General features: G+C 63.6%; 61 protein-coding genes (2 of these 61 only partly in view). 25 read left to right on the top strand and 36 right to left on the bottom strand.

Annotation, left to right across the window (positions count from 1 at the left end; all coding sequences use genetic code 11):
* The 3 genes in view from EPJ54_RS09695 to EPJ54_RS09685 are tightly spaced (at most 41 nt apart) and all read left to right on the top strand, a layout consistent with a single transcriptional unit that may run on beyond the window.
* Positions 1-298 carry the 3' portion of an alpha-E domain-containing protein gene (locus EPJ54_RS09695; RefSeq protein WP_135211518.1) on the top strand. 620 nt of this gene lie to the left of the window's left edge, so the window shows 298 of its 918 coding nt (coding positions 621-918); its start codon lies off the left edge, out of view; the stop codon is at positions 296-298.
* A gap of 6 nt (positions 299-304) precedes the next feature.
* A complete protein-coding gene (locus EPJ54_RS09690) occupies positions 305-1,117 on the top strand; it encodes a transglutaminase family protein (protein WP_135211517.1) in 813 nt (270 codons plus the stop codon).
* Positions 1,118-1,158: 41 nt separating this feature from the next.
* Entirely contained in the window at positions 1,159-1,452 is a 294-nt protein-coding gene (locus tag EPJ54_RS09685) for a hypothetical protein (protein WP_135211516.1), read from the top strand.
* Between the two features lie 7 nt (positions 1,453-1,459).
* Here EPJ54_RS09685 and EPJ54_RS09680 read toward each other — a convergent pair whose 3' ends face one another.
* The gene (locus tag EPJ54_RS09680) at positions 1,460-1,813 is read right to left on the bottom strand and encodes a hypothetical protein (protein ID WP_135211515.1); all 354 of its coding nucleotides are present in this window, start codon (positions 1,811-1,813) and stop codon (positions 1,460-1,462) included.
* 109 nt (positions 1,814-1,922) lie between these two features.
* A complete protein-coding gene (gene gluQRS, locus EPJ54_RS09675) occupies positions 1,923-2,759 on the bottom strand; it encodes a tRNA glutamyl-Q(34) synthetase GluQRS (protein WP_135211514.1) in 837 nt (278 codons plus the stop codon).
* 48 nt (positions 2,760-2,807) lie between these two features.
* On the opposite strand from gluQRS, the gene EPJ54_RS09670 reads away from it, so the two are divergent.
* Both EPJ54_RS09670 and EPJ54_RS09665 read left to right on the top strand, forming a co-directional pair.
* Positions 2,808-3,485 (top strand): alpha/beta hydrolase, encoded by a 678-nt coding sequence (locus EPJ54_RS09670; protein ID WP_135211513.1) that lies wholly within the window; start codon positions 2,808-2,810, stop codon positions 3,483-3,485.
* A gap of 177 nt (positions 3,486-3,662) precedes the next feature.
* Positions 3,663-4,223, top strand: coding sequence for an HNH endonuclease (locus tag EPJ54_RS09665; RefSeq protein ID WP_135211512.1), 561 nt, complete (start codon positions 3,663-3,665; stop codon positions 4,221-4,223).
* On the opposite strand, the gene EPJ54_RS09660 is transcribed toward EPJ54_RS09665, so the two are convergent.
* The 6 genes from EPJ54_RS09660 to EPJ54_RS09635 all read right to left on the bottom strand — a co-directional run bounded on the left by EPJ54_RS09660 (position 4,196) and on the right by EPJ54_RS09635 (position 8,897).
* Positions 4,196-4,435: a hypothetical protein gene (locus EPJ54_RS09660; protein WP_135211511.1), complete on the bottom strand. Its 240-nt coding sequence runs from the start codon at positions 4,433-4,435 to the stop codon at positions 4,196-4,198. The genes EPJ54_RS09665 and EPJ54_RS09660 overlap by 28 nt on opposite strands.
* A 110-nt stretch (positions 4,436-4,545) precedes the next feature.
* Positions 4,546-4,713, bottom strand: coding sequence for a Flp family type IVb pilin (locus tag EPJ54_RS09655; RefSeq protein ID WP_135211510.1), 168 nt, complete (start codon positions 4,711-4,713; stop codon positions 4,546-4,548).
* A complete protein-coding gene (locus EPJ54_RS09650) occupies positions 4,710-5,150 on the bottom strand; it encodes a (deoxy)nucleoside triphosphate pyrophosphohydrolase (protein WP_135211509.1) in 441 nt (146 codons plus the stop codon). Before EPJ54_RS09650 ends, EPJ54_RS09655 begins: the two co-directional genes overlap by 4 nt.
* A 78-nt stretch (positions 5,151-5,228) precedes the next feature.
* Positions 5,229-5,798, bottom strand: a complete 570-nt coding sequence (locus EPJ54_RS09645) for a DUF5655 domain-containing protein (RefSeq protein WP_135211508.1) — start codon at positions 5,796-5,798, stop codon at positions 5,229-5,231.
* A 763-nt stretch (positions 5,799-6,561) separates the two neighbouring features.
* Complete coding sequence (argJ, locus tag EPJ54_RS09640; RefSeq protein ID WP_135211507.1) at positions 6,562-7,797, bottom strand: bifunctional glutamate N-acetyltransferase/amino-acid acetyltransferase ArgJ; 1,236 nt, start codon at positions 7,795-7,797, stop codon at positions 6,562-6,564.
* Positions 7,794-8,897 (bottom strand): peptidylprolyl isomerase, encoded by a 1,104-nt coding sequence (locus EPJ54_RS09635; protein ID WP_167755665.1) that lies wholly within the window; start codon positions 8,895-8,897, stop codon positions 7,794-7,796. Before EPJ54_RS09635 ends, argJ begins: the two co-directional genes overlap by 4 nt.
* A 230-nt stretch (positions 8,898-9,127) precedes the next feature.
* Between EPJ54_RS09635 and secA the strand changes: the two genes are divergently transcribed.
* Positions 9,128-11,836: a preprotein translocase subunit SecA gene (secA, locus tag EPJ54_RS09630; RefSeq protein WP_135211505.1), complete on the top strand. Its 2,709-nt coding sequence runs from the start codon at positions 9,128-9,130 to the stop codon at positions 11,834-11,836.
* A 58-nt stretch (positions 11,837-11,894) separates the two neighbouring features.
* Here secA and EPJ54_RS09625 read toward each other — a convergent pair whose 3' ends face one another.
* The 3 genes from EPJ54_RS09625 to EPJ54_RS09615 form a co-directional block, all read right to left on the bottom strand.
* The gene (locus EPJ54_RS09625; RefSeq protein WP_135211504.1) at positions 11,895-13,001 is read right to left on the bottom strand and encodes an acyltransferase family protein; all 1,107 of its coding nucleotides are present in this window, start codon (positions 12,999-13,001) and stop codon (positions 11,895-11,897) included.
* An 89-nt stretch (positions 13,002-13,090) separates the two neighbouring features.
* A complete protein-coding gene (locus EPJ54_RS09620; protein ID WP_135211503.1) occupies positions 13,091-14,332 on the bottom strand; it encodes a serine hydrolase domain-containing protein in 1,242 nt (413 codons plus the stop codon).
* 2 nt (positions 14,333-14,334) lie between these two features.
* Entirely contained in the window at positions 14,335-15,732 is a 1,398-nt protein-coding gene (locus EPJ54_RS09615) for a M20/M25/M40 family metallo-hydrolase (protein ID WP_135211502.1), read from the bottom strand.
* Positions 15,733-15,808: 76 nt separating this feature from the next.
* Here EPJ54_RS09615 and ruvC point away from each other — a divergent pair, with 76 nt between their 5' ends.
* Positions 15,809-16,309 (top strand): crossover junction endodeoxyribonuclease RuvC, encoded by a 501-nt coding sequence (ruvC, locus tag EPJ54_RS09610; protein ID WP_135211501.1) that lies wholly within the window; start codon positions 15,809-15,811, stop codon positions 16,307-16,309.
* On the opposite strand, the gene EPJ54_RS09605 is transcribed toward ruvC, so the two are convergent.
* The 4 genes from EPJ54_RS09605 to EPJ54_RS09590 form a co-directional block, all read right to left on the bottom strand.
* Complete coding sequence (locus tag EPJ54_RS09605; protein ID WP_135211500.1) at positions 16,306-16,674, bottom strand: limonene-1,2-epoxide hydrolase family protein; 369 nt, start codon at positions 16,672-16,674, stop codon at positions 16,306-16,308. The genes ruvC and EPJ54_RS09605 overlap by 4 nt on opposite strands.
* A 3-nt stretch (positions 16,675-16,677) precedes the next feature.
* Entirely contained in the window at positions 16,678-18,087 is a 1,410-nt protein-coding gene (locus EPJ54_RS09600) for an amino acid permease (protein ID WP_135211499.1), read from the bottom strand.
* A 73-nt stretch (positions 18,088-18,160) separates the two neighbouring features.
* Entirely contained in the window at positions 18,161-19,339 is a 1,179-nt protein-coding gene (locus EPJ54_RS09595) for a cupin domain-containing protein (protein ID WP_167755664.1), read from the bottom strand.
* Positions 19,340-19,346: 7 nt separating this feature from the next.
* Positions 19,347-19,760: a hypothetical protein gene (locus tag EPJ54_RS09590; protein ID WP_135211497.1), complete on the bottom strand. Its 414-nt coding sequence runs from the start codon at positions 19,758-19,760 to the stop codon at positions 19,347-19,349.
* A 161-nt stretch (positions 19,761-19,921) separates the two neighbouring features.
* Between EPJ54_RS09590 and EPJ54_RS09585 the strand changes: the two genes are divergently transcribed.
* From EPJ54_RS09585 to EPJ54_RS09565, 5 genes are all read left to right on the top strand, one after another.
* Complete coding sequence (locus EPJ54_RS09585; RefSeq protein ID WP_135211496.1) at positions 19,922-21,214, top strand: SDR family oxidoreductase; 1,293 nt, start codon at positions 19,922-19,924, stop codon at positions 21,212-21,214.
* Entirely contained in the window at positions 21,214-21,693 is a 480-nt protein-coding gene (locus tag EPJ54_RS09580; protein WP_135211495.1) for a DUF2269 family protein, read from the top strand. The genes EPJ54_RS09585 and EPJ54_RS09580 overlap by 1 nt, the downstream gene beginning before the upstream one ends.
* A 55-nt stretch (positions 21,694-21,748) precedes the next feature.
* Positions 21,749-22,363: a Holliday junction branch migration protein RuvA gene (gene ruvA / locus EPJ54_RS09575; protein WP_135211494.1), complete on the top strand. Its 615-nt coding sequence runs from the start codon at positions 21,749-21,751 to the stop codon at positions 22,361-22,363.
* A 78-nt stretch (positions 22,364-22,441) separates the two neighbouring features.
* Complete coding sequence (locus tag EPJ54_RS09570; protein ID WP_239590845.1) at positions 22,442-22,894, top strand: RNA polymerase sigma factor; 453 nt, start codon at positions 22,442-22,444, stop codon at positions 22,892-22,894.
* A complete protein-coding gene (locus EPJ54_RS09565) occupies positions 22,884-23,483 on the top strand; it encodes a hypothetical protein (protein WP_135211492.1) in 600 nt (199 codons plus the stop codon). Before EPJ54_RS09570 ends, EPJ54_RS09565 begins: the two co-directional genes overlap by 11 nt.
* Here EPJ54_RS09565 and greA read toward each other — a convergent pair.
* The gene (greA, locus tag EPJ54_RS09560) at positions 23,480-23,935 is read right to left on the bottom strand and encodes a transcription elongation factor GreA (RefSeq protein ID WP_135211491.1); all 456 of its coding nucleotides are present in this window, start codon (positions 23,933-23,935) and stop codon (positions 23,480-23,482) included. The two genes, EPJ54_RS09565 and greA, sit on opposite strands and share 4 nt — an antisense overlap.
* A 110-nt stretch (positions 23,936-24,045) precedes the next feature.
* On the opposite strand from greA, the gene ruvB reads away from it, so the two are divergent.
* Both ruvB and EPJ54_RS09550 read left to right on the top strand, forming a co-directional pair.
* Positions 24,046-25,074, top strand: a complete 1,029-nt coding sequence (ruvB, locus tag EPJ54_RS09555; protein WP_135211490.1) for a Holliday junction branch migration DNA helicase RuvB — start codon at positions 24,046-24,048, stop codon at positions 25,072-25,074.
* 99 nt (positions 25,075-25,173) lie between these two features.
* Positions 25,174-25,512 carry a hypothetical protein gene (locus EPJ54_RS09550; RefSeq protein ID WP_135211489.1) on the top strand — a complete coding sequence of 113 codons (339 nt, stop codon included), beginning with the start codon at positions 25,174-25,176 and terminating at the stop codon, positions 25,510-25,512.
* A gap of 31 nt (positions 25,513-25,543) precedes the next feature.
* Here EPJ54_RS09550 and EPJ54_RS09545 read toward each other — a convergent pair whose 3' ends face one another.
* The 4 genes from EPJ54_RS09545 to EPJ54_RS09530 all read right to left on the bottom strand — a co-directional run bounded on the left by EPJ54_RS09545 (position 25,544) and on the right by EPJ54_RS09530 (position 28,460).
* Entirely contained in the window at positions 25,544-26,938 is a 1,395-nt protein-coding gene (locus EPJ54_RS09545; RefSeq protein WP_135211488.1) for an MATE family efflux transporter, read from the bottom strand.
* A 111-nt stretch (positions 26,939-27,049) separates the two neighbouring features.
* Positions 27,050-27,427 (bottom strand): MmcQ/YjbR family DNA-binding protein, encoded by a 378-nt coding sequence (locus EPJ54_RS09540; protein WP_135211487.1) that lies wholly within the window; start codon positions 27,425-27,427, stop codon positions 27,050-27,052.
* 23 nt (positions 27,428-27,450) lie between these two features.
* The gene (locus tag EPJ54_RS09535; RefSeq protein WP_135211486.1) at positions 27,451-28,044 is read right to left on the bottom strand and encodes a TetR/AcrR family transcriptional regulator; all 594 of its coding nucleotides are present in this window, start codon (positions 28,042-28,044) and stop codon (positions 27,451-27,453) included.
* A complete protein-coding gene (locus tag EPJ54_RS09530) occupies positions 28,041-28,460 on the bottom strand; it encodes a cupin domain-containing protein (protein ID WP_135211485.1) in 420 nt (139 codons plus the stop codon). The genes EPJ54_RS09535 and EPJ54_RS09530 overlap by 4 nt, the downstream gene beginning before the upstream one ends.
* 160 nt (positions 28,461-28,620) lie before the next feature.
* Here EPJ54_RS09530 and EPJ54_RS09525 point away from each other — a divergent pair, with 160 nt between their 5' ends.
* Complete coding sequence (locus tag EPJ54_RS09525) at positions 28,621-29,745, top strand: zinc-binding dehydrogenase (RefSeq protein WP_135211484.1); 1,125 nt, start codon at positions 28,621-28,623, stop codon at positions 29,743-29,745.
* Between the two features lie 16 nt (positions 29,746-29,761).
* Entirely contained in the window at positions 29,762-30,319 is a 558-nt protein-coding gene (locus EPJ54_RS09520) for a histidine phosphatase family protein (protein ID WP_135211483.1), read from the top strand.
* Position 30,320: 1 nt separating this feature from the next.
* On the opposite strand, the gene EPJ54_RS09515 is transcribed toward EPJ54_RS09520, so the two are convergent.
* From EPJ54_RS09515 to EPJ54_RS09490, 6 genes are all read right to left on the bottom strand, one after another.
* Positions 30,321-30,983 (bottom strand): SDR family oxidoreductase, encoded by a 663-nt coding sequence (locus EPJ54_RS09515; RefSeq protein ID WP_135211482.1) that lies wholly within the window; start codon positions 30,981-30,983, stop codon positions 30,321-30,323.
* Positions 30,984-30,997: 14 nt separating this feature from the next.
* Complete coding sequence (locus EPJ54_RS09510) at positions 30,998-31,636, bottom strand: TetR/AcrR family transcriptional regulator (protein WP_135211481.1); 639 nt, start codon at positions 31,634-31,636, stop codon at positions 30,998-31,000.
* A 61-nt stretch (positions 31,637-31,697) separates the two neighbouring features.
* A complete protein-coding gene (locus tag EPJ54_RS09505; RefSeq protein WP_135211480.1) occupies positions 31,698-32,687 on the bottom strand; it encodes an aldo/keto reductase in 990 nt (329 codons plus the stop codon).
* A 71-nt stretch (positions 32,688-32,758) separates the two neighbouring features.
* A complete protein-coding gene (locus tag EPJ54_RS09500) occupies positions 32,759-33,589 on the bottom strand; it encodes a DUF4198 domain-containing protein (RefSeq protein WP_135211479.1) in 831 nt (276 codons plus the stop codon).
* 102 nt (positions 33,590-33,691) lie between these two features.
* Positions 33,692-34,066 (bottom strand): hypothetical protein, encoded by a 375-nt coding sequence (locus tag EPJ54_RS09495; protein WP_135211478.1) that lies wholly within the window; start codon positions 34,064-34,066, stop codon positions 33,692-33,694.
* 9 nt (positions 34,067-34,075) lie between these two features.
* Entirely contained in the window at positions 34,076-34,996 is a 921-nt protein-coding gene (locus EPJ54_RS09490; RefSeq protein WP_135211477.1) for a site-specific tyrosine recombinase XerD, read from the bottom strand.
* Between the two features lie 79 nt (positions 34,997-35,075).
* On the opposite strand from EPJ54_RS09490, the gene EPJ54_RS09485 reads away from it, so the two are divergent.
* Positions 35,076-35,579, top strand: a complete 504-nt coding sequence (locus tag EPJ54_RS09485) for a pyridoxamine 5'-phosphate oxidase family protein (RefSeq protein ID WP_135211476.1) — start codon at positions 35,076-35,078, stop codon at positions 35,577-35,579.
* Between the two features lie 4 nt (positions 35,580-35,583).
* Here EPJ54_RS09485 and EPJ54_RS09480 read toward each other — a convergent pair whose 3' ends face one another.
* The 3 genes from EPJ54_RS09480 to EPJ54_RS09470 are packed head-to-tail and all read right to left on the bottom strand — an operon-like array spanning position 35,584 to position 37,871.
* A complete protein-coding gene (locus tag EPJ54_RS09480; RefSeq protein ID WP_135211475.1) occupies positions 35,584-35,967 on the bottom strand; it encodes a group II truncated hemoglobin in 384 nt (127 codons plus the stop codon).
* 49 nt (positions 35,968-36,016) lie between these two features.
* Positions 36,017-37,666 carry a hypothetical protein gene (locus tag EPJ54_RS09475; RefSeq protein WP_135211474.1) on the bottom strand — a complete coding sequence of 550 codons (1,650 nt, stop codon included), beginning with the start codon at positions 37,664-37,666 and terminating at the stop codon, positions 36,017-36,019.
* A gap of 16 nt (positions 37,667-37,682) precedes the next feature.
* A complete protein-coding gene (locus tag EPJ54_RS09470) occupies positions 37,683-37,871 on the bottom strand; it encodes a hypothetical protein (protein WP_135211473.1) in 189 nt (62 codons plus the stop codon).
* Positions 37,872-37,980: 109 nt separating this feature from the next.
* Here EPJ54_RS09470 and EPJ54_RS09465 point away from each other — a divergent pair, with 109 nt between their 5' ends.
* Genes EPJ54_RS09465 through EPJ54_RS09455 form a run of 3 tightly spaced genes read left to right on the top strand, consistent with a single transcriptional unit; the run spans position 37,981 to position 40,972 of the window.
* A complete protein-coding gene (locus EPJ54_RS09465; protein ID WP_239590844.1) occupies positions 37,981-38,586 on the top strand; it encodes a shikimate kinase in 606 nt (201 codons plus the stop codon).
* Positions 38,583-39,689, top strand: coding sequence for a 3-dehydroquinate synthase (gene aroB, locus EPJ54_RS09460; RefSeq protein ID WP_135211472.1), 1,107 nt, complete (start codon positions 38,583-38,585; stop codon positions 39,687-39,689). Before EPJ54_RS09465 ends, aroB begins: the two co-directional genes overlap by 4 nt.
* Complete coding sequence (locus EPJ54_RS09455) at positions 39,686-40,972, top strand: HlyC/CorC family transporter (protein WP_135211471.1); 1,287 nt, start codon at positions 39,686-39,688, stop codon at positions 40,970-40,972. The genes aroB and EPJ54_RS09455 overlap by 4 nt, the downstream gene beginning before the upstream one ends.
* Here the strand turns inward: EPJ54_RS09455 and EPJ54_RS09450 are convergent.
* A complete protein-coding gene (locus EPJ54_RS09450) occupies positions 40,969-41,421 on the bottom strand; it encodes a hypothetical protein (RefSeq protein ID WP_135211470.1) in 453 nt (150 codons plus the stop codon). The genes EPJ54_RS09455 and EPJ54_RS09450 overlap by 4 nt on opposite strands.
* Between EPJ54_RS09450 and EPJ54_RS19830 the strand changes: the two genes are divergently transcribed.
* A complete protein-coding gene (locus EPJ54_RS19830) occupies positions 41,408-41,569 on the top strand; it encodes a hypothetical protein (protein WP_167755663.1) in 162 nt (53 codons plus the stop codon). The two genes, EPJ54_RS09450 and EPJ54_RS19830, sit on opposite strands and share 14 nt — an antisense overlap.
* On the opposite strand, the gene EPJ54_RS09445 is transcribed toward EPJ54_RS19830, so the two are convergent.
* The 3 genes from EPJ54_RS09445 to EPJ54_RS09435 all read right to left on the bottom strand — a co-directional run bounded on the left by EPJ54_RS09445 (position 41,566) and on the right by EPJ54_RS09435 (position 43,452).
* Positions 41,566-42,393: a CheR family methyltransferase gene (locus EPJ54_RS09445; RefSeq protein ID WP_135211469.1), complete on the bottom strand. Its 828-nt coding sequence runs from the start codon at positions 42,391-42,393 to the stop codon at positions 41,566-41,568. The two genes, EPJ54_RS19830 and EPJ54_RS09445, sit on opposite strands and share 4 nt — an antisense overlap.
* On the bottom strand, positions 42,393-42,758 hold the full coding sequence (locus tag EPJ54_RS09440; protein WP_135211468.1) for a response regulator: 366 nt from the start codon (positions 42,756-42,758) through the stop codon (positions 42,393-42,395). Before EPJ54_RS09440 ends, EPJ54_RS09445 begins: the two co-directional genes overlap by 1 nt.
* 64 nt (positions 42,759-42,822) lie before the next feature.
* Positions 42,823-43,452 carry a histidine phosphotransferase family protein gene (locus EPJ54_RS09435; RefSeq protein WP_167755662.1) on the bottom strand — a complete coding sequence of 210 codons (630 nt, stop codon included), beginning with the start codon at positions 43,450-43,452 and terminating at the stop codon, positions 42,823-42,825.
* Positions 43,453-43,579: 127 nt separating this feature from the next.
* Between EPJ54_RS09435 and EPJ54_RS09430 the strand changes: the two genes are divergently transcribed.
* From EPJ54_RS09430 to dps, 3 genes are all read left to right on the top strand, one after another.
* Complete coding sequence (locus EPJ54_RS09430; RefSeq protein WP_135211466.1) at positions 43,580-45,445, top strand: monovalent cation:proton antiporter-2 (CPA2) family protein; 1,866 nt, start codon at positions 43,580-43,582, stop codon at positions 45,443-45,445.
* A gap of 66 nt (positions 45,446-45,511) precedes the next feature.
* Complete coding sequence (locus EPJ54_RS09425) at positions 45,512-46,486, top strand: alpha/beta fold hydrolase (RefSeq protein ID WP_135211465.1); 975 nt, start codon at positions 45,512-45,514, stop codon at positions 46,484-46,486.
* A gap of 108 nt (positions 46,487-46,594) precedes the next feature.
* Positions 46,595-47,065: a DNA starvation/stationary phase protection protein Dps gene (gene dps / locus EPJ54_RS09420; RefSeq protein ID WP_135211464.1), complete on the top strand. Its 471-nt coding sequence runs from the start codon at positions 46,595-46,597 to the stop codon at positions 47,063-47,065.
* Between the two features lie 13 nt (positions 47,066-47,078).
* Here the strand turns inward: dps and EPJ54_RS09415 are convergent, their stop codons facing one another.
* The 3 genes from EPJ54_RS09415 to EPJ54_RS09405 form a co-directional block, all read right to left on the bottom strand.
* Positions 47,079-47,318, bottom strand: a complete 240-nt coding sequence (locus tag EPJ54_RS09415; RefSeq protein WP_135211463.1) for a DUF2188 domain-containing protein — start codon at positions 47,316-47,318, stop codon at positions 47,079-47,081.
* A gap of 55 nt (positions 47,319-47,373) precedes the next feature.
* Positions 47,374-48,150: an enoyl-CoA hydratase gene (locus EPJ54_RS09410; protein ID WP_135211462.1), complete on the bottom strand. Its 777-nt coding sequence runs from the start codon at positions 48,148-48,150 to the stop codon at positions 47,374-47,376.
* 88 nt (positions 48,151-48,238) lie between these two features.
* Complete coding sequence (locus EPJ54_RS09405) at positions 48,239-49,984, bottom strand: class I adenylate-forming enzyme family protein (protein ID WP_135211461.1); 1,746 nt, start codon at positions 49,982-49,984, stop codon at positions 48,239-48,241.
* Positions 49,985-50,178: 194 nt separating this feature from the next.
* Between EPJ54_RS09405 and EPJ54_RS09400 the strand changes: the two genes are divergently transcribed.
* Positions 50,179-53,931, top strand: partial view of an alpha-2-macroglobulin family protein gene (locus tag EPJ54_RS09400; protein ID WP_135211460.1) — the 5' portion only. The gene runs 1,278 nt beyond the window's last position; 3,753 of the gene's 5,031 nt are visible here — the first part of the coding sequence; its start codon is at positions 50,179-50,181; its stop codon lies off the right edge, out of view.

Below are 53,931 nucleotides of genomic sequence, written 5' to 3'. Positions count from 1 at the left end.
CCACGTCTATCGCGGTGATTACACGCCTTGGGGCATCGCCGAATTCCTCGTGCTCAACACCATGTTCCCGCGGTCGGCGAATTTCTGCTACCGCGCGCTGGAGCGCCATCTCGACGACCTCGCGCGCCTCTATGGCGAGCGTCACGACTGCCACGAGACGGCGGCGGAGATGGTGCGCCGTCTCGACGGCTGCGATATCAACAGCCTGTTTCAGACCGGCTTGCACGAATTCATCGGCGACGCGATTAAGGTGACGAATCGCCTCTCGTCCGAGATTTCGCGCGCTTATTATTTTTGACCCGCCATGCGTCTTTCTGTCCGCCACGTCACCCGCTACGAATACAATCCGCCCGCGATGCGTGCGGATTTGCGGCTGCGGCTTTTCCCATCGCGCTTCGATGGGCAGAAGGTGGTGAACTGGTCTGTCACCGTGAATGGCGACGAGGTGAGACCGCTTTTCATCAACGCGTTCGGTGATGAAGAGGCGGTGTGGCGCACCGACCGCGAGCAATCTTTGATCGAGATCGTCGCGGAAGGCATGGTCGAAACAACGGACGCTGCGGGCGTCATGCGTGGCTTGCGCGACTTTTCACGACCCGCTGTGTTTCTGCGCGAAACCAAGCTCACGGCGCCCAGCCGCGAAATCCTTGAACTCGCGCGCGCGAGTGCAGCGGGCAATGTGCTCGATACGCTGCACAAGCTTTCGCAGAACGTGCGCAACGCCGTCGAGTATGAACAAAACACGACGCACGCGCTGACCACGGCAACCGAAGCGCTGCAGAACGGGAAGGGCGTCTGCCAGGACCACGCGCACGTCTTCATCGCCGCCGCGCGCTTGGCCGATATCCCGGCGCGCTACGTCGCCGGCTACATTTCCGCAGGTTACGTTGGTCGCCAGGAATCGCACGCGTGGGCGGAGGCGTACGTGCCGGAACTCGGCTGGGTCGGCTTCGATCCCTCCAATCGCCAAAGCCCGACCGACGCCTATATCCGCATTTGCTCCGGCCTTGATGCGGCGGATGCGGCGCCTTTGCGCGGCTGGGTCAGCGCCAGCGTGCGCGAAACGCTTGCGGTGGAGGTCGATGTCGCGCCAAGTCCGCAGCAAGCGCAGCAATGATTCGCCGCGCTCAAAGACCCTAGATCTTGGGGAGGCGCCCAATGTCCCTGACTGAAGTTGAAGGCCGCGAAGTGAAGCTCCAATGCGCCAAGCTGCTGCGCGACGCAGGCTTTGCGCGCTTGGCGGCTGAATTGGAGCACGGCTCGCTCTCCGCCGTCGGCAAGGATGAGCCAGTGTTCGTGCTGTGCGGCCGCGATCGCATCGCGCCCACGGCGATCAAGGCGTGGATCGAAGCCGCGCGCCTTTCAAACGTGCCGGACCACAAATTGGAATCTGCGCACGAAGCCATCGAAGCGATCGAAGGCTGGCCGGGCTTCCGGCACTATCCGGATTGATCGCGGCTTAGTGGTAAGTGTTCAGCGCGGCGTGCGCGCGATCGAGCCCTTGATAGAGGGCCGGCCGCACGTCGAGTTCGCGATTTCGCGCCGCATACACCGATAAAGCGCTCAGCGCGTCGGCCGCATCGTGTTCGCAATTCTCTTGCGCCAAAATCGATGTCGAATGCGCGCGCTCAATGAAGCGGTCGAGACCAGGGCCGCGTGCTTCGATGATCTGCATGCGCAATTGGCGCAGCGCCACGTTTAACGCCGGCGGATGGCCGGCGAGGTTTTCGCGACGGCGCTCTCGGATACGCAGACTGGCGGCCCTGCGGCGCCGGTCCGGCCCGAAATAGCTAGGTTGATCGACCCACATCATTCCCAAAACGTCGCGCCGGTTTTTGGCGCAGCTTTCTTCTTGCCGCGCTCATACGCCAACATGATTAGGGAAGCGTTCAGAGCGTTGAAGAAAGCGTCGTGAACGCGCGTTAGGCTTGAAGCCCGAGTAACCGTCTTATGTCGCTAGGCGTCTGGCCAGCTTCGCGCATGGCGCGGAGTGTGGCGGCTTGGTCGCGTTTCGCGAGGCGCTTGCCGTCGTCCCCCAGAATGAGCCGATGGTGGCGATAGGTGGGCTGGGGCAGGTCGAGCAGCTTTTGCAGCAGCACATGCAGATGCGCCGCCTCGCGCAGATCTTCGCCGCGGATCACCTGCGTCACGCCTTGCAGCGCATCGTCCCACACGGAGGCCAGATGATAGCTGGCGTCGAAATCCTTGCGTGCCAGCACGACATCGCCGTGCTTCTCCGGCTCGGCGCGCACGAGGCCCGTTTCATCCTCGAACACCAACGTGAAATACGCCGGCCCCAACACGCTGCGCGCCTTCTTCAGAGAGAGCCGCCACGCGAACGCGTCGCCCGCTTCAAGCTTGGCCGCTTCCTCGTCCGCCGGCAGCGGTTCGCCGCGAAACCTATCCTCGCTCGCGCCGTGTGGAGCCGACGCTATGGCTTCGGCGATCTCCTTGCGCGTGCGGAAGCAGCGATAGATAAGGCCGCGCGCGATCAAGCTTTGCAGCGGCGCGGCGTAGTCGGCCATGTGCTCGGATTGCCGCCGCACCGGCTCTTCCCAGCTAATCCCCAGCCAGGCCAAATCCTCAAAGATCGCCGCCTCGAACTCAGGTCGCGCGCGGCCCTGGTCGATGTCTTCGATCCGCAACAGAAAACGCCCGCCCGCCGCCTGGGCCGCGTCGAACGCTGTCAGCGCCGAGAAGGCGTGACCCAGGTGCAGATAGCCCGTAGGCGAGGGGGCGAAGCGCGTGACGAAGCTCATGGGGCGGCGACGCTACCCTTCGCGCCCGCGAAGGGCTACTAGCGGGCCATGACCGTTTTCATCGATGGCCCGCGTATGCCGCCCAAGCGTGGCGGCAAGCCGGATTCGCTCGTGATCTTCCTGCACGGCTACGGCTCCAATGGCGCCGATCTGATCAGCCTTGCGCCTTACTGGGCCGATCTGCTGCCGGGCACGGCGTTCGTGTCGCCCAACGCGATCGAGCCGACGCCGATGGCGCCGGGCGGCTATCAATGGTTTCCGATCACCGATCTCGATCCGCATCTGATGGAGCCGGGCGTGCGCATGGCCGCGCCCTCGGTCGATCGCTTCATCGAGCGCGAGATGGAGAAGTACGAACTCGATTCCAGCCGCGTCGCACTCGTTGGTTTCAGCCAGGGCACGATGATGGCGCTGCACGTGGCGCTGCGGCGCGAGACGTCGCTGGCGGCGGTGCTGGGCTTTTCCGGTGTGCTTGTCGGCGGGGCGCGCTTGAGGGACGAGTTGCGCGCCAAGCCGCCGGTTCTGCTGATCCACGGCGACCGCGATCCGACCTTGCCCATCCCGTTCATGTTCGAGTCCGCCGAGGCCTTGGCGGCCGCCGGCCACGGCGCGCAATGGCACGTGTCGTACGGGACGCCGCACGCGATCGGCCCGGACGGCTTGGAGTTGGGCGCTGAGTTTTTGGCTACCTATCTGAAAACACCCAAGATTGCCGCTGGCCGCTGAGCTTTTTTGGCAACGTGGCGTCACTGTCATGAAGCTGTCGCGCCAAATCAGCTAATGCTCGTCTCGCGCACTCGGCGATTCATGCTAAGTTCGGCGGCGTAGAGGAGTTTTGGTCTTCAGTCTCAATAGCCTGATCCCCCAGCAAATCCTGCCACGGCTGCACTGGAGCAGTCGTCGATGAATGTTTCCAGCGCCCCTCTCGCGGGTTTTCCGGCGCTGGTGTTGAACGCCGACTTCCGGCCGTTGTCCTATTACCCGCTGTCTCTTTGGCCCTGGCAAGAAGCGGTGAAAGCCGTCTTCCTCGAACGCGTCGATGTCGTGGCGCATTACGACCACGTGGTGCATTCGCCGTCGTTCGAGATGAAGCTGCCTTCGGTGATCTCGCTGCGCGATTACGTGGCCCAGGATCGCCCGCCAGCGTTCACGCGCTTCAACGTCTTCCTACGCGATGGCTTCGCCTGCCAATATTGCAGCTCCGCCGATGACCTGACCTTCGACCATTTGATCCCGCGCTCGCGCGGTGGGCGGACGACGTGGGAAAACATCGTCACTGCGTGCGCGCCGTGCAATCTGCGCAAAGGCGGGCTGATGCCGCAACAATGCGGCATGCGCCCCTCTAAGAAGCCGCGTCGTCCGACGATGCATGAGCTTCAACACGTCGGCCGCCGCTTCCCACCGCACCACCTCCATGAAACGTGGATGGATTATCTTTATTGGGACGTCGAACTCGACGCATAAGCGCGAATGCCATAGCTCGCACTTTGCTGCATCGCTTGAACGAAGAGAGCGTGCGAGCGCTCGATCGCTTCGCGGCTCAGATCCTCAGTCTCGGCGATCCGAGCATCGACTTCTGCTTGCAGGATCGAGAACCGCGCCGACAATGGCTCTTCGACATGAAGCGCGTACGCGTAGGTCGCTGCGGCGATGGCCAGAGCTTGCGCGATGTTCATGTCCCTGCCTCCGCGCGGACCGGCTCAAGGCCGCGCGGGCAGGGGTATGGCGCGGGCGCGTTACGCCCGTTCGTCGCCGCTGAAATAAAGCTGAAATGTTGGCTGGCGGCTTAGTTGCCGCTGCCTTCCAGGCCAGAGCTCACGTCGCCGAACGTGCCTTGCAGGATATCGCCGATCGGTTGGATCGCGGCGATGATGGCCATGCCGATCAGGCTGGCGATCACGGCGTATTCGATCGCGGTCGTGCCGCGTTCGCAGCGAAGAAAACGGCGGATCATGCGGCGCTCCGTTCAATCAGGCGCTCAACCAGGACGACATCGGCTGGCGGCATCTCATGCTCGCGCAGTGCTTCAGCGCGCACCCATTTCATCGCGGCGGCGGCGTTCGGATCGAGCTTGGGCTCGCCTTGCCAGCGTGTGACGACATAGAGCGGCATCAGCAAATGAAAGTCCGTGTAAGCGTGCGACGCGAACGCGAACGGATCGAGGCAATCTGGTTCGACGTTCAAGTCCAGCTCCTCTTTCAGCTCACGCACGAGCGCGTGTTCTGGCGCTTCCCCTAACTCGACTTTACCGCCGGGAAATTCCCAAAGGCCGCCGAGCGCTTTGTGCAAGGGGCGCTGCGTAATCAGGATGCGCCCCTCGGTATCGATCAACGCGGCCGCCGCCACCAAAAGGAGGCGTCGCGCTGAGGATGGAACATCGCCGATTTGCATGAAGAAGCCGTGTGGAGGATTGGTTGAAAGGCGTTAGCCATATCAACCTTTCCGCCGCATTTACGAGGCTGGCAAGCACTAGCCGGCCGCGTCGTAAGCCCACTTGATGTAGCCGACGAGCTTCGCGTCGATCTCGTCGGCGCTGGCCAATGGTACGATGTATTGGCACATGCCGCCGGGTGGAACGGGTTTGACGCGGCTGTCGCGGATATCGTCTTTGAGGTTGAGCCCGAGCTCGAAGCGCTCGTTCGTCTTCGGCCCGAGCATCGCGAATTGCTTTTTTCGCCGCAACGAAACGTAGCCCTTTTTTGGTGCGATTTCGAATGCGCCGAACTTGCTGATCTCTTGCATCAGCTTGTCGTGCACCGGGCGGAGATGGGACTTCTTGCCGGCGTAAATCTCATCCAGCACTTGATCGGCGCCGGCGTCAGCGGCGCGGGACGCGCCATCCGATTTGAGCGCGTGATGCGTTAGCGTGTTGGCATCGCCATTGCCGAGGCCGTAGGTCTCCACCACCCAGGCGCGGATTTCGCCGTGCTTATCCTTGCCGCACTTTTTGATCGCCGCGCTGAGCTGAGCGAGTGATTTGCCGGTCTTCTTTTCGATGTTCGCCAATTGCGTGGCGAGCGCTTGCGCCGGATCGGCCATGAGCGCCTCCCTTGCGAGCATTATGGCTGGCGGCGCGCGATGTCGAAAGGGTTGCGTCTGGCCCATGCCGGCTGGAAGCCGGCGGTCCGAAGTGGGCGAAGGCGGCGCTTTTCGCCCCATGCTCCGAGTGTGACCGCGGGCACATCGGCTGACCTTGGGTCTAGGTAGGTTGGCTTATCGAAGCGCTGCCGCTTCGGAGGAGCAAAGCCAATGACCAAGTTTTACGCCCTGATCGCCGCCTGCGCCGTGTTCGCCCCGATGGCCTTCGCCACCTTGAACCAAGCAGCGCTTATCGTCGCCTGATCGGCCCCGCCCAACCTGAATTCGAGAGCAAACCCATGACCAAGATTTATGCCCTGATCGCTGCCTGCGCCGTGTTCGCACCGATGGCGATGGCCACATTGAACCAAGCCGCTCAGATCGTCGCGTAACGCGCCAGATCAAACGGCTGAAAAAGCCCGCGAAGGATGCTCCCCCTTCGGGGGCTTTTTGTTGCTTGAAACCTATTCAACCTCTGCCAATTGTCGCCGCCTGGACGACGAACTGACAGACGACGATCGCTGGCGCCTGCAGATGGAGGCGCGCATGTTTGCCCTGCATCGCGGTTTCTTCCCGTTGGTTTCTCTATCCGGGCAGATGCGGTCGTTGCGGACTTAGCTCGAACAATTGAACTGGGCCGGGAGACGGGCTCGGGAAGCGTATTCGAGGAGTTCATTCTCGAAGAGCTTGAGGGCCTTCGAGGCGAACTCGAAGAAACTTAGCCCTAGCTCCGATAGTCCCCGTTGATCTCGACGTAGCGTTTGGTGAGATCGCACGTGTACATGCGGGCGCGGCCTGAGCCGGGGCCTACCGTGACGGTGATCTCTAGTTCGTCGCGCTTCATGTACGCGCTCATGGCGGCTTCGTCGTATTCGGCGCTGACCATGCCGTCGCGCGCGGCGTAAAGCTCGCCGAAGCGCACGGCGATCATGTCTTTGCGCACGGGCTGATCAGCGCGGCCGATGGCCATGACGATGCGGCCCCAATTTGCGTCTTCGCCGGCGATGGCGGTTTTCACCAGCGGGCTTTCGCAAATGGTGCGGGCGATGATCTTGGCGCTCGCGTCAGATTGCGCGCCTTCGACGTTCACGGCGACCAGTTTGGTCGCGCCTTCGCCGTCGCGCACGATCTGGATGGCGAGATCGCGCAGCACGTCCGAGAGCGCTTGGCGGAAGCCGGCGAGGCGGTCGTCCTTGGCGTCGGCGATCGGCGGCACTTTGGCTTGGCCGGTGGCGTAGAGCAGCACGCAATCATTGGTGCTGCGGTCGCCGTCGACGGTGATGGCATTGAAGCTGGTTTCGGTTTCCTGGCGCAGTAGCGTTTTCAGGATCGGCGCGGAAAGTGCTGCGTCGGTGAAGACGAAGGCCAGCATCGTCGCCATGTTCGGCGCGATCATGCCGGAGCCCTTGGCGATGCCGGCGATGTTCACTTTGACGCCGTCGATCTCGCAGGTGGCGCCCGCGCCTTTCGCGAAGGTGTCGGTCGTCATGATCGCGGCGGCGGCTTTGGGCCAGGAGACGGCGTCGAGCTTCATGTGCAGCAATGCGGACGTGATCTTTGAATCATCGAGCACGACGCCGATGACGCCGGTGGACGCGGCGAGCATCTCGCGCGGCTCAATGCCGATCGCTGCGCTGGCCTCGGTCACGGCGCGCTTGCAGGCCGCATCGCCGGCATCGCCGGTGAAAGAATTGGCGCAGCCTGCGTTGACCAGGAGGCCGCGCGCGCTGCCGCGCGTCGCGGCCAGCACTTGCTTGCACCAATCCGTCGGCGCCGAGCCGACAGCGTTGGTGGTGAACACGCCGGCCGCGCGCGTGCCCGCGGGCATGCGCATCAGCAACAGATCAGGACGCTCGTGTTTGTAGAAGCCGGCGCGACCGATGGCGGCTTCCAAGCCGGCGATGGCCGGCAGATCGGGAAAGCGCGCCGGCGCGAGCGGCGAGACGGGGCCGTCCTTCATTGCGTTGGTGCTTGCTCTTGCGGTGGTGCGGCCGGTGCTGAGGGCGTGGCCGGCACGGGCACGGTCGCGGCAGGTGCGGCCGGCGGCGTTTGCGCTGGCGCGTCGCCGACAACACCGCCCGGACCCATCGGGAACGGGAAGGGCGGCGCGTCCGGCGCGACCGTATCCGGCGACGGACGGATCGGCGCAGATGGCTCTGCGTCGGCAGGTGCGGTGACGTCGCCGCCAGGCTCGGCGGTGTCATCGGGCTGACGCAAGCGCTCGATGCGCGCGTCACGCGCCAAGCGTTCGTCGAGCTGCGTGATTTCCTGGTAGCGCAACCACGCGACGATGCGCGGGCGCAGGGTTTCCAAGCTCGGCACGCCACGTGCGCGGCGATCTTCGAGACGGAAGATGTGCCAGCCCGTCGGCAATTGGATCGGGCCGATCAGATTGCCGACCGTCGTGCGCTCCACTTCTTCGCGCAGCGCCCCGCCAAGATCGTTCAGCGACGAGAAGCCCAGATCGCCGCCGTCCGGCGCGGTGTCGCGTTCGGTCGAAAGTTCAAAAGCGAGCGCTTCGAACCTTTCGCCTTGCTCAAGCCTTCTTTTAGCCGCGTCCGCCTCTTCTCGTGAGGCGAATTGAATATGGCGCAATTGCACCTCTTCGCCCTCGGCCAACCGGTTGATGTTTTCCCGGTACAAACGCTCGATCGCCGCGGGATCGTTGGCGCGCTGGTCGATCTCGTCATAGATGGAATTGGCCAGCACGCGCTCGCGCGCGTTCTCAAGCTGACGGCGCGTTTCCGGCTCGCGATCGAGTCCGCGCGCTTCGGCTTCCATCGCGAACAGGCGGATCTGGATCAACTCCTCCAGCGCCATGAAGAAGGCGTCGGAATTGGCGTCGAGGTCTTCGGCTTCCTGCAGCCAGCCGCGGGCCACGGCGTAGGCGCGGACGTCCTCCACATAAATCGGCCGGCCATTGACGGTGGCGGCCACAATCGGGCTCACGCCGCCGTCGCTGTCTTCGCCGCTATCGCGCCCCAAGCCACAGGCGGCGAGGCTGAGCGCGAAGGCGAGGGCGAGGGCGAGGCCGATTTTCAGGGGGGCGCGCTTGGACATGCGTTCTGCTCTCCGGACACGGCGGAACATCGCGCCGGAGACCGTCTGGTCGTTCCGGTCACATTGACACCGCCCAGGGCCGCTCTTAAGTCTCGCAAGCGCACGAGTCGAGAGTGTTTTCGCACGCGGGCGCGTGTCTCTGGGTCGCAAAAAAGCCAAAAAACTCAAAGCACTCGCAGCCCCTCTCAGCGCCTGGCTTTAAGGGGCGCAGCAACATTTAGAACGTGCTCATGCTGAACTTCGCCAAGCAGATTTTCGGATCGGTCAACGAGCGCAAGGTGCGCCACCTGCGCCCCCTGGTGCAGCGAATCAACGCCCTGGAGCCGACCTTCGAAGCCCTGTCCGACGAAGCGCTCCGGAACAAGACCTCTGAATACCGCCATCGCTTGGCCCGCGGCGGCAAGATCGACGACGTGCTGCCGGAGGCGTTCGCCACGGTTCGTGAAGCCGCCAAGCGCGTGCTGGGCATGCGCCACTTCGATACGCAGATGATGGGCGGCATCATCCTGCACCAAGGCAAAATCTCGGAAATGCGTACGGGCGAGGGCAAGACGCTCGTCGCCACGTTGCCGACCTATCTGAACGCGCTCGAGAGCCGCGGCGTCCACGTCATCACCGTCAACGACTACCTGGCCAAGCGCGACAGCGAATGGATGGGCCAAGTCTATCGCTTCCTCGGCCTCTCGGTCGGCGTGATCGTGCATGGCCTCTACGACAACGAGCGTCGCCAAGCCTACGCCGCGGATATCACCTACGGCACGAACAACGAGTTTGGCTTCGATTATCTGCGCGACAACATGAAATACTCGCTGGGCGAAATGGTCCAGCGCGGTCACCGCTACGCGATCGTCGACGAAGTCGACTCGATCCTGATCGACGAAGCGCGCACGCCGCTGATCATCTCGGGCCCCACCGAAGATCGCAGCGAATTCTACAAATCGGTCAACCAGCTGATCCCGCTGCTGACGGCCGAGCATTACGAGCACGACGAAAAGCAACGCTCTGTGACATACACAGAGCTGGGCTCTGAGCGCATCGAGGAATTGCTGGTCGAGCGCGGCTTGCTGCAGGGCTCGATGTACGAGCCGTCGAACATCACGATCGTGCACCATGTCAATCAGGCGCTGCGCGCGCACAAGCTCTTCCATCGCGATAAAGATTACATCGTGAAGGACAGCGAGGTCGTCCTGATTGACGAATTCACGGGCCGCATGATGCATGGTCGCCGTTTGTCGGAAGGTCTGCACCAGGCGATCGAAGCCAAGGAAGGCGTGAACATCCAGCCTGAGAACCAGACGCTGGCGTCGATCACCTTCCAGAACTATTTCCGGCTCTACGATAAACTGGCCGGCATGACCGGCACGGCCTCGACCGAAGCGGCGGAATTCGGCGACATCTACAAGCTCGACGTGGTGGAAATTCCCACCAACCGTCCGGTGCAACGCATTGATATCGACGACGAGGTCTATCGGACGGCGGCGGAGAAGTTCAAAGCTATTATCGCCGACATCGAAGAGACGCACCGTAAGCAACAGCCGGTGCTCGTCGGCACGGTGTCGATCGAGAAATCCGAATATCTCTCCACGATGCTGAAGCAGCGCGGCATCCCGCACCAAGTGCTGAACGCGCGCTATCACGAGCAGGAAGCGCAAATCGTCAGCCAGGCCGGCGTCCCGGGCGCTGTGACGATCGCCACCAATATGGCCGGCCGCGGCACCGACATTCAGCTCGGCGGCAATGTCGACATGCGCCTGAAGGCGGCGCTGAAGGGCGATGAGACGCCCGATCAGATCGCCGCGTTCAAGCGCCAGATCGAAGAAGACGTTCAAGCCAAGAAGCGCATCGCTTTGGATGCGGGCGGTCTCTACGTGCTCGGCACCGAGCGCCACGAAAGCCGCCGTATCGACAACCAGCTGCGCGGTCGTACTGGCCGTCAGGGCGACCCCGGCAAGTCGAAATTCTACATCTGCTTAGAAGACGATCTGCTGCGCATTTTCGCCGCCGATCGCCTCGACGCGATCATGCGCGGCTTGGGCATCCAAGAGGGCGAAGCCATCGTCCACCCGTGGATGAACAAGGCGCTTGAAACGTCGCAACGTCGCGTCGAACAGCGCAATTACGAAATCCGTAAAAACCTGCTCAAGTACGACGACGTCATCAACGATCAGCGTAAGGCGATCTTCGAGCAGCGCATCGAATTCATGCGCACCGCCGACGTCGCGCCGATCATCAAGGACATGCGCCACGACGTCGTGGAAAAGCTCGTCTGGCGTCACATGCCGGAGAAGGCGTATCCCGAGCAATGGAATACGGCTGAGCTCAAGATCGAGGCCGAGGAAATTTTCGGCTTCACGTCGCCGGTCGACACGTGGGCCGCGGAAGAAGGCATTGCGCAACAAGAGATCATCGAGCGTCTGACGCGCGAAGTGGATCACGCGTACGCGCAGAAGGCCGCGATGCTGGGGCCGGATCGTTTGCGCGCCGTTGAGAAGCAAGTGTTGCTCTCGGTCGTCGACATGCGCTGGCGCGAACATTTGAGCTTGCTCGACCATCTCCGCTCGGTCGTGCACTTGCGCGGCTACGCGCAGCGTGACCCGCTGAACGAGTTCAAGACCGAAGCCTTCACGCTGTTCGAGCGCATGCTGCTCGATCTGCGCACGACCATCACGCGCATGCTGCTGCGTCTGCAGATCGGTCAGACCGAAGATCAGCTGCCGAAGCCGATGGCGCCGACGCAGACGTACGAGATCCACCAGAATCCGGACACCGGCGAAAACGAGATGGGCCGCAAGGCGGATCTGCATCCACTGGCGCCGGACGGCTTCGACCGCCACGATCCGCGCACTTGGGGCAAGGTCTCGCGCAACGCGCCGTGCCCCTGCGGCTCCGGCAAGAAGTTCAAATATTGCCACGGCCAGGCCGAAGCGCAGAGCGCTTAGGTTTCGTGCGCGATCCACAACACAAAAGCGGCGGTCAGAAATGGCCGCCGCTTCTTTGTTAGGACGCGGGCGCCGGTGCGGGTTTGCGTGTGGGCGTGAGCTTTTGATTGAGGAAGGCGCGGATCGGTCGGTCCCAATATTTGTCGGCCAGCCAGGCGCTGAGACCAATGACGACGATGAACGTGAGGCCTGAGATGGGCGCGAATTCTTCGAGCCAAACGTCCGCGCTGAGCTGCGCGACGACGCCACCCAAGGAGTGCAGCGGCACGTGCAGCACGTAGGCCGCGTACGAGGCGACGCCGAGCCACGAGCAGATCGGCAACAAGCGCGCGCCTGGTTCGTAGAGCGCTGCGACGAGGATCAGCGCCGGATAGAGCGCCATCGCGAACAGCAATTTCAATTCTGCGGGCGGGCGCCATTCGCCGACGGCAAAGCGCGGCAGAAAGCTCGCCAGCGTCAGCGCCGCCAGCGCGAGCACCATCCAATTCGATTGAATGCGCTGCGTGAAAGCGAACTTGTCGCGCAGGCGATAGATCAACATACCGGCGAAGAAGCCAAACAGGGCGCGCGCCAAGCCGCCGTCGAATGTACGCCACGACGCGCCGAGATCGAACGATTGATAACGCAGCGTGACCGCGATGAGCGCTGCACCGAGGACGCCAACAAAGATCGCCAGATTGCGCGTCGAGAGCCGGGCGCCGAACAACGCGAACGCGATGTTGGCGATGAGTTCGAAGAAGAGCGACCAGGCCGGAAAATTGAACTGGAAGAGGAAGGGTGGCGACCCCACCGCAGGGTTCGGTAGCATCAACGCATTCAGCACCGCCGCGATACCGAGCTCAGTCGAGCCTTCGGCCATGTTGGCGTAAAGCCGCAACGCCACGGCGAGGCCAGCGATGAGGAAGCCCAAGAGATAAAGCGGATAGAGCCGGATCAGCCGCATGCGGATGAAATCCGGCACGTTCAAATTCGTGTTGAGGCGTTGCTCATAGGCGTGCGTCAGCACAAAGCCGCTCAGAATGAAGAAGAGATCGACCGCGAGAATGGCCGAGGTGAAGACAGGGCCGTCGTCGCCGAACAAGCGCCCGCCATGCCAGCTGATGACAGCAAGGGCCGCGATACCGCGGAGCGCGTCGAGCGTAATGAAGGCGCGCGAGGATTGCATGACCAGCCGAATTCTTCGTGACCGCGCGACATCTTCGATTGCCGCGCCCCCGTCAAGCGTCCCAGTGAGAATGCCGCAGTGTGCGCCTGTTAAGAGCGCATCAGGTGATCGGCCAACGCGCGAAACGCGGGCAGGGAGACATGGTCAAGCGGGCCATTGGCGTTGCCGGCGATGTGGTGCGAGCCAAAGCGGGCGATCACCAGCTCGGCCGCGGGCGCCACCCAGATCGCCTGGCCGTGGATGCCGCGCGCGGTGAAGCTGCCCAAATTGTCATGCGCGACCCACCATTGGTTCCGATAGCTCCAGCCTTGCAGCGTGGAATATTTGGCCTTGGCGAAATGTTCGCGATCACCGCCATTACGAATATCGGCGACGATTTTGGCGGGTGCGATCTGGCGCCCGTTGGCGGCGCCGTCGCAGCGCATCATCTCGCCGAAGCGCGCCATGTCGCGCAGCGTCAGATTGAGCCCGCCGCCGCACATCGCAGCCCCCGTGCGGTCGACCAAGAGGTGCGCGTCTTCTTCCACGCCGAGTTTTTGCCAGATGCGTTCCGAGAGGAGGTGCGCCATCGGCGTTGCGCTCACGCGCTGCACGATCCAGGCGAGCACTTCGGTGTTGCAGGTCTTGTACGCGAAGGCTTGGCCGTGTTCGCCTTGCTTCTTCAAGCCCTGCAGGAACTCGAAAATGCTCTTTGGCCCCGCATAATCGGCAGGACGCGTGGCGATGCCGCATGCCAATGTGTAGGCGAAGATCTCGGCGCTGCGGTCGGTGTAATCTTCGGAATATTGCACGCCGATGGTCATATCCAGAACTTGGCGCACGCTGGCGTCGCCATAGGCGCTGGCGGACAGTTCGGGCACGTAGCGCGTGACCGGCGCGTCGGGATCGAGCGCGCCTTCGTCGATCAGCATCGCTGCGATCAGGCCGACGAAGGATTTCGTCACCGACATCGCCAGGTGCGGCAAGTCCGGCGTCAATGCGCCCAGATATTTCTCATAGATCACCGCGCCGCGATGCAGGACGAGAATGCCGTCGGTGTAATTCACATCGAGCGATTGCGCCCAGTTGAGCGTGCGCCCGTCCATCGTGGTAAAGCTGATGTCGTCGATGTCGTTGCGCAATGCGTAGGGCAGCGCCCATGCCGCGCCGCCGCCGCGACGCACGTTCGCTGTCGGACTCAATTCGCGCTGATGGCTGAAGGCCCAGCGAATGTAGGGAAACCGCCAGCTTGAATTGTCTTCGAGCTTGATCAATTTATCCGCGGCCGGCGGAAAGCCTTGCATCCAGCCGTTGGCGCGCGGATCTGTGGCGGCTGCGTCCGGTTGCGACATGATCAGCGCGGGCCGGCGAGTTCGTTGACGAGCACGCGCCAGTGGGTGAGCCCCGAATAGAATGTCTCGACCGGCACGCGCTCGTTGAGGCCGTGGGCGAAATCATCGCTGTCTTTGATGAAGACGGCGCCGACGCCATAGGTCGGAATGCCTTGCGCGCGGAAGAAGAGGCCGTCGGTGGCGCCCGCCGACATATAGGGCGTGACAACGATGCCAGGATAAATCGTATGCACCGCACGCGTGACTGCATTCATCACGTCGTCCCGCAACGGCGAGGCGTCGCTCGAATTCGACGGCGCCGTGAGTGCGATCTCGATGCCGGGCCCGGCGATGCGCTGCAATTCGCCTTGCACATCTGAAACGGCGACGCCCGGGAAGATGCGGCAATTCACGGTGGCGGTCGCGCTCTGCGGCAACGCGTTCTCAGCGTGACCACCGGAGAGCATTGTCGCCACGCACGTCGTACGCATCATGTTAGAGATCGCAGGATTGGCCGCCAACGTGCGCGCGGCGCGACGGTCGCCCGGATTGTCGGCAAAGCGCCGCATGGCCGCACCCTCTGGGCCGCCCGTTGCGTTGGCGGCGTTACGGAAGGCGAGGAGCGTCGTGTCGTTCCACATCGTCGGGAATTGGAAGGCGCGCAGCCGTGACAATGCATCACCCAATTCGTAGATAGCGTTGTCGGCGCGCGGCACGGAGGAATGACCGCCTGGATTGCGCGCGGTGAGCGTGAAGCTGGCGTAGGTTTTTTCCGCCGTTTGCAGGGCGTAGCTCAAGGGCGCGCCAGTCTCGGTCAGCAAGCCGCCGCCGCCGTCCGAGTTCAACGCAAATTCCGCGTCGTGCAGCAGGGCGCGGTGTTGTGTGAGCAAGGTCTGCGTGCTGACGCCCGTCGTCTCTTCGTCGCCGGAGAACCAGATGATCAGATCGCGCGTGGGCGTGAAGCCTTCGGCGCGCAACGTAAGGAAGAGCGAGGCAAGTTGCGTGAGGCCGGCTTTGTTGTCGTACGAGCCGCGGCCGTAGAAGAAGCCGTTCTCTTCAACGAGCGTGAACGGCTCGCGCTCCCAATCGCTGCGCAGCGCCGGCACCACGTCCATGTGCGCGAGGAAGAGGATTGGCCGCCCGCCCGCGCCATTGCCGCGATAGCGCACGACGAGGCCCGCCGTTTCGCCGGCCGGCACGATGGTCACGTCCTCGGCCGCGAAGCCGCCAGCGCGGAAGCGTGCGGCCAGCATGTTGGCGAGCGCGACATTCTGCGGGCCGGTCGATGTGTCGACAGCGACGACGCTCGCATAAAGTTCGCGCGCTTGCGTCCTCTGCGCCTCGCTGGGCGCTTGGGCGGTGGCGACGCTCGCGCTGATGAAGAGAGCGGCCAGTGCAGTGGCGCAGGTGCGAAGCAACATGAAAATCCCCGTTCGTTTCGCCCATGCTGGGCGGCGGTTAGGGCTTTGGCAAGAGATTGGGCGCAGGGCTTGGGCCATGAGCGCAATTCTCATCCTCGGCGTCGATCCTGGACTCAATCGTTGCGGTTGGGGTTTGGTTGCGAGCGAAGGTTCGCGCCTATCGCACGTCGCGCATGGCGTCATCACGCCGAAGGCGCAGCAGCAACTCGCGTCGCGCTTGCATGACGTGTTCGAGGGCCTTTGCGCCGTCATCGAACAATACAAGCCGCACGAAGCCGCGGTGGAAGAGACGTTCGTGAATTCCAATGCGCGCGCAGCTTTGGCGTTGGGTCAAGCGCGCGGTGTTGCGTTGGCGGCGGCGGCGCGCGCTGGTTTGATCGTGGGCGAATACGCGCCGACGACGATCAAGAAAGCCGTCGTCGGCTCCGGCAGCGCCGACAAAACCCAGATCGCCTTCATGGTGCGCCGCCTGTTGCCGACGGCCGGCGAGGTGAAGGCCGACGCTGCCGATGCGCTCGGCGTCGCCCTCTGCCATGCCGCGCATGGCGGCTTTAAGCGCAAAGCCGGCGGCGCTTAGGTCAAGGCGCGGCTGTAGGTGGCGAGATCGAAATAGTCGCGCCAGACTTTGATCTTGCCGTTCTCAAGCTCGAACACACCGCAGCAGGGCAGATCGACCTGCTTGTCGCCGACATGAATGTGATCGACGCGCTCGGCGATTACGACATTGCCGACGGCCGCGATGTTGAGGATGTCCCAATTCGTTTTGGTCCAATCCTTTAGGAACGTCGCGATGAAGCCGCGCAACTGGTCGCGGCCCGCCACCGGGGCGATCGGCATATTGTAATAGATTCCGTCCTCGGTGAAGAAATCAACGATTTTGTCGACGTCGAGCGAGGGCCACGTGGCGATGAAGTCGCGAATGATGCGCTCATTGTCGGACATGCTTTATCCTTTCTCGGCCAATGCGCTCTTGCGCGCGCCCCAGAGCAGATAGACCGGAATGCCGATCGCCATCCAAATGAAGAAGCGCTCGATCGTGCCGATGTTCAAGCTGGAGAAGAGGTAGAGGCAGCCGAGTATCGCGAGCGGCGCCACGATCCACACCAAAGGCGTGCGGAACGGGCGTTCTGCGCTCGGCGCGCTCCGCCGCAGCACCATCACCGAGATCGCCACGGCGATAAACGCCGCCAGCGTGCCGGCGTTGGCGAGGGAGGCGATTTCGCCCAGCGTGAGCAAGCCGGCGAGCGCCGAGCATACGATCGCGGTGAAAATCGTCATGATTACCGGCGTGCCGAGCTTCGAGTGCACGCGGCCCCAGGAGCGCGGCAACAGACCATCGCGCGACATCACGTAGAAGATGCGCGTTTGCCCGTAGAGGAAGGCGAGGATCACGGTGGGAATCGCGATCGAGGCGACGCCGCCGATGATGGCCGCGGCTTCCGGCTGATTGAGGCTGCGCACGATCTCCGCGATCGGCTCGCCGCTTGAAGCGAACATGCGGAAATCCATCGCGCCGACGGCCGCCGCGCCGACAAGCATGTAAAGCAGCGTGCAGATCACCATCGAGCCGATGATGCCGATGGCGAGATCGCGGCCGGGGTTCTTGGCTTCTTCCGCCGCCGTCGAGACAGCGTCGAAGCCGTAGAACGCAAAGAACATCACCGCCGCGCCCGCCATGATGCCGATATTCGTGCCGTCGGCCTGCGGCGTCGAACCCCAGCCGAACGGCGCGAACGGTGTGAAGCGCGAAATGTCAAACGCCGGCAGCGCGATGACGAGGAAGAGAAGGAGAGCGGCGATCTTCAGCACCACTAGGGCTGAGTTCACCCACGCGCTTTCGCGCGTGCCGAGGATCAGGAGGCCGGCGACAACGAAGATGATAAACACTGCGAGCGGATTGAAATGCAGCGCATGCCCGCCAAGTTCGCCGAACGGCAGCATCTGCGGAATGTCGATGCCGAAGCCGGTCAGCACGCCTGAGGCGTAGCCGGACCAACCCACAGCGACGGCGCTCACCACCACCGAATATTCAAGGATCAGCGCCCAGCCGACGATCCAGCCCGCGAGCTCGCCAAGCGATGAATAGGTGTAGGTGTAGGCGCTGCCCGACGCCGGCATCATCGACGCCAGTTCAGCGTAGCAGAGCGCAGCGCACGCACAGACCGAGCCCGCCACCGCGAACGATACGATCACGCCCGGCCCCGCCATGCCGGCGCCTTGGCCGATCAGTGCGTAAATGCCAGCGCCCACGATGGCCCCCACGCCGAGCGCCACCAAGTGCGGCCACGACAAGGTGCGCTTCAATTCCTGATGCTGCGGCGCCTCAATAGGTTTGCGACGATTCCAGAACGCCATCTGATCCCCCGTTTGCCGTCCATCTTGGCCGCGCCCGCGCGCGCTCGCCAGGGGGAAGCGACGAAAAGGGGAGCTAGACCCGGATCAGCAGCCCGTAGGCGAGCAGCGTGGAGACGATCGCGTCGACCTTCTCGCCCTTGAGATCGCTGAGGCCGAACGGTTCGCCGCTCAATGCGCGTTCCAGTGCGGCGCGGTTCGACGCCGTGAAATCCAGATCGCCGCCGGGGCCGATGACCACGATGTCGTCGCCGTCTTCCGCGATGCGGAACGGCGCGTGGCGTTTGAGGACGAAGCGATCGCTGGCTTCGATGCTCTTGCTGGCGTTGAGAATGGAGAAGCGGTTCTCCGCCGGGCGCGAGCGGATGAAGGTATCGACCATCAGATCGAGCGCCGGATCAAGTTTGATCTCTTGCGCGAGGACGCCTGCGAGCGTCGAGAGTTGCTTGCGCGCCGCGTCGCGGTTGAAATCGGGATGCGCGAAACCCGCCGGCAATGAGCGGCGCAGTTCCGGCGAACGCAGCGCGACTTCGGACACGGCTTCCAAAATGAGATCGGCCCAGGTGCGCGTGATCAGCCCGACCGTCACATGCAGCGACGCGACGCTGCCGGAGGTCTGCGCATCGTGCATCAGCCCGCGCGGCACGTAGGCGCAATCGCCGGCCTTCAGCACGAATTCTTGACGCAACGCGCCCGTCTCATGCTTGCCCGGCTCGAAGCCTTCGCCGCGGAACGGCGCCTCGATCGGCATGTCGTAGAGCCGCCAGATCTTCTCGCCTTCGACCTGGATCACGAGCACGTCGTGATTGTCGTAATGCGTGCGGAAGCCCTGCGCGTTCGGCGGCGTCAGATAGAGATTGGCCTGCACGTGCGATGAAAACACGTGCTCCAGGCCCTTGCACAAGCGCGCCAGCTTCGGCTCGAATTGGTGCGCCTGGTTCAAGATGATCGTCGCGCCGCCGCGATAATGATCCGCCACCGCACCGCGATCGATAAAGCCCGACGCGTCGACATATTGGCTCGAACTCATCTCACGCGTCGCGTCGGCGAGCGCCAGTTGGCCCTCGCGCAGGTCAACGCTGGTGACGATGCGATCGACGTCGTCGATGTTCAGCAGGCCATCGAAGCGTTGCGCCGCATTGTGATGCACAATGAGCGCTTCGCGTTCGTAAGTTTTGGCGAAAAACGTCTCGATCCGCTCGGACCCGATCAGGTACCCAAGCGGATCGTCGAGCCAAGGCTCGCGCGATGTCACGGACGACTTACCAGTTGCGGCGTGCGCCGCGGCCATAATTGGCGCGGTCAGCGTACGAGCCGCTGTCGCCGTCGGTCAGGCCGCTCGGGCTGTTGCGCGTGGCGCCACGGCCGTTGCCGGCGTTGTCGGCGTTGCCGCCGCTGTCGCTGTCGGTCCAGCCGGTGCGGCCGCCGCCGCCGCCACCGCCGCCACGACCGTAGCCGGCGCGGTCAGAGCCGTTGCCGGTGTCGCTGTCGGTCATGCCGGTGCGGCCGTAGCCAGAGCGATCTGCGCCGTTGCCGGTGTCGCTGTCGGTGCGGCCCGTATAATTCTGCGCCGCGGCTTCGCCCGTCACCGCGGCCGTCGCGCCGCCCACAATGGCCGCCGCACCAGCAACGCGCGCCATGAACGAACGCCGATTCAAACGCTTCTTGTCCGACATAGATTTCCCCAAAGCTCGCAACCGGCTCACATTTGCGAGTCAGTTGCAAAAACCTTATCCCTCAATGGGAATCGGTAGCATGCGTCGCGGACGGCTTCACGCGCGAACGTCTCGCAACAGCGATATTTTGGCGTCGCCTGCAAATGGGGGTTTAAGGCTGCATGCGCGTTCTGGTGCTCGGTGGTTATGGGCTGATCGGTCTGGAGATCGTGCGCGCGTTGCGTGGGGCCGGGCATGACGTGATCGGCCTTGGCCGCTCCGTCCAGAAGGGGCGAAGTGCGGCGCCTGATGTGCGCTGGATCAGCGCCGATATTGCAACGCTCATCAAGCCGCAATCATGGGCGCCGCACATCGACGGCGTCGATGCGATCGTGAATGCATCGGGGGCATTGCAAGACGGCGCGCGTGACAATCTCCGCGCCGCGCAAAAGGATTCCATCGTCGCTTTGATCGGGGCGTGCGAGGGCAAGCCAGTCCGCTTCGTACAAATCTCCGCGCCCGGCGCCGAACCCGATGCGAACACCGAGTTCATGCGCACAAAGGCCGCGGCCGACTCTGCGTTACGTATGAGCGCGCTGGACTGGACGATCCTGAAGCCGGGCCTGGTGCTGAGCGCCAATGCTTACGGCGGCACGTCGCTCTTGCGCATGCTGACGGCGGTGCCATTCGTGCAGCCGCTCATGCTGGGCGATGCGCGCGTGCAGATAGTGGCGGCAAGCGATGTCGCGGACGCCGTGGTGCTGGCGCTCGAAGGTAAAACGCCAGCGCGACGCGACTATGATTTGGCGGCGACGCAGACGCATGCCTTGCGTGATGTCGTCAGCAAATTCCGCGCGTGGCTTGGCTTCAAACCGCCCACAATGCGCTTAGATTTGCCGCGCCCGCTGGGCTTCGCGCTCGCACGCGGCGCTGACCTCGCCGGCTGGCTCGGCTGGCGCTCACCTTTGCGCACGACGGCGCTACGTGTGCTCCGCGATGGGATCATTTGCGACGGCGCGGCGTGGGAGGCGGCGAGCGGGCGCAAGCTCAAATCGCTCGATCAGACACTCGCCGCGCTGCCCGCCACGGCGCAGGAGCGGCTCTATGCGCGCGCGCACTTGGTGCTGCCGATGCTCGTGCTCACGCTCTCCGCGTTTTGGATCGCGTCCGGCGCGATCGGATTTTTCCAGCGCGACGCCGCCGCGCGCGTGCTCGACGGCGTGCTGGCGCCAGAGCAAGCGATGCTCTTCGTGTTGAGCGGGGCCGTCGCGGATTTGGCGATCGGCATGGGCCTCTTGCTGCGTCCATTCACGCGCATCGCCGCACTTGGCGCAATCGCGGTGTCGATCGCGTATCTCATCGGCGCGACACTGCTCGCGCCACATCTCTGGGCCGACCCGCTTGGCCCGCTGGTGAAGATATTTCCGGGCATGGCGCTTGCGCTCGCCGTCGCCGCGCTCACAAGTGAGCGCTGATGGATGTTCTCATTCTCCTGCGTTGGTTGCACGTCATTGGCGCCTGCGTGCTGCTCGGCACGGGCGCCGGCATCGCCTTCTTCATGCTGATGGCGCATCGCACCAAGGATGCGCGCTTCATCGCGCACACCGCCTCCATCGTCGTCATCGCCGATTGGATTTTCACCGCGAGCGCTGTCGTTGCGCAGCCGATCACGGGCGCGCTGTTAGCGCAGGGCCTCGGCTGGAGTTTCAGCGAAGGCTGGATCGTGTTGTCGCTCGCGCTTTACGTCATCACCGGCGCGTTCTGGCTGCCGGTGGTGTGGATACAGCACCGGCTGCGCGATCTCGCCCGCACCGCCGCCGCCGACAATGCTCCGCTGCCGGAGGCTTACCACAAGCTCTACCGCATCTGGTTCCTCTGCGGCTTTCCGGCGTTTTTCGCCGTGGCGGCAATCATTTGGCTGATGTTGGCGCGGCCGATCTTCAGCCTCTGGTAGCGGCTCCGTTTCGCTTCCGCGCGAATCCGCGCAGGAGGGAGGCGGAGGCGCGCGCATGATCGGTTCACTCAACGGTGTTGTCGCGGCAGTTGGCGAAGACACAGCCCTGATCGACGTGAACGGCGTGGGCTATGTGGTGCAGGCCGCAGGCCGCACGCTTGGCCGTCTAAGTTTGGGCGCGCCGGCGAAGCTCTTCATCGAGACGCACGTGCGTGAAGACGCGATCCGCTTGTTCGGCTTCTCGAGCGAAGAGGAGCGCGCCTGGTTCGCGCATTTGCAAACCATTCCGGGCGTCGGCGCTAAGGTCGCGCTCGGTATTCTCGATGCCATGCCACCCGAAGTGCTCGCCGACGCGATCGCGCTGCAGGACAAAGCCGCGTTCGCGCGCGCCAATGGCGTGGGCCCCAAGCTCGCCGCGCGTTTAGCGACAGAGCTCACCGGCAAGGCCGGCCCGAAGGGCTTTTTCTCCATTGCCGGCGGCCGCGCTGCGGCCACGAGCGCAGCGCCCGCCGCGAATGGCGCGCGCGCGGAAGCGGTATCGGCGCTGGTCAATCTCGGCATCGACCAATCGAGCGCCGCCCGCGCCGTCGCCAGTGCGGCCAAACAATTCGCCGCCGACGCGCCCGCGCCCGAACTCATCCGCGCCGCGCTGAAAGAAGTGAGCCGGTAATGTAAGGATCGCGCCTCCCGCGCCATCTAAGGCGGCATGAAAGGCGAGGGCGTGGGCGACGAGCGGTTCCGGACTTGGATGAGCGAGCACGTAGGCGTGCTGACGCGCATCGCACGCGCCTTCGCCAAGGGAGCGGATCAACAGGATTTGTTGCAGGAGCTGACGCTCGCGATCTGGCGCGCTGCGCCCACGTTTCGCGGCGAGAGCGCTCCTGCGACCTTCATCTATCGCGTCGCGCATAATGCCGCGCTCACCTGGCGACGCGGTGAAGCGCGCCGGCTTTATCGCCAGCGCGCATTCGAACGCCTGCGCATCGAAGAGCCGAGCGACGACCCACTGCTGGAGCGGCTCTACGCTGCAATCCGCCGCCTCGAAACGCTCGACCGCTCGCTCGTTCTGCTCTCGCTTGAGGGCCAATCCTATTCCGAGATCGGCGCCATTCACGGCTTAAGCGAAACCAATGTTGGCGCGCGCCTCACACGGGCGCGCGCGAAGCTCACCCAAATCATGGAGACAGACGATGGACTTTGAAGCGCTGAAAAACGCCTGGGCGTCGAACGCCAACAATCCGAGCGCCGCCGCGAGCGCTTATCTCGTCGCCGAAGCGGAAACGATGCTCGCACGCCGCCGCGAAAATCTGCGTCGCTTGCTCGCGTTCGCTGGTTTGATGCTGACGATCCCGCTTGCGCTTATGATTTGGGATATTGTGAGCGGCCAAGCGGACGTCATTGATCTTGGCCGCGAGTGGGGGCTCATTCCGTTCGCGCTGATCCCCTTCGCGGCGCTGATCCTCATTGCCAAACGCGCCGCACCGTCGCCGATGCCTACACGCTCGCTGCGCGAGACGTTCCTGGCCCTGCGCGCTGACAATGCCGCCGCCCGCTTGCGCATCGCCATTATTGGCGGCGCTATTCTGCTCTGCGCGCCGCTGCTGTTGGTGTTGCTCAACCAACTTGTCGGCGTTGGAAAGATGGCGCCGCACGAAATGCAGTCGGCGGTGCTTGTTCTCGGCGGCGCGCTGGTGGTGAGTTCGGCCTGGATGGGCGTGAAATACGTTACTCAGCTCGCGCCCGAACGTCGTCACCTCGACGCGCTGATCGCCCAATACGACGCGGCCTAAGCAATCGCCGCGATCTCGACCACGCCGTCGCCGACGCGGACCTCGTCGCCAACTTCCTTCCCCAGCACCGCGCGCGCGAGTGGGGAGGTGTGGCTGAGTGTGCCGCGTTCGGGATCGGCTTCGTCTTCGCCGACGATGCGGAAGCTTTGGCGTCGCCCATCGTCGCGCGCGATGCTGATTGTGCAGCCGAAGCGCACGACGTCGCAATCGCTGGGCGGAGGGATGAGCTGGGCGCTGCCGCGTCGCGCCGTCCAATAGCGCAGATCGCGGCCAATGCTGGCGCGGGCGGCGCGATCCTCGCCCGCGAGCGCCAGCGCATCGTTTAGCCGTGCGATCTCCGCTTCGATGGCGGCTAACCCTTCGGGGGTGACGAAATTCGGCGCGGTCGAAACCGGCCGCTCGGGCAGGTCTTCGATTGCGTCGTCCGTCTCTTTGACGAAAGCGCGGCTCATGTCAGCAAGGTGTGGTGCGCGGCCGTTCGCGGCAAGGCATGTTGCGCCCTCGAACCGTTCGAGCGGCGCCCGGAACAATCCGGAAACCCGAATCGTATTAGGAGGGGCGCATGTCCGAAGCAGAACGCCTCGTCGCCGCTGACCGCATGCCCGGAGAGGGCGCGGATCGCGCTTTGCGGCCGACCGGCTTTGACGAATTCGTCGGCCAGCCCACGGCGAAGGCCAATCTCAAAGTCTTCGTCGAAGCCGCCCGCGCGCGCGGCGAAGCGATGGACCACACTTTGCTGTTTGGTCCACCCGGCCTTGGCAAGACCACGCTGTCGCAGATCGTGGCGCGTGAATTGGGCGTCGGCTTTCGTGCGACGTCCGGCCCTGTGATCGCGCGCGCTGGCGATCTGGCGGCCTTGCTCACCAATCTCGAACCGCGCGACGTGCTGTTCATCGACGAGATTCACCGCCTCGCGCCGGCGGTGGAAGAAATCCTCTATCCGGCGATGGAGGATTATCACCTCGACATCATCATCGGCGAAGGCCCATCCGCGCGCAGTGTGCGCATTGATCTGGCGCCGTTCACGCTCGTTGGCGCCACGACGCGCGCGGGTTTGCTCAGCACGCCGCTGCGCGATCGCTTCGGTATTCCGCTGCGGCTTGAGTTTTACAGCGCGCAGGATTTGCTCGGAATCGTTACGCGCGGCGCCGGCAAGCTCAACATGCCGATCACGCCGGAAGGCGCGATGGAGATCGCCAAGCGCGCACGCGGCACACCGCGCGTCGCCATCCGCTTGCTGCGCCGCGTGCGCGATTTCGCCGGCGAAAACGCGATCGATGTCAACGTGGCGGACGCTGCGTTGAAGCGGCTCGATGTCGATAGCGACGGCCTCGACATGCTGGACCGCCGCTATTTGCACGCGCTCGTCGAAACCTATGGCGGCGGGCCTGTTGGTGTTGAGACGTTGGCCGCCGCGTTGGCCGAAGCGCGCGACGCCATCGAAGACGTGATCGAGCCCTATCTGATGCAACAAGGCTTCGTCATGCGCACCCCCCGCGGCCGCGTCGCCGCGCCGAAAGCATATGAGCGGCTTGGCAAAAAGCCGCCGCCGATCCAACCGAGCACGGGAGCGTTGTTCGGGGAGGAGTAGAAGCATTGTGAGCACTCGAACGAGGACATACTATTCCGCACGATCGCATCGGGAGAGCGCATCACGTGTGCCGAGGCGTTTGCTCGCGCGCTTACCCTGGTGCCCGAGCTGGTTGATGGACTCGAAATTGGAGCGCCAGCTCGACCGCTTCAGCTGACAGTGGAGTACACGAATGATGACGACCATCTCGTTTTGGATACTGCGGTAGGTGCATTTCGATGTCGGAAGATCACCTCTATCGGCGACCTTAGCTTGGTGGAGTCAGCAAAAGACATTGCCCGCGCGGCGAAGTATCGCCGAAGCAATACGGGGGAGGCGATTTCCGATTATGTGGCATTTGAGCCGATAAAGATTAGGGACAACGCCTATTCTGTTGAACTTCATCGATTGGCGGAAACGGGTGAAATGGTCGTTGCGGTGAAGAAGACCGCCGCATAGCCGCTGGCGCATCGCTTAGTCGTCGGTGAGCCTAACCCATCCGCGCCTTCCGCCATCCGCCCCAGCGATAATGGGCCAGCGCTAAGCCGGCGGAGACGGCCATGCTGATGGGGAAGCTCCACCAGATGGCGTCGGCGCCCCAGGCGGGTTGCATCAGGGTGGCAAAGCCGATGCGTACTCCGAAGAGTGACACCACCAGAATGAGCAGCGGCGCCAGCACAGCGCCCGTCGAGCGCACCACGCCGAAGAGCACGAAGGTCACGCCGAACAGAACGAAGCTCCAGCTTGCGATCGAATTGATGTGCTCGGCGCGGGCGATGGCGCTCTCTTGGTCGGGGAGGAAGAGACCGACGATGTACGGATCGATCAGATAGAGCAGCACGACGAGGCTGCCCGTCAGCGCCACATTGATCCAAATGCCGGCCCAAGCGGCTTGTTCGAGGCGATCCCATTTCTTCGCGCCGACGCTTTGCGCCGCCATCGACGACACGGCCGCGCCAATCGCCATCGCCGGCATCTGCACATAGGCCCAAAGCTGAAACGCGACGCCATAGGCGGCGGCGGTTTCGGCGCCATAGCCATTGATCATACTCATCAGGATGAGGCCTGAGAGCGAGATCACCATCATCTGCGCGCCCATCGGCAAGCCTTTGACGATGATGGTGCGCAAGAGATCTGGGTCGGGGCGCAGATGATGCAATTCATCGCGCGTCAGTCGCAGGTCGGATTTGCGCCAATACATATAAGCCAGCATCGCGCTCAGCCCGATGCCTTGCGAGAGAAAGAGCGCGGCGCCAGAGCCGGCAATGCCCATTTGCGGAAATGGGCCGATGCCACTGATCAGCAGCGGATTGAGCGCGATGTCGAGCAGCGTCGCCAAAGTCGTGAACATGAACGGCATGCGCGCATCGCCCGCGCCGCGTTGCACCATCACGAGCAGCGCGAACATGGAGAGGAACGGCAAGGAGAGAAACACCGTGCGCAGATAAATCTCCGAAAGCGCGCGCGCTTCGTCTGGCGTGCCCATCCAGTGCAAAATCTGCGCGGCGCCGAAATAGCCGGCGATCGCGGTGATCAGCGAGAACACGAAGAAGAACGTCGCGGTCGTGCCGACGACACGTTTGGCGCGCTGCAGATCATGCGCGCCAAAGGATTGGCCGACCATGATCGTCGCCGCCATGCCGAGCCCGAACAACGTGCCCAGCATGAACATCAGAATGAGCGAGGCATTGATCGTCGCCGTCAGCGCTTCGGGTCCGAGCAAGCGGCCGACCCAGATCGTGTTGATCGAGCCGTTCAGCGATTGCAGCACGCTCGTGCCCAGCACCGGCAGCGAGAACAGGAAGATCGTCCGCGCGACTGGGCCTTGCGTCAGGTCCATGCGCGCAGGCGCGTTGCGCGCTGCGGGGGCGGCTGGTTCCGACATCCGGACTCCTCGATCAAGGCAGAGCGCGCGCTTCTATAGAAAAAGCGGTTTTGCGCCAGCCTTGTTGTGTGACGCGCCATCACCCATATCGGTCATGGCGAGAGCGACGATCTAGTCCAGCATACGCCCCAACTTCTTCGGCGCCACCGCCACATAGCTCTGCTTCAGCCAGCCTTTGAGCGTCTCCATCTCGGCGCCGATGTCGTCGTCCGGCCCGAAATGCGCAATCACCCAATTGTGCTGCTTGTACCAGCCGCGCGCCGGCCGCACGAAAGAGAGCTCCTCGGCCATCTCCGCGGAGATCGGCAGCTTCATGATCATGGTCAGCGCATCGAGCCGCTCGCCCTTCTCGCCGAACACCGTGAACATCTTTTTGCGCACATAAAGCGCGCGCGTGATTGTCCAGCCTGGGCCTGAAGTGGCCTCAGGAAAGCTGAGGCCGTAGGCTGTCAGTTCAGCCTCAGCGCGTTGATGCGGCGTTTGGGGCATGGGTTCTGCTTAACGCGCTTGCGTTACTTGCGCGCCTGCCTTCGCAAATCCGCCACCACCAGCTCCACAATATGCGCGATCGCATCTGGCACGCGCTCCAGCGGCAAGCCTTGATCCGCAAGCGTCCAGGAGGCGTCGCCGCCAGAGAGACTGAGCAGCACGGCAGTGGCGTCCTCGGTCGCGCGCTTTGGCGCGCCAACGGCTTTGACGGCTTTGCGGATTGCCTCCAAACGCGCGGCCCGGCGCGAGGCGCGCACTTCGCGCCAGACGCCCTTCGCATTCGTCAAGGCGCGGCTGATCGGGTGCTTGATCGCCATGCGATGAATGTCGCGATAATAGCGCGGCAGATCGTCGGGGCCGCTGGCGAGCTGAACGCCATCGGGGAAGATTGCCTTCTCGAACCATTCGCCGAGCGCTGCGATCTGGCTCGCTTCGTTCGGAAAATGAAAATGCACCGTGCGCAGCGACACGCCCGCACGCGCCGCCGCTTCGCTGGGTGAGAGCGTCGTGCGCCCGGGCTCGGAGAGCTGTTCGGCGAAGGCTTCCAGAATGGCCGTGCGCGTCGCCCGCGCCTGTGCTTCGCGTTTCGGGCTGACGTACTTGCGCGCTGTGCTCATGCGAGGAAGGTTACCCCGTGCTTTTCGCCAATACGAAAGATGCCGGGAATGTCTGGCGGGTTCATCTCGACGGTCGCCACTTCCTTATAGAATTTCGCCGCGTTGCCCTTGCTCACGATCGTCAAGAAGTGGGTGTCATCCAGTGTTGTGTAGCCGTGCGGCGTGTCGGCCGGCACATGCGCGAACTCGCCGGGGCCGATGCGCAATGTCTTGCCGTCGACGAACACATCCATGCGGCCGGAAAGCACAACGTAGATCTCTTCCCATTTGTGCTTGTGCGGCGGCGGCCCGCCGCCCGGGATGCCGCGCGTGTCGAATATTTCGATCGCGGAGCCCATCGCGTTGGTGAGCATCGGCGTGAGCGTTTCGCCGAGGATGAAATGGCTTTCCTTGGTTTCAGCTGCGATTTCGGCCATGCCGGCCTCCTCTGTCTATATTGACTGCACGCAAGTGCAGTGAACCCTTGTTGCATTCATTGCAGCCAAGTGCAACCATTATGTTTCCAGCGGGCGCCGCTTGCGCCGTCGCCGCCACGCGCCTACGTCGCCCTCACACTAACGAAGAGGGAGCTCACCGATGGCGCACGAATCCGGTCTTGAAATGCGGACCTTGGCGAAGCCCAACGGTCAGCTTGAACTCTCGCTCGTGCGCGTGCCGGCGCCGGAGCCTGGTCCGGATGAAGTGGTTGTCCAGGTGCAGGCCGCCCCGATCAATCCCTCAGACCTCGGTCTGCTCACCGGCCCCGCTGATCTCTCCACGTTGCAAGCCAGCGGTTCGGGCGAGAACATCGTGCTCACCGCCCAAATTCCCGAAGTCGCAATCAAGATGCTTGCCGCGCGTTTCGATCAATCGCTGCCGATCGGCAATGAAGGCGCGGGCGTGGTCGTGAAAGCTGGCGCCAATGCGCAAGCTTTGCTGGGCAAGACGGTCGCGATGGTTGGCGGCGCGATGTACGCGCAATATCGCAAGATCAAAGCCATCGAAGTGCTGCCGCTGCCGGAAGGGACGAGCGCGGTGGAAGGCGCCTCCTGTTTCGTCAATCCGCTGACCGCGCTCTCGATGGTCGAGACGCTCCGCCTCGAAGGTCATAAAGCGCTCGTCCACACCGCCGCTGCGTCGAACCTTGGCCAGATGCTCAACAAGATTTGCATCAAGGATGGTGTGCCGCTGGTGAACATCGTGCGCAGCGAAGAGCAAGAGCGCATCTTGCGCGACATCGGCGCCAAATACGTGGTGAACTCCACCTCGCCGAATTTCATGAATGAGCTTGTCGCGGCGCTCAAGGAAACCGACGCCACGCTCGCATTCGACGCCATCGGCGGGGGCAAGCTTGCCGGCCAAATCCTGACTGCGATGGAGATCGCGCAGAATTCCAAGCCGGGCGCTTACAGCCGCTATGGCTCAGCCGTGCACAAGCAAGTCTATATCTATGGCCGCCTCGATATCCGCCCGACCGAAATCGGCTCCGGCGTCGGCATGGCCTGGGGCGCGAGCGGCTTCCTGCTCACGTACTTCCTGCAAAAAATTGGCATGGCCGAGGCCAATCGTCTGCGCCAGCGCGTGCTCGCCGAATTGAAGACCACGTTCGCCAGCCATTACACCAAGACGATCTCGCTCATCGAAGCGCTCGATCCCGAAACGCTGCTGGCGTATTCGAAGAAGGCGACCGGCGAGAAATATCTGATCGACCCGTCGCGCTAAGGCGCGCGCGGCTTCGATGAAGATCTATTTTATCACGCACCCTGAAGTTCAGGTTGACCCAGCGCGGCCCGTGCCGCGCTGGAGTCTTTCTGAGAAGGGTGTCGCGCGGATGACAAAATTCGCTGCGCGCGGCGTGCTGGATGATGTGGCGCACATTTGGTCGAGCGGCGAAACCAAAGCGATCGAAAGCGCTAACATTCTAGCCGCGCGGCTCAAGCTGCCGGTGCAGATCGAAGAAGAGCTGCACGAGAACGATCGCAGCGCCACCGGCTTCCTGCCGCCGCCCGAGTTCGAGGCGACGGCAGACCAATTCTTCGCCCATCCGAATGAGAGCATTCGCGGTTGGGAGCGTGCGGTTGATGCGCAAGGCCGCATCATCGGCGCTGTCGATCGCGTGATCGCTGCGTCACCGAACGGCAATGTGGCGATCATCGCGCATGGCGGCGTCGGCACATTGCTGATGTGCGCGCATCTGCGCTCGCCGATCAATCGCCGCTTCGACCAGCCGCATCAGGGCCATTATTGGTGCTTCACAGAAACCCGCGCCGCGCTGCATCAGTGGAAGGCGATCTAGCTCACCACGGCAGCGTTTCGCCCGTCGTCGCGTGCCAGAAGCGGCCGGTGTTTTCGAGCGAGACTTCGTCGATCCGCGCGAGATAGCCGCGCACGGAGTCTTCCGCAGGGATGCCGTGACCGCCGGTCATCTCCGTCGCCACCATGCCGGGATGGATCAGCGCCACCGCGATGCCGCGGCCCTTGAGATCGTTTGCGAGCGAAACGCCTGCCGCATTCACGGCTGCTTTCGACATGCGATAGCCGTAATAGCCGCCTGAGCCATTATCGGCCATCGAGCCCATGCGGCTGGTCGTGATCACGACCTTGCTGCCTTTGCGCAGCAGCGGCAGCAGCGCCGCCGTGACGCGCAATGGCGCCACCGCGTTCACTTCAAGCTGTTGCGCGACGCTCTCGAAGCTCATTCCGTCGAGGCTTTCGCCGCGCAGAATGCCGGCATTGTTGATCAGCGTATCAATCTCAACGCCCGCAAGCCGCTTCGCGAGTTCGCCAGCCGCAGCAGCATCCGCGACATCAATGCTAGCCTCGACGCGCACGCCGAGCGCATCAAGCTCAGGCGAAGACTTGCGGCACACGGCAATCACGTCAGCGCCGCGCGCTTTCAGCTGATTACACAGCTCCAAGCCAATGCCGCGGTTCGCGCCGGTGATAACAATGCTGCCCATGATCTCAAACCTCGCTAGTCGGCCGTCAGGCCGGCGATCAAAACATCCACCAACGCATCCAGATCGCGCGGATCGCTCTTGCCACCATCAAGCTGCACCATCGCCGGGTGGTGAAATCGTGTCGTCGCGCCCAGGATCAACTCGGCCGTCTTCCCCGCATCCTTCACGCGCCACGCGCCTTCGCGCACGCCGTCGCTCAAAATCTCGGCGACCTCTTCGCGCAGATGCGCAATGTGTCGCGCGACGACCTCATGTGCGCTGGCCGTGATCGTGCCGTACACGGCGAACAATTCCGGGTCGTCCAGCACCTTCTTGCGCTTCACTTCGGCAAGCCCGCGCAGCCACGCTTTCAAACGCTTCGGCGCCGGCGTTTTTTTGTCGGCGGTGATCTTCGTCAGCGGCGCCATCACCTGTGCGAGCCAGCGCTCAGCGACGGCGTCGAGCAGGGCGCTTTTCGAGGCGAAATGCTTATAGACGTTGGAATGGCTCATATCGAGCGCGCGCGCGACGTCCACGACGCCGGTTTTGGCCGGGCCATGGCGTCGCAACACATCGACGGTCGCGTCGAGAATGCGGTCGCGGATTGAATCGTTCGTCACGACACCCTTACGCCACATCGGACCGCCGGCTTCCAGCCGGCAACGCTGTTTCATTCGGTCCGCATGGGAAAAATTGAAACAGAGCGCCGGCTGCAAGCCGGCGGTCCGAAGGTAGTTACCTCTCGCTATCCAGCATGCCCATCTGCGCTTCAGGGTAGCGGGCGCCGGCGACGGCTTCTGGGGGCGCCGCGGCGTCGATGTGCGCTAATTCGTCAGCCGAAAGCGTCACCTCCATTGCGCCCAAAGCCTCGGCCAAGCGCTCGCGCTTACGCGCGCCGATCAACGGAACGATGTCGGACCCGCGCGAACGCACCCAAGCGATAGCGAGCTGCGCGACCGTTACGCCTTTGGCATCCGCGATCTCTTTCAGCGCCCGCACCAGCGCCAGGTTCTTGTCCAGATTTTCGCCCTGGAAACGCGGGGCGAGCGAACGGAAGCCGCCCATTGAGCCGCCCGCCAACGCGCTTTCGCTTATCAGCCCGCGCGAAAGCACGCCGTACGCCGTCACGCCAATGCCGAGCTCGCGCAGCGTCGGTAGAATCTCGCGCTCCAGACCGCGCGTGATGATCGCATATTCGATCTGCAGATCGACGATCGGATGCACTTTGTGCGCGCGGCGGATGTTGTCGGCGCCCGCTTCACTGAGGCCAATATGGCGCACGTAGCCTTGTTTCACGAGATCAGCGATCGCGCCAATCGTGTCTTCGATCGGCACGAGTGGGGAGACGCGCGCGGGGCGGTAGATGTCGATGTAGTCCACGCGCAGCCGCTTCAGCGTGTAGGAGAGCGCGGTCTTCACCGCGTTCGGATCGGCGGCGTAGCCAAGCCAAGCGCCGTCCGGGCCGCGCTGTGCGCCAAACTTCACCGAGAGGATCGCGTTGTCGCGACGCCCGCCTTTGAGCGCGTCGCCGATCAGCATCTCGTTGTGGCCCATGCCGTAGAAATCGCCGGTGTCGATCAGCGTGACGCCAGCCTCGAGCGCGGCGTGGATCGTGGCGACGGATTCCGTTTCGTCGGCCGGGCCGTAGAAATCGGACATGCCCATGGCGCCAAGGCCGAGGGCGGAAACTGTGGGGCCGGTGGCCCCTAACCGCGTGGAAAGCATGGCTAGGCTCCTTCTGGGAGCCTAGCTACGCCTCGAAGTAACAATAGTCAATATCTGTTACTTGTGATTTGTTAGTTGCGGCGGCGACGGCGGCGATTGTCTTCCGGCGGCGGCGCGGTTTCGGCGTGCGGGGCGGCCATCGCCTCGAAGGTCAGCGTCGTCGTGTAGCTCTGCACTGATGCCGCGGCCCCCGCAGGCGCATCGGCGCGATGGCGTGCGGCGATCACATAGGTTCCGGGCGCGGGCAGCGGGATCGTGGCGCGGCCGGCGACGTCGGTCGGCACGAACGTGTCGAGATCATTGTCCATGTCGCCATTGGCGTAGAGCACGATGGCGCTGTTCGCGAGCGGCGCGCCGTCGAACAACACTTCGACTTGGAAGCCCGTCGCGGCGACAACTTGGTTCGGGTGCGTGATCGGCTTGATCGCCAGACGGCCGATCGTGCGATCGACAGGGCCGCGCGTGGTGCGGCTGTGCGAGAGATAAAGGTCGGACACCGTCACGGTTTGCAGTGTCGCGGTCGGGGCGCCCTCCGGCAGCACTTCACCAGCGATCTGCGGACGCCAGCCGCCGTCAACGCCAACAACGGTGGAAACGGGGCCAAGAATTTCACCGGTCGAAATCCGATACGTGCCGAAACGGCCAAGGCTCGTCACCAAATTCGTCGCGGTGGAATCCACAGCCACGCGATCCGGCAGCACCGAGTTCCCATCGGGATCGAGCACGGTGACGTTGGCGGGCAGCGCCACAGCAGGCGTGAAGAATTGGTTGGCGTAGGAAGCTTGCACCTGAACTTCGCCGCCGTCTGACCAAAATTGGTTCGGCTTCAGATATGCGGTGTAGGCCATCGCTGGCGTTGCTGCCGTCATGAACAGCGCCGCCGCCATCAGAAATCGCTTCATCTCAACTCTCGCCTGCTGCCCGCGGGTTGGCTCACCCGCGCCCCTCGTGGTCCTAAGACACACTACCAATGCGTAAGGATCAAGGCGCTCACGTGCGTGTGATTAGCGCATACGATTGTCGAGAAGCGCCAAAAGACCCAAGAAGCTCTTGATCGTGAACCAGATATAGACCGCAAGCCCGAGGAGCCCAGCGAGCCAGATGAGAAGGAACCCGATCAGCACCACGCTCAAAATCCAGCCGATCAGCGCCAGCAGAAGCAGCCCCACCGACCACCAAAACGCGATCATCCAGATGCGGATCTGATCGTCCAAATGCGAGCGCGCGAACGGGCTCGCGCCATCGCGGCTCACGAGCGCGAGGATCACGCCGACGAGCGCAAACACAGCCGCACTCGGGATCGAAAGCAGATAGAATCCATAAACCGCCAGCGCCGCGGTGCGTCCTGGTTGCGGCTGTGGTGGGGCGTTCATGCTCATGCGTGATCCTTATTCGTCATCGTCGTGCTCGACCTTGCGCGACAGCGGGTGCTTGGTTTCCACCAACGTCTTTAAGCGGCCTTCGGCGACGTGCGTGTAAATCTGCGTCGTTGCGATGTCGGCGTGGCCCAACAAAGTCTGCACCGTACGCAGATCGGCGCCGCCTTCAACCAAATGCGTCGCAAAGGCGTGTCGCAGCACGTGTGGCGAAACGCGCGACGGACTGATGCCGGCTTTCACCGCCGCTGCTTCCAGAATTTGCGCCACGCGCCGGCGCGTCATCTTGCCATCAGCGGCGCTCATCGAAGGGAACAGCCAGCGTTTGGCCTTATCGCGCTGCGCCTCAAGCTTCGGCAACGCCGCCTCGCGCGTCTCCATGTGCAGCGCCAACGCCGCTTGCGCAGGGCGTCCCAGCACCACCAAGCGCTCTTTGCCGCCCTTGCCCTCGACCACCATGTGCTCTTGGCCGGGCTTGGGCGCGGCGCGCAGCGGCAGCGACACCAACTCGCTCACACGCAAGCCCGCGCCGTAAAGCAATTCGATCAGCGCTTTGTCGCGCGCGCTCTCGGCGGCATCGATCAAGCGCTCGATCTCTTCAACCGAGAGCGTCTTCGGCAACGCCTTGGAGCGCTTCGGCGCATCGAGCCGCGAGGTCGGATCATCGCCGCGCGTGTTTTCTTGCAGCAAGAAGCGATAGAATTGGCGCAGCGCCGATATCCGCCGCCGCATCGTCGCCGCCGCCATGCCGCGCTGCGCCAGCCCCGCGACATAAGCTTCAATCGCTTCTGCATCCGCGCCGAGCAACGTGCCGCGCACATGCGCGCGCGCATCCTCCAGATCGCGCGCATAAGCGTCGAGCGTGTTCGCCCGCGCCCCGCGCTCAGCGGAGAGCATTTCCAGAAACGCTTCGATCAAAGCGGAATCGCTCATGGGCGCAGCCTAACAGACCAATCGTTCTCGGAACATTCACGGCCTCCGCCCGTTCGCAAGACGAAAGGGAGCACGCCTCATGAGTACCGAAGCCGACATCCGCGAGAAATTCTGGAAAGCCCTCAAATCCGATCGCACGCTGATGCTGGGAATCGCCGGCTCACGCGAGCATTCGCAGCCGATGACAGCGCAGCTGGACGGCGAAAACCCATCGAGCCCGCTCTGGATCTTCAGTTCCAAGGATACGCTTTTGGTGCAAGCCATAGGCGCCGGTCAGCGCGGCATGGCGCAATTCGTGTCCAAGGGCCACGATCTCTTCGCCTGTATTGAAGGCGAACTCACGCTCGACAACAATCGCACGATGATCGAGCGCCTGTGGAACCCATACGTCGCCGCTTGGTACGAAGGCGGCAAGGACGATCCGAAACTGCAGCTCATCCGCTTCGATCCAGAACACGCGCAAGTGTGGTTGAACGAGAACAGCCTATTTGCTGGCGTGAAACTCCTGTTGGGCGCGGACCCCGAGAAGGAATATGCTGACAAGACAGCAGACGTCGATCTGCGCGGCGGCCCGCGCGCCTAGCCGCCTAGCGCGTGCGCATCGCTTCGGCGATGCGTGCGAACGCTGGTTCCAGCGCCGCGCGCGCTTCGTCGGAGATTCCGGTCTCAACGAGCGCGCGTTGCATGCACCAAAGCCATTCATCGCGCTCACGCGTTGTGATGGGCAACGCGCGGTGCAGGCTCATGACGCATGGCCGATCTTCGCGCGTAAAATAATCGCGCGGCCCGCCCATCCAACCGCTCAAGAAGCCGGCCAGTTTGCCGACTATGGGGCCTAAATCCTCGCCATGCATCGCGCGCACGGCCGCCGCTTCCGGCGCTTCGGCCATGATGGCGTAGAAGCGCTCGGCCAAGCGCCGCACGGCGGGCGCGCCGCCGATCAAATCGTAAGGCGTCGTTCGAGCGTCCATGCCCGCACTATCGGGTCATGCGCGCGCGCTGGAATTGATCTCGATCAGTTTAGCTCGCGGGTGCGCCCGCCAGGATCGCCTCCGCCGCGATCTGGCGCGCGTCTTGGTCCAGGCCCAGCGTCCGCAATGCGCGAATGATCTGCGCTACGGAATCGGCATCGAGTCGCGCTGGGCCGCCTTCGCCGGCAGCCGCGACCGCGAGCAGGGCGCCTTCACCGACAGCGCGGCGCTCAACCGCAGAACCCAGCGCCACTAACGCGCCAGCATCCGCGCGCGCGCCGCCTTGTGGCGCGTTGGCGAGGATGAAGCGCTGCACGCTGCCGTCCGCTGGCGCGCCAAGCGCGGCGAGGATCGCAACATCGCGCGCAGCCGCGCGGGCCTGGGCCGTGCCCGCCGCATCGATGCGGCGCTGCATCGCGACCGTCGCTTGCTCACCGCGTGCGCCCGCGAGTGCGGCCATCGCGGCATCGAGCGGGGCCAACACGGCTTCTGCCGCGCCGGCTTGGCGTGCGCTTTGGATCAAACGCTGCGCCACTTGACGATCGCCGGAGGCGACAGCGGCGCGCGCAAACAGCACCGCGGACGCTTGATCCGGCGCGCTTTGCAGGCCTGCGATATCTTGCGCGAAGAAGCGTGCGGCGGCGTTGAAATCCGCGGGATTGGTGGCTTGGCGCAGCACCTCGGCGATGGCGGCGCCGACCTCCAGTGAAGCAGGACTTGCCGAACCTGGCGCTGCGGCGACCGCGGGCGCAGTGTTCACGGCTGTCACGCGGCGCAGCGCAATCGCGATCGGCGGCAGCGCCGAATTGATCTCAGCCGGTGTGGCGCCTAGGATCGTGCGTGCTTCTTGCACGCCGATTACCCCACGCCGGAAGGCGAGCGCGGCCGCTTGCGCGCGTTGCGGCTGCGGCGCGTTGGCGTTGCGCGCGAGCGCGACGAGCGCGAGCGCTGATGAATTCGCCAGCGGGTTCGGCCCTGGGCGCAAGTTCGCCGCGATCGACAATTGCGCCGCAAGCGAATTGTCATAACGCGCCGCAGGCGGGCGTGCGCCGGGCGCGCCGCCGGCTGCGCCAATCGCGCCGGTGTACCAGGCATCTTCCGCATTCGCGGCGCGCGCAAATTCGAGCGCGAGGTCAGCCGCGGCGCGATCGCCTGTCACCGCTGCGCAATAGGCGCGCAAGCGAAGCAGAAAGGCGGGCGGAGATTCACCGACGTTGGCGTTGCGCCCGCGTGCACAGGCTTCGGCGCGGCGCCCGCGCGCGAGCTCGGCTTGCGCCGCATATTGCGCGATCTGCACATCACTCAGCGCCGCACCTGCGCCTGCAGCCATTGTCGCCAGCTCATCGGCCGCGCCCATTTTGCCCAGCGCTTCGAAGCGTTCGCGTGCGGCCGCACTTGCATCGCCGCGCGGCGCGTCGCCGCCGGAGAAGAGCACACGACGCGCCAGCGTCAGCGTCGCCGGCGATTCATATACAGCCGGCATGCGATCGAGCACCAGCGCCAGCACTTCGGGATCGGAATTCGCCCAGAGGTTCGCCGGCAGCGCGCCTTGATCACGCGCGAGCGCGCTGACGCTCCATGCGTCGAGCGCGCTCAGCGCTTGTGTCTCGATCGGCGTCGGCAGCGCTTGCTGCGCGTGTCCGGCCATGGGCGCCAGCGCGCCGATCGCGGCGGCGAGCGCCAGGGAGCGGGTAACCATGAAAGCGTCCTTGGAGCTATTGCTTGAAGGCGTCGGTCAATTCGACGCGGATTTCCTGCGGTGCGGGCGCGAGTGTGTCCGATTGGCCGATGAAAAAGACAAAAAGCCCCACAAACACCGCCGCGCCCACGCCCATCAGGATGAGATTCAGCTGCGGCGGCGCGCGCCGGGAGAAGGAAGAACGACGTCGTCTGCGTCTAAACATGCGGTCTCGTGTGCCCCTGCCGTTGCGAGCGAACCAGATTGCCCCCAAAATGTGGCGAGTTTCTAGCCCGGTTCGCGCTTAACCATGTGCGGCCATTTTGAGGTGATTCGTGACCCGCCCGGAAAGCAGCGACATCGGTGAGCGCCATGATGCCGCCGCCGACATGCGCCGCCTGGCGGAGGGGATCGCACCACCGCGCACCGTGGCGCTGGTGGGCCTCATGGGCGCCGGCAAGAGCACGATCGGCCGCCGCTTGGCGCAAGCGCTCGACTTACCGTTCGTGGACGCCGACACCGAGATCGAGCATGCGGCCGGGCAGAGCATACCGGAAATCTTCGAGAAGCACGGCGAGTGTGAGTTCCGCCGTGGCGAGCGTGCGGTGATCGAGCGTCTGCTGGATCGCCCCGCGCATATCTTGGCGACCGGCGGCGGCGCCTTCGTCGATCCGCGCACACGGGCGCTGATGAAAGAGCGCGCCATCACGATTTGGCTGAAGGCGCCGCTCGACGTGCTGATGAAGCGTGTGTCGAAGCGCGATGATCGCCCGCTGCTCAAGGAAGACGATCCGCGCGCGGTGATGCAGCGTCTGATGGAAGCGCGCTATCCGATTTACGCTGAAGCCGACATCATTATCGAAACCGTCAACAGCCCGCATAGCGCCGCTGTCGCGTCCACGCTCGAAGCGTTGCGCGCTTATCTCAACGAGCGGAAATGACCGACACGATCCACGTCAATCTCGCCGAGCGCTCTTATGACGTGCTCGCCGGCCCCGGCCTGATCGCGCGCGCGGGCGAATTGATCGCGCCGTTTGCGCCGTCAGGACGCGTGTTCGTGGTGACGGACAAGAACGTCGCCAGCCTGCATTGGCCCGCGCTCATGGCGTCGCTCGATGCGGCGGGCTTGAAGAGCTGGACGGTGACGCTGCCGGCTGGCGAAAGCACCAAGAGCTTTGCCGGCCTCGAACAGCTGACGCGTGGGCTGCTGCAACACGGCATCGGCCGCAAGGACCTCATCATCGCCCTCGGCGGCGGCGTGATTGGCGACATTGCGGGGCTGGCCGCGGGCCTCACCATGCGCGGCGTCGATTTTGTGCAAATGCCGACGACGTTGCTCTCACAAGTCGATTCAAGCGTTGGCGGCAAAACCGCGATCGATGTGGAAGAGGGCAAGAACCTCGTCGGCCTCATCCATCAGCCGCGCCTCGTGCTGGCCGATCAGGACGTGCTGAAAACGCTGCCGGCGCGTGAGCTGCTCTGTGGCTACGCCGAGATCGTGAAAATCGGCCTGATCAACGATCGCGCCTTCTTCGAATGGTGCGAGGCCAATGCGCAGAAGCTGCTCGCGCTCGATCCTGAAGCCACAAGCACCGCCATCCGCACCGCCATCGCCGCCAAGGCGCGTATCGTCGAGGCCGACGAGCGTGAAGCCGGCCCGCGCGCGCTGCTCAATCTCGGCCATACCTTCGCGCACGCGCTCGAGACCGCCGCCGGCTATGACGGCGCGCTTCTGCACGGCGAAGCTGTCGGCACAGGCATGGCGCTCGCCTTCGCGCATTCGGCGCAGCTGGGGCTGATCTCAAACCAGGACGCGACGCGCGTCCGCAATCATTTGGCGCACGCCGGCTTCAACACCGATCTCCGCCGCGCCCCCGGCGCGCCGCACGACATTTCCCAGCTCGTCGCCCTCATGAGCGCCGACAAGAAGGCCGAAGCCGGCAAGCTCACCCTTATCCTCGCGCGCGCCATCGGCGACGCGTTTGTCCAGAAGAACGCCGACGCAGAAAAGCTCACAGCGTTCCTCAAAGAAGAGAGCCAATGACCACCTCCCTCATCATCGCCGCCCTCGTCATCGCGGCGCTGATCCTCCTGAACGCGTTCTTCTCCGCCGCCGAAACCGCGCTGACCGGCGCAAGCCGCGCACGCATGGCGACACTTGAACGGGAAGGCGACAAACGCGCCGCCCGCGTCAACGATCTCAACGAAAACCGCGAGCGCATGATCGGCGCGGTGCTCTTGGGCGCCAATCTGGTGCAAGTGCTGGCGTCGGCGATCTCGGCCAGCATTTTCAGCACGATCTACGGCGACCTCGCGCCTGTCATCACCGCCGTCGTGCTGACGCCGCTCTTGCTCATCTTCGGCGAAGTCGGCCCCAAAACGCTGGCCATCACCGCGGCCGACAATATCGCCCGCGCCGTGGCGCTGCCGGTGCAATGGATGGTGCGCTTCCTCGCGCCCATCGTCTCCGCCGTGCAATGGGTGGTGAACAATGGCTTGAAACTCTTCGGCGTGCGCGTCGATGAGAATGTGGACGTGTTGCGCGCCGCGCGTGCGGAAATCGCGGGCGCGGTGGAGCTGCATGCGGAAGAGGGCGGTGTGGAAGCGGAAACGCGCCATCGTCTGCTCGGCGCGCTCGATCTTTCAGAGCTCACGCTGGCCGACGTCATGATCCATCGCAAAGCGATCAAGATGCTCGACGCCGACCTGCCGCCGCGCGAAATCATCGCCCAAGCGATGGCCTCCAGCCACACGCGCCTACCGCTCTATAAGGACGATCCGGAGAACATTATCGGCGTGCTGCACGCGCGCGATCTCTTGCGCGCCGTCTCAGAGCACGGCCGGGACGGTTTCGAGATCACCCAAGTGATGCGTACGCCCTGGTTCACGCCGGTGACGACGAGTGCTGAAGACCAGCTCGCCGAATTCCTGCGCCGCCGCGAGCATTTCGCCATCGTCGTCGACGAATACGGCGCGCTCATGGGCCTCGTCACGTTGGAGGATATTCTCGAAGAGATCGTCGGCGACATCAAAGACGAGCACGACATCGCCGTCGTCGGCGTGCGCCCGCAGCCCGACGGCAGCGTCAATGTCGACGGCACAGTGCCGATCCGCGATCTCAATCGCGCGATGAATTGGGATTTGCCCGACGAAGAAGCCGTCACCATCGCCGGGCTTGTTATTCACGAAGCCCAAGCCATCCCCGAACCCGGCCAACGCTTCGCCTTCCACGGCTATCGTTTCCAAGTGCTGCGCCGACAGCGCAACCAGCTGACCGCGCTCAGAGTGGAGCGGGAGGTGGAGGATGAGAGCTTGGAGGGGGGCTAAGCTTTCTTGAGGGCTTCTTGCCCCAGCGCGCTTGATATCTTTCCAAACAACGTCACCGCGTAGTTCTGTGTTTCCACGGGCAGGTCGGAGAATTCCTTCCATTCTTCGAATGATGCCAGCATCGATTTCGATATTTTGCGCTTGTCGCGCTCGAATCCGCGTCCCTTTAGGTGCTCATCGACCACAGCTGAAATTCTCTTCGTACCGAGATCTTCCAGAGATTCCCGAGGCATTCTTATTTGGTAGGCGTTTTCGACGCACGCGATGCACCAATCTGTAGGGAACAGGTCTTCTAACGCAAAGTCAGATCGCGTCGATCCGCATGCTTTCGCCAACATCAACACCGGCAACGCATCAACGTTGTCCGCGAGAAGGTCCTTGATCTTCGTTGCCGCCGCCGCGCGCGCCGAATTGCTCGCCTGGATCACTTCGCTGGTGGACGCGAACAATCAACGCCTCTCGTGGGAGGCTGAGCGCGACAATTATCTGGATGAGGTGAGCGCCGCATCGCACGCGCGTGCGCCATTGCCGCCGCGGCTACGCGCGGCGCCCGTCATGCACGACGATTTGGAGCGGATCGCGGGTGCGCCGCCTTAAGCCGCAGCGACCCGCGCGGCGTCGCTCACGCGTTGCGCGAAGCCGTTGTCGAGCGTGAAGCCGCTTGTCGCTTCCGGCAGCGTTTCGCCCGCGCCCAGCATGATCGCGCCGCCTGGCGCCAAAGAATCGGCCACGCGATCGAGCACGGCGGCGGCGGTTTCGGAATCGAACAGCGGCAGCACGTTGGCGAGGAGGATGATGTCGAATTGGCCGAGTTGGCCCGGATGCTTCAACAGATTGTGCTGTTCGTAGCGCACGCTCGCGCGCAGGCGATCGGAAATGCGCCAGAGGTCGCCGGCCTTTTCAAAGTGCGCGATCAGTTTGCGGATTGGCAGGCCGCGCTGAATTTCGAACTGCGTGTAGAGGCCGGCGCGGGCCTTATCGAGCAGGCGCTGGGACAGATCGGTGGCGACGATTTCAACGTTGGCGTTGAGGCCCTCGTTGCGCATGTCGTCGACGAGCATCGCCAGCGAATAGGGCTCTTGGCCCGTCGCGCACGCCGCTGACCACACGCGCACGCGCTCATGGCCGCGCCGCGCGATGGCTTTGGGGAGGATTTCGCCGCGCAATTTTTCAAATTGCGCGCGGTCGCGAAAGAAGCGCGTCTCGGCATGCGCCAGCGTGTCGGTGATCAGGTTCCACAGCGACCCGTCCGGCCGGATCCGCGCAGCGCCGATGAGTTCGCCCACCGAGCCGAAGCCTTCGCGGCGCGACAGCGGGTGCAAGCGGATTTCGACCGCGCCGCTCATGTCGCGCGTCAGCACAGCGCCGGAGCGTTGCTTCACTTCGCGCGCAACCAGCGCGAATTCGGCGTCGTTGAGCATCAGACGAGGCCCGCTTCGGCGAACTTGGAGTGCAGGATGTCGCCGTCGAACGGTTTCATCATGTATTCGTCGGCGCCGGCTTTGAGCGCCTCGGAAATGCGCTCGACGTCGTTTTCCGTGGTGCAGAACACGACGGTGGGTTTGTCGCCGTTTGGCTCTTTGCGCAGCTGTTTGAGAAAGTCGATGCCGCTCATCACGGGCATCGTCCAATCCAGCAGAATGGCGTCGGGCATCTGCCGGCGGCAGGCTTGCAGGGCTTCCAGGCCATCGGCCGCTTCTTCAATCTCGAAGCGCATGTCTTCGAGAATGCGTCGCGCCACTTTGCGGATGACACGGCTGTCGTCCACGATCAGGCAGCGTCTCATGAATCAGGCTCCGTCGGATTGTGTCCGACAGTGCGCAAGATGCGGTTAACGAGTGTTTACGCGCTCAGAGTTTGAAGGCCGGCGAGCGGGCGATCAGCTGGACTTGTTCTTCCGCCTCGCGGGTCGAGAGCTCAACGCCGCCTTGGCGGGCGAGCAGACTGGTCAGCGTCGGCTGGATGGTGTGGCCCGAAAGCTCGCCTTCGTCGCCGCGCAGGGCAAGTGCGGTGGCTTCGCGCAATTTCGCGCGCGGACCTTTTGCGGTGACGATCACTTCGCCGCCCTCGCCATGTTTCGCCGCCGCAACTTCTACCGTGCCGCCGCGCGGCAAACATTCGTTGGCGATGAGCAACAAATTGACGATCACCCGCACAGCCGGGCGCGGCATCGCCACCGTCGGCACATTCCACAACAATTCGGGCTTCAGCACCGAATACAATTTGATCGCAACCGCACGGCCTTCTTCAATCTCGCTGTCGCCCTCGGCCGTGGCGCCGGCCATCGCGAAACGGAAAAACTCAAGCTTCGCCCACGCCTTGCCCACGCCATTGTCGAGCAATGAAAGCGCATCCGGGTCAGTTTTCCCGTCGCCGTCCTTGATCATCTCAAGGCCCTGGATGATCGCGCTCATCGGCTCGACCATGTCATGGCAGATGCGCGAGGCGACAAGCGCCGTCAGCTTCGTATTCTCGATCATCGCGCGCTCCGAACGGGGAAGACCTGGAACCATAGAGAGATTCGCGTCGTGTCTAATGCGCTTGGGGTGGCCGCTACGCAAACCCATGTTATGCCGGGTTCGGCTTACAACGAGGCAAGGAAGCGGCATGGCGGCTGAGGCGGCAGGTGGTTTGGGGCTCGAACATGCGGTGGCGCTGTTAGCAACCGCCGTGGTTGCAGCGCCGCTGTTTCGCCGCTTGGGCTTGGGCTCGGTGCTGGGCTACCTCGCCGCCGGCTTGGTGATCGGGCCGTTCGGCTTGGGGCTTTTCCGCGATCCGGAGAACATATTGCACGTCGCCGAATTCGGCGTGGTCATGTTCTTGTTCATCATCGGCTTGGAGATGCGCCCGGCGAAGCTCTGGGCGCTGCGCAAGGAAATCTTCGGCCTGGGCGCTGCGCAGGTGATCGCGTGCATCGTGTTGCTGACGTTTGTAGGCATTGCGCTCTTGTCGTGGGTCGGCATCCCCCCGGCGCAAGGCTGGGCGGCGGCGCTTATTGGCGCCGCAGGCTTCGTGCTCTCATCCACGGCCGTGATCATGAAAATGATGGACGACGCGGGCGAGACGTCGAGTGCTGCCGGCCAGCGCAATATTTCGATTTTGCTTTTCGAAGATCTGATGATCGTGCCGCTCTTGGCGCTCGTCGCGGTGATCGCGGGTCTGACGGTGGGCGTGCCGGAAGACGCACCGCCGCTCTGGCAGAGCGTGCTGTTGGGCTTGGGTGCGATCGCGGTCGTGTTCCTGGCCGGGCGCTTTGTGCTCAACCCGTTCTTCGGCATACTCGCTCGCTCCGGCGCGCGCGAGGTGATGACGGCGGCGGCGTTGCTGGTGGTTCTCGGCACGGCGCTGTTGATGGATGTCGGCGGCTTGTCGATGGCGATGGGCGCATTCTTGGCGGGTGTGCTGCTCTCGGATTCGGTGTTCCGGCATCAGCTCGAAGCCGACGTCGAACCGTTCCGCGGCATTCTGCTCGCGCTCTTCTTCATCAGTGTGGGCATGTCGCTCAATGTGACGGTCGTGCTGGATCAGTGGCAGCTGATCGGCGCGGGTGTGCTCGCGTTCATGATGGTGAAGGCGCTGGGGATTTACGGCATCGCACGCATCTTCGGGGCGGATCAACGCGAGGCCACCACGCGTGCGGCGCTGTTCGCGCAGGGTGGTGAGTTTGCGTTCGTGCTCTATTCGGCAGCACTCGCTGGCGGTGTGATGAGCGCGGAAATCGCCGCCGTGATGACGGCGATCGTGATCATCTCGATGGCGTTGACGCCGCTCGTGGTGCTGGTGGTGCGTCGATATCTGCCTGAGCCGGTCGAAAACCGCGACGGCGTGGAAGACGCCAAGGATTTGCACGGTCGTGTGCTCTTCATCGGCTTCGGCCGCTTCGCCCAGGTGGCCAGCCAGGGCTTGCTTGCGCGCGGCGTGGAAATGTCGCTGATCGAAACCGATGTGGAGATGATCCAGGTCGCGGCGACCTTCGGCTTCAAGATCTATTACGGCGACGGCACGCGACTCGACGTTTTGCATGCTTCGGGCGCTGCAAATGCGGAAGCGATCCTGATCTGCGTTGAGAAACCTGAGGTCACCGACCGCATCGTGGCGTTGGTCAAGTCCGAATTCCCGCACGTTAAAGTTTTCGCCCGCGCCTTCGATCGCGGCCATTCGATGCGTTTGGTGCAGGCTGGCGTCGATTATCAAATCCGCGAGCTCTTCGAATCCTCGCTCACGTTCAGCGCCGCCGTGCTGCGCGAGCTGGGCTTTTCCGACATCGACATTGCCGAGACCATCGAGGACGTCCGTGATCGCGACGCGGAGCGCTTTGAAATGCAGCTCGCCGGCGGCATCGAGGCGGGCCGAGGCCTCATGCGCGGCAACATGCAGACGCCCAAACCGACGCCGTTCACGCGCCCGCGTAAAGGAGGCGAGGCGATCAACGAAGAGGCGGAAGACATTATCGGCGAAGCCGAGGAGGCCTGACGCTACGTCGCCAGTTCGCGACGGCGCTTTTGCTGCTAGTCTCGCGCGAAACAAAGGGAGAGAGACATGCCCGAATTTCGCATGATCGAGACAAACGGCATCAAGGTGCGCGCCGCGATCGAGGGCAGCGGCCCGCTCGTGGTCATGGTGCACGGCTTTCCCGAGAGCTGGTATTCGTGGCGCCATCAGATGAAGCCGATCGCCGACGCAGGCTTCACCGCGTGCGCGATCGATGTACGCGGCTATGGCGGCTCGGATAAGCCGCAGGCCGTCGAAGCGTACGCGATGAAGGAAATGACGGCCGATGTCGCGGGCGTCATCGATGCGCTCTCGCCCGGCAAGCCCGCCGTGCTCATGGGCCATGATTGGGGCGCGCCGATTGTGTGGCACACCGCCGTGCTGCATCCGAGCAAAGTGCGCGCGGTGGCGGGACTCTCCGTGCCGTATTTCGATCGGCCGCCAGCGCCGCTCAATCAGATCTTCAAGATGATGTACACGGACCAGGGCAAGTTCTTCTACATGGCCTATTTCCAAAACGAGGGCGTGGCGGAAGCGGAGTTCGAGGCCGATGTGCGCGGCGCATTGCGGCGGCTCTATTTTGCCTCATCCGCGAATTCGGACGGGCGCTGGGGCAATCTGCACAAGCCGGCCGACGAGCCGATGCTCAAAGGTTTGGACGATCCAAAGCAATTCCCGGCTTGGCTCAGCGATGCCGACATTGATTATTACGTGAACGAGTTCGAGAAGTCCGGCTTCCGCGGACCGATCAATCGCTATCGCAATTTTGAGCGCGATTGGGCGATGATGGGCGGCGTCGAGGATCGGCGCATCCATCAGCCCTCGCTATTCGTGGCGGGCGCGCAGGACATGGTGCTCAAAATGTTCGGCGATGGCGACATCGCGGCCATGACCGAGCGCATGAATGAGATGATGCCCAATCTGCAAGGCGTGCACCTGGTCGAGAATTGCGGCCACTGGACCCAGCAGGAAACGCCTGCCGAAACCACGCGCATTCTGGTCGATTGGCTGAAAGCGCTTTGAGCATAGAGGCGCTCAATGTCGGATTTGCCTCATATCTATGGGTGATTGTGTTGCCCCAGCGAAAATGGGAACCACATAAGGGCTAGATCACTTTCAAGGACCATGAAGATGGGCGCTACCCGTAACGACCTTCCCGACAACACCCGCAAGGCGATGATCGCGCTCTTGAATGCGCGCTTGGCCGACGCGATCGATCTGCGGCTGTCGATCAAGCAGGCGCATTGGAACGTGAAGGGTCCGAACTTCATCGCGCTGCACGAGCTGTTCGATCAGATCCAAGCCCGCGTCGATACGTTTGTGGACGACATCGCCGAACGCGCGGTGACGCTCGCGGGCGTCGCGGAAGGCACGGCGCAAGTCGCGGTGAAAAGCTCGACGCTCACGCCGTACCCGGTGAACCTCACCGACGAGAAAGAGCATCTGAAAGCGGTCGCCGATCGTATCGCCGCGTTCGGCAAGAATGTCCGCGCCGCGATCGATGCGTCGGACGAAGCTGGCGACAAGGACACCGCCGACCTGTTCACCGGCGTGTCACGTCAGATGGATAAGGATTTGTGGTTCATCGAAGCGCATCTTTGATGCGCTTCTGGGGCTAGTCCCGCACTTCGACTTCGGGCCGATCATCGCCTCGCGAAATTTCATCGTGCCAGCGGCCGCGCTCGTCTTCCCACGAGATGCCGACCGTCTGCCCAGAGATCATCTGCTCGCGCGCGACACGCTTGGCCGCGTTATACGCGGTGTCGTGATCCTTGAACGTCTCGGAGATCGTGTCGCCCAGCTTAAACGCCCAACCGCCATCGTGCGGGATGATCTCATAAACGATCTTGGTCATGGCGCGCGCTCCTGGTTTTGACTTTAGATTTGCGCGCTGACACCTGAATGCAAGCCTATTGTTGATCCCGGCCGCGCGCCATGACGCCGGCGCGGGCTTGTTCGACGGCGGCGGAGGAGACGGCGGCGTTGAGTGGGGTGGAGGTCGCGGTCTCGTGCGCAAGGCCATCGCCGAAATTCATCGCGAAGCCTTCGTCGATGAGGCGCTTATACGCTTGCACCATGTGCGGCGGTGCGCTGGCCATGTCCTCGGCAAGCTTGATCGCGGCCGGCAGCAAGTCGTCCGGCGCGAATACGCGATTGACGAGGCCCCAGGCGCACGCGGTTTCCGCGTCGAGGAAATTGCCGGAGAGCGAAAGTTCCTTGGCGCGGAAGATGCCGACGACGCGTGAGAGTTTTTGCGACAAGCCCCAACCCGGCATGATGCCGACGCGCGTGTGCGTGTCGGCGAAGCGCGCGTTGGTGGAGGCGTAGATCACGTCGCAGCCCAGCGCCAATTCGAAGCCGCCGGTGATGGCGACGCCGTTGATGGCGCCGATGATCGGCTTGCGGCAGAGCGCGAGCGCTCGCACCGGGTCTTTCTCCGCGCTCGTCGGATTGGCGGAGGCCACGATGCTTGCGCCGGCGCCAAGTTCTTTGAGGTCGAGCCCGGCGGTGAACGCTTTTTGCCCCGCGCCCGTCAGTACGATGGCGCGGATCGCGTCGTCGGCGTTGAGCTCCACGAACGCGTTCGCCAATTCGACGCGGAGCGCAGCGGAGAGCGCGTTCATCGCCTCGGGACGATTGAGGGTGACGATGGCGACGCCGCCGCGGCGTTCAACGAGCACGAGCATTCTTAGAACTCCCAGGATTTCGCGCAGTGTCGCGCACGATCAGAAGCGAAGCCATGATCGTACGCGGCGCACTTCCGGCATTTCTCTTCTAGAATTGCGGCTGTTCCAGTTGCTTCTTCAGGTCTTTCTTGACGATCTTGCCGTTGGCGTTGCGCGGCAGCGTCTCGGGCCAGAAGATCACTTCGACCGGCACTTTGAACGCCGCGAGCTTTTGCGCGACGTGATGGCGGAGCTCGTCGCTCGTGGCTTTCATCTCGGGTTTCAGATGCACGACGGCGAGCGGCTCTTCGCCCAGTGTAGGATGCGATTTGCCGATCACAGCTGCGTCCATCACGGCCGGGTGGTCGTAGAGGGCGTTCTCGACTTCGACGCAATAGATGTTCTCGCCGCCGCGGATCAGCATGTCCTTGGCGCGGTCGACGATATAGATGAAGCCTTCGTCGTCCATCTTGGCGAGGTCGCCGGTTTTCACCCAGCCGTCCACGAACGTCTCGGCCGTGGCTTTATCGTTTTGCCAATAGCCGCGCACGACAATCGGGCCTTTGTACCAAAGTTCGCCAACCTCGCCGCGCGGCAGCTCGGCGCCTTTGTCGTCCACGATCTTGGCTTCGCCCGATGGCGCCGGCACGCCGCAGCTTGCGGGTTTGCGCTCGTAATCTTCGCCGGCGTTGGTGGTGGCGGTGGCCGAGGTTTCGGTCATGCCCCAGCCTTGGCCGGGCGTGGCGGAGGGAAAGCGCGCTTTGATGCGCTTCACCAATTCAGGCGCGGCAGGCGCGCCGCCGTAAGAGACGCCTTCGACCGAAGAAAGATCGTACTCATCGACCTTCGGATGTTCGAGCACTTGCCAGGCGATCGTCGGCACACCGCCGAAATGCGTGATGCGCTCTTTTTCCATCAGCGGCAGCGCCTGGTCCGTGTCCCAACGGCGCTGCATGACGATCTTATTTCCCGACATCAGCGACGGGATCATGATCGCGAAACAGCCGGTGGCGTGGAAGAACGGCACCGAGATCAGGAACGATTTTTGCGGCGCGCTTGGATCGGGCTGCGGCGGCGCTTCGCCACGGCGCAAGAACGCGCGCGCTTGGCCGGCGGCCGAGTTCAGCATGTTGGAAATGATGTTGCGGTGGGAAATCACCGCGCCTTTCGGGTTACCGGTCGTGCCTGACGTATAAAAGATCGCAACATCATCATCGGCTGCGGCCGGCACGTTTGGCGGCTCGATCGGTGGTAGTGCATTCCACTCGTTTGTGCCGCCGATCACGCCTTCGACGGTCGCGACGCGCGGGTCGGCGATCTCTTCGCGCGACCGCGAGACGTAGAGCTTGCGCAGGTTCGGGCAATTGTCGATGTGCTCGCGAATGCGCTCGTAGCGCTCGGCATCCACGACAGCGAGCGACGCGCCCGAATCCTTCAGCCCGTATTCGAGCTCGGCGCCTGTCCACCAGGCGTTCAGCGGCGTGACGATTGCGCCGGCGAGCACGGCGCCCCAAAACGCCACCGGCCATTCCGGCAGATTGCGCATGATGATGGCGACGCGGTCGCCGGGCTTTACGCCGTCGGCGATCAATTCATGCGCGAACTTGGCGGCGGCGTTGCGCACGCCGTTGACGCTCGCGCGCTCGTTTTCGAACACGACGTGATCGCGGCCGCCATAGAGTGCCGCTACGGCATAGATCTCGCGCAGTGTCGGCGGCGCGTTCTTATAGAGCTTCATCGAGATGCCGCGGACCTCGCCCTGCGTGATCTCGAACATCGTGCCTGGCTGGCCGAGCAGCGCGTGCGCCTGTTCAATCGACATGGCTGGGTAGGCCGGCTTCGCGGCTTCGCTCATTTCATCCTCCCGCGCTTGGCGGCAAAGGCGCCGCCAGCGTCATTTTTGAGTTCTTCCTTTGAAAGCATGTTGCAGCGCCCACAGCAATCCCGAAGCTCGGACAGAACTTTGCCGAAATTTAATGGTGCTTGTGGCGTGCGCGCGCCTGGGGCAAGCATCACGCTACGCCCAGGCGGGACGGGAGACGCGCGAACATGGCCTTCGATTGGAAGACGCTCGCGGAGCGTTTGGATCCGCGCAAACTGAATTGGTCTTGGGCGGCGCCCGCGCGCGATTGGGTGGTGACGAACCGCAACGTGGTTTTGTCCACATCGGTGGCGCTGCTTGTCGGTCTTTGGGGCGGGGCGGTGTTGGGCCGCGTCTCGACTGGCGCGCCCGCGTTTGAATTCGCACAGCTCGGCTCGATCGGCGCCGGCGGCGATGCGCGCAACGCCAACGCGCCGCGCGCAGGCCTGCCGCAAGTCGAAGGCATGGCCTTCCTGCGCCTGCGCACGGAAATGAACGAAGCCGAGCCGCGCGCGTGCTTGGAATTCTCCCAACCGCTCGCGACTGATCCTTCGATCAATTATGCCGATTACATCGTCATGGACCCGGCGATCCCGTTCCAAACGGACGTGTCGGGCAATCTGCTCTGCCTTGGCGGCCTGCCGTTTGAGCCGGAGCGCCAAGTCACGGTGCGCCAAGGTCTGCCGTCCGCCTCCAACGAGCGCACGGAATTCGACGAAACCTTCACGCTCACCTTCGGCGATCGCCCCGCTTATGTCGGCTTTGCCGGCAACGGCATGATCCTGCCGCGCTCGGAAGCCGATGGCATCGCGATCGAAACCGTCAACGTCTCGCGCATCGCGGTTGAAGTGCTGCGCGTGCCGGATCGCATTCTCTCGCAATATTCGGTTGATCAAAGCGGTCAGAACGAAGAGGGCGGCTGGGATTATTGGAGCTTCAACAACGCCGGCGAAAGTGTTGGCGTGCAAGTGTATGAAGGCGAAATCGACGTCGATACCGCGCGCCGAAATAGCCCGGTGACGACCGTGTTCGCGCTTGGCGCGGCGGTGCGCGAATTGCGCCCTGGCGCTTACGTCGTGAAGGTGCGCGACGCCTCGCCAAGTGCTGGCCAGCGCGGCGATAACGACAATGATTCCGTCGCCTCGTCCTATCGCTGGATTCTCTACACCGACATGGCGTTGCAGAGCTTCTCGGGCGCAACCGGGCTTGACGTCGTCGTGCGCTCGCTGCGCACGGCGCGACCGATGCAGAACGTCACGCTGACTCTCATTGCGGAGAACAACGAAGAACTCGCCCGCACCCGCACTGACAATGACGGCCACGTCCGCTTTGCCGAGGCGCTGGTGAATGGCGAAGGTCCGTCGCGTGCGCGCTACGTTATGGCGTATGGCGCCGAAGGCGATTTCGCGGCGCTCGATCTGCAACGCGCCGGCCTTGATCTCTCCGATCGCGGCGTGGACGGTCGCTACGCGCCCGGCGATGTCGATGCCTATCTCTATACGGAACGCGGCATCTATCGCCCCGGCGAGCGCGTGCGCTTGATCGGTCTCATTCGCGACCAAGTCGGTCGCGCCATTGCCAACCGGCAATCGACGCTCGTCGTCTATCGCCCGAACGGCACGGAAGCGCGGCGCATCCGCATCACGGAAGCCGTCGATGCGGGCGCGATCGCCAAGAACATTCAGCTCGATCGTTCGTCGCCGCGTGGCGTGTGGCGCGCTGAACTGATCGTGGATGGTCAAGACGCCGTTGCCGGCTCTGTGAGTTGGTCGGTTGAAGATTTCGTGCCGGAACGTCTGCGCGTGCGTATCGAAGCGAGCGAAGCCGTGCTGCGCGCCGGCCAATCGCGTCCGATCAATGTGCAGGCCGATTTCCTCTATGGCGCGCCAGGCTCTGGCCTCGCCGTCGAGGGCGAAGGCCGGCTCATAGTCGATCCGACGCCGTTCCCGGACTTCGCCGATTACACGTTCGGTCGCGCCGACGAGAGTTTCGACGAGCGCTTCTTCCAATTGCCGTCCACGGTGACCGACGGTTCGGGCGCTGCGCAATTGTCGCTGCAATTGCAGGAAGAACCGGAAACGACGCTGCCGCTGCGTGCGCGCATGATCGCCAGCGTCGCCGATCCGGGTGGGCGCTTGGTGCGTGAAAGCTTCACCGTGCCGGTGCGGCTCAACAACATTTATCTCGGCGTCCGTCCGCAATTCGAGAACCGGCGCGCAGGCGCGGGCGAGCGCGTGGCGTTCGACGTGATCGGCCTCAACGCTGATGGCCGCCGCGCGGCGGTGCGCGGCGTGCAGTGGCAAATCGTGCGCGAGGATTGGAATTACGATTGGTACCTCGACAACGGCAATTGGCGTTGGCGTCGGACCGGCCGCGACATTCCCGTTGATGGCGCGACCGTCGATGTCGCCGCCAACCAGCCGTTGCGCATCGCGCGCGACGGTCTGCGCAATGGCTCGTATCGCCTGATCGTGCGTGCCGCTGGCACGGAAACCTCGCAACGCTTCGGCGTTGGTTGGGGCGGGCCTGCGGACGACGACTCGACGCCGGACATGGTCAGCGTCGTCGCGCCGGAAAATCCGACGCGACCGGGCGCGCGTGCGCGTGTGCAGATTCGTCCGCCTTATGCGGGCGAAGCGCAAATCGTGGTGGCGACGGATCGTGTGCTGGAAACACGCACGGTGCGCGTCAGCCCCGAGGGTACGACGATAGATCTGCCCGTGAGCGCCGAATGGGGTTCAGGCGCTTACGTGCTCGTGACCGTGATGACGCCGCGCGATCCCGTGAATCTGCCAGTGCCGCGCCGCGCCATCGGTGTTGCCTACGTGCCCGTCGATATGGGCAATCGCACGCTTGAGGTGATTGCCGGCGACGGCTTGCAGAACGTGCGTCCACGCACGCGTATCGAAGTGCCGGTGCAGATCCGCAATGCGGCTGCCGGCGAACGCGTGCGCGTGGCGATCGCGATGGTGGATGAGGGCATTCTCAACATCACCAAGTATGAGAGCCCGAACCCCGTCGAGCATTTCTTCGGCCGCCGCGCGCTGGGCGTGGAAATCCGCGACGATTATGGCCGCTTGCTCAATCCGAACCTCGGCGCGCCCGCGACCGCACGCCAAGGCGGTGACTCGCTCGGCGGCGAAGGGCTCACCGTGGTGCCGACGCGCACCGTGGCGCTCTTCTCTGACATCGTTGAGGTGCGGGGCGGGCGGGCGATGATCCCGCTCGATATTCCGGACTTCAACGGCACGCTGCGGCTGATGGCGGTGGCGTGGAGTGAGAATGCGCTCGGCCAAGACGCCGAGCAGATCATTGTCCGCGATCCGGTTGTCGCCGAACTCATCCTGCCGCGCTTCCTCGCGCCGGGTGACGAAGCGCAAGGCACGCTGAACATCGACAACGTGGAAGGCCCGAACGGCGCTTACACGGTGACGGTGAGCGGCACGGATACGGCGCGTATCGCGTCGCAACCACGCCGCTTCACGCTGAACCGCGGCCAACGGCAAACGGCGTTGATCCCGATGACGGGCGGGCCACTCGGTGTCGGTCGCATCTCGCTGCGTCTTGAAGGACCGTCCGGCTTTGTGCCGGTGGAGCGTACCTACGATATCCAATCGCGCGCGCCCTATCTGCCGATCACGATCACGACGACCGAGCCGCAAGCTGCGGGGGCCTCATGGCGTGCGCCGGCGAACGCGTTGGCGGGCTTCCAGGCCAGTGCGCAGGCGTTGATCTCGTACAGCAATCTCGCGGGCATCGATCCCGCGCCTTTGTTGGATGAGCTTTATCGCTATCCGTACGGTTGCTCGGAGCAGCTCACCTCCATCGCCATGCCGCTGCTTTATTACAACGTGCTGGCGGCGGAGGCGGGGCGCGATGTCGATCCGCGCATTCGCCGTCGTGTGCAGGACGCGGCGACGCAATTGCTCGATCGTCAGGCG

The sequence above is a fragment of the Vitreimonas flagellata genome, from assembly GCF_004634425.1.
Classification (GTDB): domain Bacteria; phylum Pseudomonadota; class Alphaproteobacteria; order Caulobacterales; family Aquidulcibacteraceae; genus Vitreimonas; species Vitreimonas flagellata.
Note: the sequence above shows the minus strand (reverse complement) of the source record. Positions and strands in the feature narration are given on the sequence as shown.

Coding starts and splice junctions, on each gene's coding strand:
- EPJ54_RS09650 (WP_135211509.1), bottom strand. CDS start 5,150: ATGCAAATCGGCGATGTTCCATCCTCAGCGCGACGCCTCCTTTTGGTG.
- EPJ54_RS09455 (WP_135211471.1), top strand. CDS start 39,686: ATGACCACCTCCCTCATCATCGCCGCCCTCGTCATCGCGGCGCTGATC.
- EPJ54_RS09535 (WP_135211486.1), bottom strand. CDS start 28,044: ATGAGCACAGCGCGCAAGTACGTCAGCCCGAAACGCGAAGCACAGGCG.
- EPJ54_RS09410 (WP_135211462.1), bottom strand. CDS start 48,150: ATGCTCGTGCTCGTTGAACGCCGCGGCGGCGTCGCCATCGTCACCCTC.
- EPJ54_RS09435 (WP_167755662.1), bottom strand. CDS start 43,452: ATGATCGAGAATACGAAGCTGACGGCGCTTGTCGCCTCGCGCATCTGC.
- EPJ54_RS09405 (WP_135211461.1), bottom strand. CDS start 49,984: ATGAGCGAAGCCGCGAAGCCGGCCTACCCAGCCATGTCGATTGAACAG.
- EPJ54_RS09440 (WP_135211468.1), bottom strand. CDS start 42,758: ATGAGACGCTGCCTGATCGTGGACGACAGCCGTGTCATCCGCAAAGTG.
- EPJ54_RS09645 (WP_135211508.1), bottom strand. CDS start 5,798: ATGGCCGATCCGGCGCAAGCGCTCGCCACGCAATTGGCGAACATCGAA.
- EPJ54_RS09430 (WP_135211466.1), top strand. CDS start 43,580: ATGGCGGCTGAGGCGGCAGGTGGTTTGGGGCTCGAACATGCGGTGGCG.
- EPJ54_RS09635 (WP_167755665.1), bottom strand. CDS start 8,897: ATGTCCAAGCGCGCCCCCCTGAAAATCGGCCTCGCCCTCGCCCTCGCC.
- EPJ54_RS09615 (WP_135211502.1), bottom strand. CDS start 15,732: ATGTTGCTTCGCACCTGCGCCACTGCACTGGCCGCTCTCTTCATCAGC.
- EPJ54_RS09665 (WP_135211512.1), top strand. CDS start 3,663: ATGAATGTTTCCAGCGCCCCTCTCGCGGGTTTTCCGGCGCTGGTGTTG.
- EPJ54_RS09425 (WP_135211465.1), top strand. CDS start 45,512: ATGCCCGAATTTCGCATGATCGAGACAAACGGCATCAAGGTGCGCGCC.
- EPJ54_RS09570 (WP_239590845.1), top strand. CDS start 22,442: ATGAGCGAGCACGTAGGCGTGCTGACGCGCATCGCACGCGCCTTCGCC.
- EPJ54_RS09510 (WP_135211481.1), bottom strand. CDS start 31,636: ATGAAACAGCGTTGCCGGCTGGAAGCCGGCGGTCCGATGTGGCGTAAG.
- EPJ54_RS09485 (WP_135211476.1), top strand. CDS start 35,076: ATGAGTACCGAAGCCGACATCCGCGAGAAATTCTGGAAAGCCCTCAAA.
- EPJ54_RS09605 (WP_135211500.1), bottom strand. CDS start 16,674: ATGTCCGACAATGAGCGCATCATTCGCGACTTCATCGCCACGTGGCCC.
- EPJ54_RS09445 (WP_135211469.1), bottom strand. CDS start 42,393: ATGCTCAACGACGCCGAATTCGCGCTGGTTGCGCGCGAAGTGAAGCAA.
- ruvC (WP_135211501.1), top strand. CDS start 15,809: ATGAGCGCAATTCTCATCCTCGGCGTCGATCCTGGACTCAATCGTTGC.
- EPJ54_RS09585 (WP_135211496.1), top strand. CDS start 19,922: ATGCGCGTTCTGGTGCTCGGTGGTTATGGGCTGATCGGTCTGGAGATC.
- EPJ54_RS09655 (WP_135211510.1), bottom strand. CDS start 4,713: ATGATCCGCCGTTTTCTTCGCTGCGAACGCGGCACGACCGCGATCGAA.
- EPJ54_RS09490 (WP_135211477.1), bottom strand. CDS start 34,996: ATGAGCGATTCCGCTTTGATCGAAGCGTTTCTGGAAATGCTCTCCGCT.
- EPJ54_RS09625 (WP_135211504.1), bottom strand. CDS start 13,001: ATGCAATCCTCGCGCGCCTTCATTACGCTCGACGCGCTCCGCGGTATC.
- dps (WP_135211464.1), top strand. CDS start 46,595: ATGGGCGCTACCCGTAACGACCTTCCCGACAACACCCGCAAGGCGATG.
- ruvA (WP_135211494.1), top strand. CDS start 21,749: ATGATCGGTTCACTCAACGGTGTTGTCGCGGCAGTTGGCGAAGACACA.
- greA (WP_135211491.1), bottom strand. CDS start 23,935: ATGAGCCGCGCTTTCGTCAAAGAGACGGACGACGCAATCGAAGACCTG.
- EPJ54_RS09530 (WP_135211485.1), bottom strand. CDS start 28,460: ATGGCCGAAATCGCAGCTGAAACCAAGGAAAGCCATTTCATCCTCGGC.
- EPJ54_RS09600 (WP_135211499.1), bottom strand. CDS start 18,087: ATGGCGTTCTGGAATCGTCGCAAACCTATTGAGGCGCCGCAGCATCAG.
- secA (WP_135211505.1), top strand. CDS start 9,128: ATGCTGAACTTCGCCAAGCAGATTTTCGGATCGGTCAACGAGCGCAAG.
- EPJ54_RS09470 (WP_135211473.1), bottom strand. CDS start 37,871: ATGTTTAGACGCAGACGACGTCGTTCTTCCTTCTCCCGGCGCGCGCCG.
- EPJ54_RS09415 (WP_135211463.1), bottom strand. CDS start 47,318: ATGACCAAGATCGTTTATGAGATCATCCCGCACGATGGCGGTTGGGCG.
- EPJ54_RS09580 (WP_135211495.1), top strand. CDS start 21,214: ATGGATGTTCTCATTCTCCTGCGTTGGTTGCACGTCATTGGCGCCTGC.
- EPJ54_RS09505 (WP_135211480.1), bottom strand. CDS start 32,687: ATGCTTTCCACGCGGTTAGGGGCCACCGGCCCCACAGTTTCCGCCCTC.
- argJ (WP_135211507.1), bottom strand. CDS start 7,797: ATGAAGGACGGCCCCGTCTCGCCGCTCGCGCCGGCGCGCTTTCCCGAT.
- EPJ54_RS09480 (WP_135211475.1), bottom strand. CDS start 35,967: ATGGACGCTCGAACGACGCCTTACGATTTGATCGGCGGCGCGCCCGCC.
- EPJ54_RS09475 (WP_135211474.1), bottom strand. CDS start 37,666: ATGGTTACCCGCTCCCTGGCGCTCGCCGCCGCGATCGGCGCGCTGGCG.
- gluQRS (WP_135211514.1), bottom strand. CDS start 2,759: ATGAGCTTCGTCACGCGCTTCGCCCCCTCGCCTACGGGCTATCTGCAC.
- EPJ54_RS09495 (WP_135211478.1), bottom strand. CDS start 34,066: ATGAGCATGAACGCCCCACCACAGCCGCAACCAGGACGCACCGCGGCG.
- EPJ54_RS09520 (WP_135211483.1), top strand. CDS start 29,762: ATGAAGATCTATTTTATCACGCACCCTGAAGTTCAGGTTGACCCAGCG.
- EPJ54_RS09620 (WP_135211503.1), bottom strand. CDS start 14,332: ATGTCGCAACCGGACGCAGCCGCCACAGATCCGCGCGCCAACGGCTGG.
- EPJ54_RS09515 (WP_135211482.1), bottom strand. CDS start 30,983: ATGGGCAGCATTGTTATCACCGGCGCGAACCGCGGCATTGGCTTGGAG.
- EPJ54_RS09525 (WP_135211484.1), top strand. CDS start 28,621: ATGGCGCACGAATCCGGTCTTGAAATGCGGACCTTGGCGAAGCCCAAC.
- EPJ54_RS09540 (WP_135211487.1), bottom strand. CDS start 27,427: ATGCCCCAAACGCCGCATCAACGCGCTGAGGCTGAACTGACAGCCTAC.
- EPJ54_RS09670 (WP_135211513.1), top strand. CDS start 2,808: ATGACCGTTTTCATCGATGGCCCGCGTATGCCGCCCAAGCGTGGCGGC.
- EPJ54_RS09680 (WP_135211515.1), bottom strand. CDS start 1,813: ATGATGTGGGTCGATCAACCTAGCTATTTCGGGCCGGACCGGCGCCGC.
- EPJ54_RS09565 (WP_135211492.1), top strand. CDS start 22,884: ATGGACTTTGAAGCGCTGAAAAACGCCTGGGCGTCGAACGCCAACAAT.
- EPJ54_RS09690 (WP_135211517.1), top strand. CDS start 305: ATGCGTCTTTCTGTCCGCCACGTCACCCGCTACGAATACAATCCGCCC.
- EPJ54_RS09590 (WP_135211497.1), bottom strand. CDS start 19,760: ATGTCGGACAAGAAGCGTTTGAATCGGCGTTCGTTCATGGCGCGCGTT.
- aroB (WP_135211472.1), top strand. CDS start 38,583: ATGACCGACACGATCCACGTCAATCTCGCCGAGCGCTCTTATGACGTG.
- ruvB (WP_135211490.1), top strand. CDS start 24,046: ATGTCCGAAGCAGAACGCCTCGTCGCCGCTGACCGCATGCCCGGAGAG.
- EPJ54_RS09545 (WP_135211488.1), bottom strand. CDS start 26,938: ATGTCGGAACCAGCCGCCCCCGCAGCGCGCAACGCGCCTGCGCGCATG.
- EPJ54_RS09685 (WP_135211516.1), top strand. CDS start 1,159: ATGTCCCTGACTGAAGTTGAAGGCCGCGAAGTGAAGCTCCAATGCGCC.
- EPJ54_RS09500 (WP_135211479.1), bottom strand. CDS start 33,589: ATGAAGCGATTTCTGATGGCGGCGGCGCTGTTCATGACGGCAGCAACG.
- EPJ54_RS09660 (WP_135211511.1), bottom strand. CDS start 4,435: ATGAACATCGCGCAAGCTCTGGCCATCGCCGCAGCGACCTACGCGTAC.